This window comes from Paraburkholderia ginsengiterrae (assembly GCF_001645125.1).
GTDB lineage: Bacteria > Pseudomonadota > Gammaproteobacteria > Burkholderiales > Burkholderiaceae > Paraburkholderia > Paraburkholderia ginsengiterrae.
This window is the reverse complement of sequence record NZ_LXKA01000055.1, coordinates 57,426-113,919: the sequence shown is the minus strand read 5'-3', so window position 1 is coordinate 113,919 and position 56,494 is coordinate 57,426. Positions and strand designations below refer to the sequence as shown.

Genomic DNA, 56,494 nt, shown 5'->3' with positions numbered 1-56,494 from the left:
CACCGAGGCCGATCCGTCGAGCTCGCGCGCCCGCATCGAGTTGCGCCACTCGTCGTTCGTGCTGGCGCAGCCGGGCAAGACCGGCAAGCTTTGCTACATGTTCGCCGGCTGGTTCGCGGGCGCGATGGACTGGGTCAACGATACCGCGCCGGATGGCGCGCGTAAGGGCCCGCCGTCCCATTCGAAAGAAGCGCGCTGCGCGGCCGAAGGCCACGAATATTGCGTGTTCGAAGTGTCGCCGCTCGCGTCATAACAACGCACATAGCCTATTCATTCCGAGGTCGATCGCGATGCGTTACCCGAACCTTTTCAAGCCTCTCACGCTCAACAAGCTGACGCTGCGCAACCGCATTGTCAGCACCGCGCACGCGGAGGTCTATGCGGAACCGGGCGGCCTGCCTGGCGACCGCTATATCCGCTACTACGAAGAGAAGGCCAAGGGCGGCGTCGGTCTGGCCGTGTGCGGCGGTTCGAGCCCGGTGTCGATCGACAGCCCGCAAGGCTGGTGGAAGTCGGTGAATCTCTCGACCGACAAGATCATCGATCCGCTGGCGCGGCTTGCCGAGGCAATGCACACGCATGGCGCGAAGATCATGATTCAGGCGACGCATATGGGACGCCGTTCGGCGTTTCATGGCGAGCACTGGCCGCATCTGATGTCGCCTTCCGGCGTGCGTGAGCCGGTGCATCGCGGCAATGCGAAGATCATCGAAGTGGAAGAGATTCGCCGCATCATCACTGACTTTGCGGCGGCCGCGAAGCGCGTGAAAGATGCCGGCATGGATGGCATCGAAATCTCGGCGGCGCACCAGCATCTGATCGATCAGTTCTGGAGCCCGCGCACCAACTTTCGTACCGACGAATGGGGCGGCTCACTCGAGAACCGCCTGCGTTTCGGCACGGAAGTGCTGAAGGCGGTTCGCGAAGCGGTCGGCGCAGATTTCTGCGTGGGCTTGCGGATGTGCGGCGACGAGTTCCACGAAGACGGGCTCGATCACGAGCAGCTCAAGGAGATCGCCCAGGCCATGAGCGAAAGCGGCCTGATCGATTACCTCGGCGTGATCGGCTCGGGCGCGGACACCCACAACACGCTCGCCAACTGCATGCCGCCGATGGCTTTGCCGCCGGAGCCGTTCGTGCATCTGGCGGCAGGCATCAAGTCGGTGGTGAAGCTGCCGGTCATGCACGCGCAGAGCATTCGCGACGCGGGCCAGGCCGAGCGGCTGCTGGCGAGCGGCATGGTCGACCTGGTTGGCATGACGCGCGCGCAGATCGCCGATCCCCATATGGTCATCAAGATCCGCGACGGCCGCGAGGACGAAATCAAGCAATGCGTCGGCGCGAACTATTGCATCGACCGCCAGTACAACGGCCTCGACGTGCTGTGCGTGCAGAACGCGGCGACGTCGCGCGAAGCCACCATGCCGCACGTGATCGCGAAGACGCGCGGTCCGAAGCGCAAAGTCGTCGTGGTGGGCGCGGGGCCTGCGGGTCTGGAAGCGGCGCGTGTCGCGAAGTCGCGCGGCCATGACGTGGTGCTGTTCGAGAAGAACGACTACGTCGGCGGCCAGATCATGCTGGCGGCGAAAGCGCCGCAGCGCGAACAGATGGCGGGCATCGTGCGCTGGTTCGACATGGAGACGAAGCGTCTCGGCGTGGACCGGCGCCTCGGTGTCGCCGCCGACGAGGCGACCATCATGGCCGAGAAGCCGGACATCGTCGTGCTGGCCACGGGCGGATCGTCGTTCACGTCGCAGGTGGCGGCGTGGGGCGTCGAGGAAGGCCTCGCCGTGAGTTCATGGGATGTGCTGTCGGGTAAGGTAGAACCGGGCAAGAACGTGCTGGTGTATGACGGCGTGAGCACGCACGCCGGCGCCGGCGTGGCCGATTTCATGTCGAGCCGCGGCTCGAACGTCGAGATCGTGACGCCGGACGTGAAAGTGGCGGACGACGTCGGCGGCACCACGTTCCCGATCTTCTACCGCCGCCTGTACGCGCAAGGCGTGGTTCACACGCCGAATTACTGGCTCGACAAGGTCTACGAGGAAGACGGCAAGAAGATTGCCGTGATCCGCAACGAGTACACCGAGGAGCAGGAAGAGCGCGCGGTCGATCAGGTGGTGATCGAGAACGGCAGCACGCCGAACGACGAACTCTACTGGAAGCTCAAGCCGGAGTCGGTGAATCGCGGCCAGGTCGACGTGCATAAGCTGTTCGCCTCGGAACCGCAGCCGTCGCTGGCCGAGGAACTCGGCAACGGCCGCTTCCTGCTGTTCCGTGTCGGCGATTGCATCTCCATGCACAACATTCACGGCGCGATCTACGACGCGCTGCGCCTTTGCAAGGATTTCTGACGATGAGCCCCGTGTTTGTCATCACCGTCCTGCTGTGGTTGTCGATGGCGGGTCTCGCGTTCGCGCTCGTCAGGCGTGCGGCTTACTGGCGCGAAGGCCGCGCCACGGCGGCGGGCGCCTACGGCTGGGCCAATCTGCTGACGATTCCGAAGCGTTACTTCGTCGATTTGCATCATGTGGTGGCGCGCGATCCGTATATCGCCAGAACGCACGTGGCGACGGCGGGCGGCGCGATCCTCGCGATGGCGCTGGTGTTCGTCAACTACGGTCTGGCGATTTACTCGCCTTGGCTTGACAAGCTGATCTTCCTGGCGGCGCTCGTGATGCTGGCTGGCGCGGCTTTCGTGTGGCGTCGCCGCCATGGCGCGAAAGCGGTGCCGGCGCGGCTCTCGCGCGGGCCGTGGGATCATCTGTCGCTGTTGCTCGGATCGTTCGCGCTCGGACTCGCATTGTTTATCGCGCTGCCTGCCGCGGCGATGTCCGGCGCGCTGGCCGTCGTGGTTGCGCTGCTGATTGCGGCCGGCGCGTTCGCGATGACGTTCGGCGCGGCGCGTGGCGGTCCGATGAAGCATGCGCTCGCCGGTTTGCTGCACCTTGCGTTTCATCCGCGTCAGGAACGCTTTGCCGAGCGCAATGACCACGACGTGGTGCCGCCGACCGCATTGAAAGCGCCGCTGCTCGACGCGAAGGAATACGGCGTCGGCAAGCCGGTCGAGTTTCGCTGGAACCAGCTGCTCAGTTTCGATGCGTGCGTGCAGTGCGGCAAATGCGAAGCGGCCTGTCCCGCGTTTGCCGCCGGTCAGCCGCTCAATCCGAAGAAGCTGATTCAGGATCTGGTGACGGGTATGGTGGGCGGCACCGACGCGCAGTACGCGGGCAGCCCCACGCCCGGCATTCCGCTTGGCAAGCATGGCGGTGCGCCCGACAAGCCGCTGATTTCCAGCCTGATCGAAGCGGACACGCTGTGGTCCTGCACGACCTGCCGCGCATGCGTGCAGGAGTGCCCGATGCTGATCGAGCATGTGGACGCGATCGTGGACATGCGCCGAAATCAAACGCTGGTCGAAGGCGTCGTGCCGGGCAAGGGGCCGGTCACGCTCGCCAATCTGCGCGAGACAGGCAGTTCGAACGGCTACGACATCGGTGCGCGTTATGACTGGGCCGTCGATCTGCAGGTGCAGGTCGCGCAGCCGGGGCGCCCGGTGGACGTCCTGCTGATCGCCGGCGAAGGCGCGTTCGACATGCGCTATCAGCGCACGCTGCGCGCGCTGGTCAAGGTGCTGAACCGCGCGGGTGTCGACTATGCGGTGCTGGGCGGCGTCGAAACCGATACCGGCGACACGGCCCGGCGTCTCGGCGACGAAGCCACCTTCCAACAACTTGCGCACAAACTGATGGGCACGCTGTCGCAGTACGCGTTCCGCAAGATCGTCACCGCGGACCCGCATGTGCTGCACAGTCTGCGCAACGAGTATCGCGCGCTGGGCGGATTCTACGAAGTGCAGCACCACACCGCGCTGATCGAGGAGCTGGTCGCGAGCGGCAAACTGACGCCGCGCGCCGTCGCCGCCTTCGCGGAGCGCAAGGTCACGTATCACGACCCGTGCTATCTGGGCCGCTATAACGGAGAGACGGAAGCGCCGCGACGGTTGCTCAAGACCATCGGCATCAAGGTCGTGGAGATGGAGCGCAACGGCCTGCGTGGGCGCTGCTGCGGCGGTGGCGGCGGTGCGCCGTTGACCGATATTCCGGGCAAGCAGCGCATCCCGGACATCCGGATCGGCGACGCGAAGGCGGTTGGCGCGGAGATTGTCGCCGTGGCTTGCCCGAATTGCACGGCGATGCTCGAAGGCGTGGTCGGCGCGCGTCCGGAAGTGCTGGACGTTGCCGAACTGGTTGCAGCGGCGCTGGAGTGACGCGATGAATACGCTAAAACGAATCGAACCGCGCCGGCCGTTCACGATCACGGCGCAAGGACTCAGGCGCATTACGCTCGGTGAGATGGGTGTCGCGGTCTCGCCAGAGATGGCGGCGCATAGCGCCACGCATCGGGAGCAGGCCAAGCCGCGCCGCACGACGAGCGCGCCGCAGCGCGTCATGCTGGTGGCGGCCCACGCGGACCGCGGCGCGCTCGACGAGCACGCACGCCAGACGCTGGCCGGCGCCGCCTTGATTGCCGATGCCGCCACGGAAGTCGTGCTCGTCGTCTTCGGCGAGTTCGGTGGCGATGCGGCCGCGCTCGGCGCCGACAAGCTGATCGAATTGCCGATGTTCGACCGCCGCGCGTTTGCACCGGAGGGCGAACTGAACGCGCTGGCCGCGTGCGTCGCGGCCTACGCACCGGCGCATATTTTCATGCCGGATAACGCAACCGGCGACGGCGACCTTGGCCGCCGCTACGCCGCCGCTGCGAATGCAAGCGTCGCGACGCATGTCGTCGAGATCGACAGTGCCCACGTGGCGGCCTATGTTCAGTCGAATACCGCGTTCGCCGCGCGTGCGCTGCCGGAGGTTGTGCTGCTTGCGCCCAATGCCGTCGACCCGAAATTGCCGTTTGTCGGTGCGGGCGAGCGGGTCATGTGGCGCTTCGACGGCGAGTCCGCCGCATCGGTCGGCAAGGTGCGTGATCTGGGTATCGAAGAAATCGACGCCGCGCAACTGGCGCTGGAAGAAGCGGATTTCATCGTCTCGGCGGGCAACGGCGTGAGCGATGTGCCGGCGTTCGAGCGGCTCGCGGCCACTTTGGGCGCGGCAATCGGCGCGAGCCGCGTGGCCGTGGATGACGGCAAATTCACGCGCGACAAGCAGATCGGCGCGACCGGCAAGACTGTCGAAGCGAGCGTCTATATCGCTTTCGGCATCTCCGGTGCGGTGCAGCATCTGCAAGGCATCAAGGATTGCCGGCACGTGATCGCGGTGAACCTCGACGCGAGCGCGCCGATCGCCAAACGCGCCAACCTGACCGTGATCGCCGACGCGCAGGAAACCATTGCGGCGCTCAATGAAGCGGCGGCCGCGGCACGCACGGCGCGCGGCACCGGCGCAGCGTTATTGAATTCAAAGGTTGCTGCTGAAGGAGCGCTCGCATGAAAATCGCCGTGCTGGTTTCCGTGGGGCGTCATCCGGTGAGCGGCACCGCGCGCTACAGCCGCAACGACGCGGCCGCGCTGACCATGGCGCTCTCGCTCGCCAGAACCCACCACGCGACGCTCGACGTGCTGCACGCGGGCGATCCCTCCAACCCCGCGTTGAAGGACTACCTCGCGTTAGGCGCGGGCTCGGTGGAAGTCCTGGAGATCGCAGCCGCAACGCCTGACCTGCAAGCCGACACCGCAGCGCTGCTGGCCGCCCGCCTGCGCGGCTACGACCTCGTTCTGACGGGCACCCGTGCGGAAGGCGCGTTCGACAGCGGCATGCTGCCGTATCGCGTCGCCAACGCGTTGAATATGCCGCTGGTCGGCGCCGCCGTCGATGTGACGCTGAGCGACGGCGGCGCACAGGTTCGCCAGTTCATGCCAAAAGGCTTGCGCCGCCGCGTGGAAGTGCAGTTGCCCGCGCTGATTGCCGTGCATCCGCTGGCCAATGCCGCGCCGACGTACGCCTATGCCCGCTTGCGCGAAGGCACGATCCGCCCGGTCGCCACGCAAGCCACACAGACCGCGAACCGCCCCGACGACCTCGCCTGGACAGTCAGTCCGGTCACCGCCAAACCGGTGCGTCTCGCCGCCGCCGAAAAGCGCTCCGGCCACGCCCGCATGCTCTCGGCCACCACCACCGAAAGCCGTGGCGGCAGCGTCGTAATTGAAGGGAGTTCCGTCGAAAAAGCACAAGTGATACTCGCGTATTTGCGCGAGCATCAACTCGTGGATTACTGATTTCCGGTTCGGGCCAGCATGCGACCAGGAGGGCCTGGCGCGGCGCCAGACGTGACATGCAACGGAGCACACAATGAAAGTTTCGGCAGACGTTCGCGCAATGATCGAACGCCGTAAGAAGGATCACACCCTCGAAGCGCCGTTCTATACGAGCGAAGACATTTTCGCGCTCGACATGGAGGCGATCTTCCGGCAGCACTGGATTCAGGTCGCGGTGGAGCCGGACGTGCCGGAACCGGGCGACTACATCACGGTGGAACTCGGCCACGACTCGATCCTGATCGTGCGCGACGACGACATGCAAGTGAGGGCGTTTCATAACGTCTGCCGCCATCGCGGCTCGCGCCTGTGCAATACCGACAAAGGCTCGCTCGGCAATATCGTCTGTCCGTACCATAGCTGGACCTATAACCTGAACGGCGATCTGATGTTCGCCGAGCACATGGGCGATCAGTTCGACCGTTGCAAGCACAGCCTGAAGGCGGTGCACGTCGAGAATCTCGCGGGCCTCATTTTCATTTGCCTCGCGGAGCATCCGCCCACCGACTTCGGCGTGATGCGCGCCGCGATGGAGCCGTATCTGCTGCCGCACGATCTGGCCGGCTGCAAGATCGCCGCTTCGATCGACATTATCGAAGAAGGCAACTGGAAGCTCACGATGGAGAACAATCGCGAGTGCTATCACTGCGTCGCGAACCATCCCGAACTGACCATTTCGCTCTACGAATACGGCTTCGGCTATCAACGCACGCCTGCTAACGAAGAAGGCATGGCGGCTTTCGAAGAGACGGTGGTGCGCCGCACCGCGCAATGGGAGGCGATGAACCTGCCATCGGCGGAAATCGAACGGCTCGCCGATCTGGTCACGGGTTTCCGCACGCAACGGTTGCCGCTCGATCGCGACGGCGAGTCGCAGACGCTCGACGCGAAAGTGGCATCTAAGAAGCTGCTCGGCGGTTTCGAGCAGGCCGATCTCGGCGGCCTGTCGTTCTGGACGCAGCCGAATTCGTGGCACCACTTCATGAGCGACCATATTGTCAGCTTCTCCGTCATCCCGCTGTCGGCGGGCAAGACGCTGGTGCGCACCAAATGGCTCGTGCACAAGGACGCGCGTGAAGGCATCGACTACGACGTGAACAATCTGACGGCCGTGTGGCGCGCCACGAACGACCAGGACCGCGCACTCGTCGAGTATTCGCAACGTGGCGCAAACAGCAGCGCCTATGAGCCGGGTCCGTATTCGCCGTTCACGGAAGGTCTCGTGGAGAAGTTCTGCGAGTGGTACATCGGCCGCATGGCGGATTACAGCAATGCCCCCCAAAACGAGGAAGCCGGCGACACCGCGCCGGCTTCGCACGGCGAAAAAGTCGTGTCCTTCATGCGCTAAGCGCACAAGCGCAATCAGGAGCGGGAGAAATCAATGATGCGCGATCAGGCGACGCTTCATCTCAGCCCCGAGCTGGCTTCGGACCACGCTGCCAGCCGCGTCACGCGGCCACAGTTCTGGGAGGCGCTGCCGGCGCGCTGGAATAGCGATACGGACGAGACGCTGGTGTGCTGCCAGGTGCGGCAGGAAACGCACGACGTGAAGAGCTTTTTCTTTCGCGCGCCGTCTGAAAGGGCGTTCGTGTTCGAGCCGGGGCAGTTCATTACGCTGGAGCTCGAGATAGACGGCGAGCCGGTCAATCGCTGCTATACGATCTCGTCGCCGCCGACGCGTCCGCATACGATCTCGATCACGGTGAAGCGCGTGCCGGGCGGCAAGGTCTCGAACTGGCTGCACGACCATCTGCATGCCGGTGCCGAGGTGCGCGTGCTTGGGCCTGCGGGCGAGTTCACCTGCGCGCGGCATCCGGCGCGCAAGTTTCTTTTCCTGTCGGCCGGTTCTGGCATTACGCCGCTGATGTCGATGAGCCGCGCGCATCACGAACTCGGCGAAGACAGCGACATCGTGTTCGTGCACAGTGCCCGCACGCCGGACGACATCATCTTCGCGCGCGAGCTCGATCTGATTGCGTCGAATCAGGCTCATTTCCGTACTGCGTTCGTTTGTGAACGGCTTGGAGCGCGCACCAATTGGCCCGGCGTGACCGGGTTTCTGACGCTGCCTCTGCTCAAGCTGATCGCACCGGACTTTCTGGAGCGGGAGATTTTCACCTGCGGTCCGGCACCGTATATGCAAGCCGTGCGCAATCTGCTGGATGAGGGCGGGTTCGATCGCCGTCACTATCACGAGGAAAGCTTCTCGTTCGGATCCGTCAGTGAGGTGGCTGCGCCCTTGAGCATTGCGCACGTGGCGGATGCGTTGCCGAACGCTAACGTTAGCGCTGATGCGAGCGCGCCGGCAACAGCGGACAGCTTCGGTGAGGCTCGGGAAACCGAAGCGCCCGGATTCGCGCCCTCTGTTGTGCCGGTTGAAACCGAAACCCGCTTCAAGGTGAGCTTCGCCAAAAGCAACCGCGAGATCGAATGCGGCAGTGGCCAGCACGTGCTCGACGCCGCGAAGAAAGCCGGCGTACGGCTTCCGGCGTCGTGCACGCAAGGCATGTGCGGCACGTGCAAGGTCAAGCTGGTGTCGGGCGAAGTCGCGATGAAGCACGCCGGCGGCATCCGCCAGCGTGAGATTGATCAGGGCATGGTGCTGCTGTGCTGCAGCAAGCCGTTGACCGATCTCGTCGTCGATAAGTAAGACGAGAGGCGCGGCCGTGCCGGCATGCAAGGTCGCGCGCGGACAACTGGATGTCGGAAAACAACGTTACCCGGCAATTCTGGCTGGCGATTCTAAATGCGCAATGGGTTGTTTTTGACGGCAAACAGGCAGGCGGGCAAACGGGAGAGTGGCGATGAGACTGATCAGGAAGATATTCGTATTGAGCGCCTTGAGCGCGGCGCTTGCGGCCAGCAGCGTGAGTGTGTCGGCCGATACCAAGCCGACCATCAAGATCGGCTACGTGGAAGGCTGGGACGACAGCGTGGCGACTTCGAACGTGGCCGCGCGCGTGATTGAAAAGCGCCTCGGCTATCAGGTGCAACTCGTGCCGGTCGCGGCCGGCGTGATGTGGCAGGGCGTGGCGCGCGGCGACCTCGACGCGACGCTGTCCGCGTGGCTGCCGGTCACGCACGGGGCCTACTGGAACAACTTCAAGGACAAGGTGGTCGATCTTGGCCCGAACTTCAATGATGCGAAGATCGGCCTGATCGTGCCGGAGAACGTCGACGTGACGAGCGTGGGCGATCTCCAAGCGAAGAAGGCGGAGTTCGGCGCACGCATTGTCGGCATCGACGCGGGTGCGGGCGTGATGCAGAAAACCAGCGAGGCGATCAAGGCTTACGGACTCGACTACCAGTTGATGCCGAGTTCAGGCAGCGCGATGACCGCGGAACTGGCGCGTTCGGAAGCTGCGAGCAAGCCGATCATCGTGACGGGCTGGAAGCCGCACTGGATGTTCGCGAAGTACAAGCTCAAATTCCTCGACGATCCGAAGAAGGTTTTTGGCGAATCGGAGCACGTGGATAGCGTCGTGAATCCGGAGCTGGAAAAGAAGGCGCCGACCGTGGTCGCGTTTCTGAAGAAGTTTCAGTGGAAACCGGGTGAGATCGACAGCGTGATGCTGGCCACGCAAAACGGCGAAAAGCCGACCGCCGCCGCCGATGCGTGGATCACCGCGCATGGGGATCGCGTGGATAGCTGGGTGAAGTGATGCTGCTGTTCGTGTGAAGGCATTGCCGCTTTGAGGAAGCGGCAATGATCAAACATTCAAAGAAAACGCCGCTTTCGAGCGGCGTTTTCGTTTACTGCAGCACCACAGTCCGATCTCCATTAATAAACACCCGCCGTTCAATAAACGCCTTCACCGCCCGCGCCAGCGTGATGCACTCGACATCGCGCCCGGTTGCAAGCAACCTCTCCGGGCTATATGAATGATCGACGCGCTCCACAACCTGCTCGATGATCGGCCCTTCATCTAGATCGTCGGTGACGAAATGCGCCGTGGCGCCGATCAGTTTGACGCCGCGCGCATGCGCCTGATGATACGGTTTGGCGCCCTTGAAGCCGGGCAGAAACGAATGGTGGATATTGATCGCGCGCGCCGCCAGCGAGCGGCTCGTCGCACCGGACAGAATCTGCATGTAGCGCGCGAGAATCATCAACTCCGCCCCCGATGTTTCGAACAGATCGAGCAGACGCGCTTCCTGCTGCGGTTTCGTCTCGGCTGTGATCGGCAGATGATGAAACGGCAGGCCGTGCTGCTGAGCCAACGGCTCGAGATCGCGATGATTCGAGCCGATGCCGACAATATCCATCTTCAGCTCGCCCATGCGCCAGCGGAACAGCAGGTCGGCGAGACAGTGTTCGAGCTTCGACACCATGATCAGGACTTTCGGGCGCGTGCCGACATCGTGCATCGCCCATGTCATGCGAAAGCGCTCGGCAATCGGCTCGAATTCGCGCTTGAGCGCCGCACTGTGCAGCGTCTCGTTGCCGTCCACGCCGTGAAAAACGCAGCGCACGAAGAAGCGTTCGCTGAGGTCATCGTCGAATACGGTCAGTTCGTCGATATAGCAATGATGCCGGTCGAGAAAGCCGACAACGGCGGCAACCTGGCCCGCCGCGCTAGGGCACGCAACGGTAAGAACCAGTTGATCGGGACGGGAATCGGCGGACATGGACTCTCCACATAAACGATAGGGCCATGCCACGGGGCGCGGCATGCATCTTCGCAGTAGAGCAAATCGGCGGGACACACGGATAGAAGCTAACCGCCGTCGCGCTGGAACGGGAGCGTCAGACGTGCGGCCCGTGGCTCATTCGGTGTCGAGTCCGCATTCACCGAGCAGCCATTGGCGAAAGGCGTGCACCGCCGGTGTGGCCGCGCGCTGCGTGACGAGCAGATAGCCGCGCTCGGTGACGACCGGCGGCTCGAACAGTTCGACGAGTTGGCCGGTCGCAAGGAGTTCGTCGACCAGCGGCGCCCAGCCCAGCGCGACACCCTGGCCCATGATGGCCGCGTGCGCCACCAGCGTGAAGCTGTTGAACGTGATGCCGCCATGCGCGGCGGGCGCGTCAAGCCCGTGCGCGGCGAACCAGTCGGCCCATGAGAGCCAGCGCGCCGGATGAGTCGGTTCGAGATGCAGAAGCGGCAGGCTCAGCAAGTCCGAGGGCGAGCACAACGACGGCTGCGCGGCGAGAAATGCCGGACTGCACACCGGCGTGACGCGTTCCGGGAAGAGTTTGACCGCGCCGCGCGCGGTCCAGTCCGCGCGTTCGTCGCCGAAGGCAATGGCAATGTCCGCTTCATCGTGCGAGGCATCGAACACGTTCTGCGACGTGACGATCTTCACGTCGACGTCCGGCATCAGCGCCTTGAACTGCGACAGACGTGGCATCAGCCAATAAGTGGCGAAGCCGAAATCGGTGGACAGGGTGAGGGTTTGCGGCGTGCGGCGCGCGCGGATCTCGGCGGTGGCGACGCGAATCGTGTCGAGCGCATGGCGCACTGCCTCGAAAAGGCGCGCGCCGTCTTCCGTGAGCGTGACGCCGCGATGGCCGCGTTCGAACAGCGGCGCGCCGAGCGCCTCTTCAAGCTGCACTACGCGCTGGCTGACCGCCGGCTGCGTGGATCCCAATTCGCGCGCGGCCGCCGTGAAGCTCGCCAGCCGTGCCGCGGATTCGAACATGGTCAATGCCTGCATTGGCGGCAAGCGATCCTGCCTCGGCATAACGCCCCCTTATAGGCACATAACGAATTGCCGTCTTCACAGTCGCGAATTGGACGGCAATAGTGGTGCTCATGACGGACATGACCCGCGGGCTGCCCGATCGCGCTGACCACATCAGCGACACCCGCACCGACACCTGCGATTCTATTCGAGGCACGCTCCCATGCTTGACACCAAAAAGAATATTCTTATCTTGATGGCCGACCAGATGACTCCGTTCGCGTTGGCGGCGTACGGACACCGTCTGACGAAAACCCCCAATCTCGACCGGCTCGCGAAGCATGGCGTGGTATTCGAATCGGCCTATTGCGCGAGTCCGCTGTGTGCGCCTTCGCGGTTCTCCTTTTTGTCGGGCAAGCTGCCGTCCGCCATCGGCGCTTACGACAACGCAGCGGAATTTCCGTCGCAAACGCTGACGTTCGCCCACTATCTGCGCGCCGAAGGCTATCGCACCATTCTGTCCGGGAAGATGCATTTCTGTGGCGCCGATCAACTGCACGGTTTCGAAGAACGGCTCACCACGGACATCTATCCCGCCGACTTCGGCTGGACGCCCGACTGGAACAACGCCGGCGCACGCCCCACCTGGTATCACAACATGAGTTCGGTGATCGATGCGGGCCCATGCGTGCGGACCAATCAGCTCGACTTCGACGATGAAGTGACGTTCACCACCCGCCAGAAGCTCTTCGATATCGCGCGTGAACGGCACGCGGGCAAAGATGCCAGGCCGTTCTGCATGGTCGCCTCGCTAACGCATCCGCACGATCCGTACGCGATTCCGCAGAAGTACTGGGACCTGCACCGTGACGAAGATATCGACATGCCGGTGTTCCGCGATTCGCTCGAAGACGCCGACCCGCACTCGAAGCGCTTGCGTCATGTCTGCGAGACCGACCGCACACCGCCGACCGAGCAGCAGATCCGTAACGCGCGCCGTGCCTATTACGGCGCGATCTCCTACGTCGACGATCAGTTCGGCGCGATACTCGAAGCGCTCGAACAAGCCGGACTCGCCAAAGACACGGTCATCGTCGTGACGTCCGACCATGGCGAGATGCTCGGCGAACGCGGCCTCTGGTACAAGATGACGTTCTTTGAAGGCGGCTGCCGTGTGCCGCTGATCGTGCATGCCCCGCAGCAATTCGACGCGCATCGCGTGCAGGCATCGGTATCGCATCTCGATCTGCTGCCCACGCTGGTCGAACTCGCACGCGGCGATCAGCCGCGCGCGTGGCCCGATTCGATCGACGGACAAAGTCTCGTGCCGCATCTGCTGGGCAAGCAAGGCGGGCACGACGAAGCCATCGGCGAATATCTGGCTGAAGGCGCGATTGCGCCGATCGTGATGCTGCGGCGCGGGCGCTTCAAGTTCATCCACACGCCGGCCGATCCGGATCAACTCTATGACGTGGCTGCGGACCCCCTGGAGCGTGAGAACCTCGCCACGCGCGGCGAATACGCGGCACAGGTCGCGGCATGGCGCGAGGAGATTGCCCGGCGCTGGGATCTCGACGCACTGCACAAGGCCGTGCTGCAAAGCCAGCAGCGGCGGCATTTTCATTTCAACGCCACGACGCAAGGCACGGTCGCGTCATGGGACTGGCAACCTCGGGTCGACGCGAGCCAGCGCTATATGCGCAACCACATCGATCTCGACACGCTCGAAGCGATGGCGCGCTTTCCGGCCGTTGCGCGTTGAGCGCCACGTTCTCCAGCAAGTCAATCCAACCCACGAACAGGAAGCCGACATGATGAAACCGTTCTTCAAACAGGCGCTATCCGGGCTCACGCTGCTTTGCGCGGCAACCGCTTTCGCGTCGGGCGCCGAAGCGCCATCGTGCACGCAGGTCAACATGGCAGGGCCGGGATGGACCGACATCGACGCCACCAATGCGATGACCGGTGTGCTGCTGAAGGCGCTCGGCTACAAGCAGAACGTGGCGAACCTGTCGGTGCCGATCACCTATCAAGGCCTGAAGAAAGGACAGATCGACGTGTTTCTCGGCAACTGGATGCCGGCGCAGGCGCCGGTCGTCAAACCGTTCGAGGAGGAGAAGTCGATCGAGGTCGTGCATCCGAATCTGAGCAACGCGAAATTCACCCTCGCGGTGCCGGACTATGTGGCCGCTGCCGGCATCCATTCATTCGCGGATCTGGCTAAGCATGCCGATCAGTTCGACAGCAAGATCTATGGCATTGAACCCGGAGCGCCGGCCAATCAGAACATCAAGAAGATGGTCGATGACAAGGCGTTCGGGCTCGGCAACTGGAAGCTGGTCGAGTCGAGCGAGACCGGCATGCTCACCCAGGTGGAGCGCGCCGTGCGCGAGAAGAAGTGGATTGTGTTTCTCGGGTGGGAGCCGCATCTGATGAACACGAAGTTCAGGCTGACCTACCTCGACGGCGGCGACAAGTACTTCGGGCCGAACTACGGCGGCGCCACGGTCAATACGGTTGCACGCAGCGGGTATGCAGAACAGTGTCCGAATGTCGGCCGGCTATTCAGGCAGCTCACGTTCAACGTCGACCTGGAAAACGGCGTGATTACCGACGTGCTCGAAAAGAAGACCGGTGTCGATGCCGCCGCGACGGAAGCACTCAAGCGCCACCCGGAATTGTTGAAGACATGGCTCGATGGCGTGACTACGGCCAGTGGCGGCAATGGCTTGCAAGCCGTGCAAAACGCACTCGGCGTGAAATAACAAGCGCATAGCCGTTGCCAGGTCGCGACGCGACAGATTTATGTCGCATCCGGTCGAATCCCCATAAATCTGGACTCGTATTCTTGAGCCGTCGATGCGCGCCTCGCAGATCATGCAGGCATCGCCGATAGCTTCCATACGTTTCAATCAGTCCTAGTCGGTTTCGAACTGCCCGTCATGCGAGAAGCGCCTCGCGTTGCACTGCAACGCGAGGCAGGGATCGCTTTATCCAACGAAATACGCAGCCCAAGAGCAGGGGATAATCAGATGAAGAAGAGCAATGCCGTCAGCCTTTCGGGACTCGCACTCGCGGCAAGCGCTGTATGCGCGCCAACGGTTGCTCATGCGCAGAGCAGCGTGACGCTGTACGGCATTCTGGATGCCGGCATCACCTACGTGAACAACGCCGGCGGTGCGCACCAGTACAAATTCGACGACGGCATTTCCTACGGCAACCGGATCGGCTTCAAAGGCGAGGAAGATCTCGGCGGCGGGCTGAAAGCCGTATTCGTTCTCGAGTCCGGATTTCACGTAGGCAATGGGCAATTGGGATTCGGCGGCTCCTTGTTCGGCCGCCAGGCTTATGTCGGGTTGAAGAACAGCTGGGGCACGCTCTCGCTGGGTAATCAGCTCGACATGACCGAAGAGTTTGTCTACCTCTACAACATCTCGGCATGGGCGAGCGGCTATGCGATCCATCAGGGCGACTTCGACCGCATGAATGGCGACCGGCTGCCGAATTCGATCAAGTTCCTCTCGAACGATTTCGCGGGCTTCTCGTTTGGCGGCATGTATTCGTTCGGCAATACCGCAGGCGACTTCCACAACAAGAGCGCGTGGAGCGTGGGCGCGCGCTATGAGCACGGTCCATTCAACATGGGCGCGGCCTATACGCAGTTGAACAACCCGTACGGCATTTACGCGTTCGATCCGTATGCGATGATCGGCACGCGCACGTTCCTCGGCCAGCCGACCGTGTCAGTCGATCCCGCAACCGGCGCGGTGACGGATCTGTATGGCTCGTCGGCGTTCCCGGTGGACAAACAAGGGGCGTTTGCGGTCGGCGCGGCCTACACGATCGGCAACCTGATGCTGAGCGGGGACTTCACCTACACGACCATCAAGGGGCTCGGCCAGACCTCGCATATGCAGGTCTACGAGGCAGGTGCTTCGTACAACTTTATGCCCGACCTGGCGCTGTACGGCGGTTATCAACACACGCGCTTCGAAGGCAACCATTGGAATCAGGGTTCGCTCGGGCTGCACTACCTGCTCTCCAAGCGCACGGATGTCTATATCTCCGGCGACTACCTGCGTGCTTCCGATGGCGTGAACGCGGTGATCGGCTACAGCTTCACGCCGTCCACCTCGAACACGCAGACGGACGTGCGGATCGGCATGAAGCATTCGTTCTGAAGCGTGACGATGGGCGGTTTTCGGCGTGCGTTGCTGATAACCGCCCATGCCCTCACGCGACTCACCCAAGCTGTTTCTTGAAGGTGTCGATCAGCGCCCGTACCTTTGCCGGAGGATGGCTGGTGGGCGGAAACACGGCCTGAATGCTCGCGGGTTCGCTGGTCCATTCAGGCAGCAGACGGATCAGGCGGCCGGATGCCACGTCGCCGCCGATCGAAAAATCCGTCAACAGGCCAAAGCCGCCGCCGGCGAGCGTCGCCGCGCGGCAAGCGTCGGCGGTATTGACCAGGAATGCGTTTTCGCAGCGCACGGTTGCGCTGTCGTCGGCGTTTTTGCCGCTGCCGCGGCGCAGCGCGAGCGTGAGTGGATGCGGCAATACCGTCAAGGCGCAGAAGGGCAGCGCCGCCAGTTCGGCGGGTGTGTGCGGCTCGCCCCACTGTTCGATGAACGCCGGGCTCGCGACGACCCATTTGACGAAGCTGCCGAGTTTGACCGCCCGGTAATTGGAATCGGCAAGACGCCCGAGGCGAATCGCGACGTCGATTCCATCGGCGATGAGGTCCACGTACTGATCGGTGCACAGCAATTCGACGTCGAGCTGAGGATGCGCGCGGCGCAGCGCCACGAGCGCGGGCGCGACCGCGAGCGAGCCGTAGTCGATCGGCGAGCTGACGCGCAACATGCCGCGCACGGGCGCGGTGTCGCCGCCCAGCGCCGTCAGCGCTTCTTCCGTGGCGCGGAGAATTTTTACGCTGGCGTCGTAGAACGCGCGGCCCGCTTCGGTCACGCCGAGCCGCCGGGTGGTACGCACCAGCAGGCTCGCGCCCACTTCGGCCTCGAGTCGCTGCATGTGCGTGCTGACCATCGTCTTGGCGAGGCCCAGGCGGGTGGCCGCGGCGGTCAGCGAGCCGGCCTCGACGACCGCGACAAAGATCGCCAGACGGTTCAGGTTTACGTCACGCACGTCGGCCATGGTGGATTGTCCATCTTCGATTGATTGTGTTTCCCGCATTATCAGGCTTCTGCGGGGGCGCCCGTGCGCATTATGCTCGACCCATTCCTTCCCGCTCTCTGGACCCTGCCATGCCTGCCGCCAAACCCACCCAGCCGATCCGCCTGTTCACCAGCCTGCTATCCGGGCACGGCCATCGCGTGAGGCTCTTTCTGACCCTGCTCGATCTGCCGTTCGAGATTGTCGAGGTGGACATGAAAGCGGGCGGTAACCGCACGCCCGAATATCTGGCGCTCAACCCGTTCGGCCAGGTTCCGACGATTCAGGACGGCGACATCACCCTGTTCGATTCGAGCGCGATTCTCGTGTATCTGGCGAAGCGCTACGCAGACGCCTCGTGGCTGCCGCAGGACCCGCTCGGCGCGGCGGCCGTGCAGCGCTGGCTGTCGCTTGCGGCCGGGCAGATCGCTTATGGGCCGTGCGCCGCGCGGCTCGTTACCGTATTCGGCGCGCCGTGCGATCACGAAACCGCAAAGCGCATCGCCATCAAGCTGTTCGACGTGCTGGATCGCGAGCTGGCCGGCAAACCGTTCGCCGCGGGCGAGCACGTCACGATTGCCGACATCGCCGCGCACACCTACATCGCACACGCGCCGGAAGGCGGGGTGTCCCTCGACGCGTATCCGAACATTCGTGCGTGGCTGCGCCGCGTCGAAGCGTTGCCGCGGTTCATCCCCATGGCTTCGACCAAAGCGGGTCTGCTCGCCGCGTAACGCGCACATGCCTCACCATGCCGGAGATCAATCATGTCCACTGTTTTGTCCACGGTTACACCGCTGGATGGCTGGGGTGCTGAAGCCTCACCGTTTCATGCCGCCGAACTCGCCGCCCAGCAGCGCGCGGGGGTAAGGACGCAGGCGGAATCGGTTGGGCGCCGCGGGATTCGCCGCGCGATGCCGGACCAGCATCGCCAGTTCTTTGCCGAGCTGCCGTTTATGCTGTTCGGCGCCGTCGACGCGCAAGGTCAGCCGTGGGCGACGGTACGCGCGGGCACGCCGGGATTCGTGTCGTCGCCCGATGGGCGGACGCTGCGAATCGAAGGCGGGGTGTTGCCCGGAGATCCGCTGGCCGGCCATTGGCAGAAGGGCGCGATGATCGGCGGCCTTGGGCTGAACCCGCCGACCCGGCGGCGCAACCGGATCAACGGCGTGGTGACGTCCGTGGATGGGGATGTCGTGACGCTCGAAGTCAGTCAGAGCTTCGGCAACTGCGCGAAATACATTCAGGGCCGTACGCCGAGCCGGGTGGAGCAGGGCGCGGCTGATTCGTCCGACTCACTGACGATAGCGGCGCAACTCAGCGAAGCAGACCGCGCGCTCCTCGCGGGAGCGGACACGTTTTTCATCGCAAGCGCGAACCTGTCGGAAGAGGCGGGGCTGGCACGTGGCGCCGACGTTTCGCATCGCGGCGGCGTACCGGGTTTCGTGCGCGTCGACGATGCACTCACGCTGACCACGCCGGATTACAGCGGCAATCGCCTGTTCAACACCCTCGGCAACCTGATCCACGATTCGCGCGCCGGCTTGCTGTTTATCGACTTTGCGAGCGGCGATCTCGTGCATGTCGCCGCTCGCGCGGAAATCGTATGGGAGGGCGCTGAACTGGCGGCATTCGAAGGCGCGCAAAGGCTCGTGCGCTTTCATGTTCAAGAAGTCCGGCGCAGCCGGGGCGCGTTGCCGTTTCGCTGGTCCGCTGTTGAGTTCGCGCCGCAATTTGCATCGGCGATGCACGCGTGAGGCACGCGCGCCGCCTTGCCGAACCGGGCTGCCGCTAAATGACAACCCTGTCTGGGCGCGCTTGGAAATAGTTCGCAATGGGTGTTATAAGTCAGACCATTCTTGTGTTCCACGTATTGCCCGCACCAGGATGGGCACGGCGTGGCTGCCTTAGCTGCGGCTGAATGTGCTGCGCTCGTTCGGTTCGGACGACAAGACGACTTTCGGTGGCGTGACGTCGATCGGCACGAACATCGGCCAGACGGCGGGCCAGATCGGCGCGGGTGTCGTCGCGAAGCTCTCGAAGCAAGGCAGTGCGTTCGCGACCGTCAGCTACGTCACCAATCTGGGCGGGGAACATCAACGCACGGTGACAGGGGATGCCGGCGTGCGTTGGGCGTGGTGAATGCAGCGTTTGTCTTTGTCAGACAGCGAACTCCGCGACGCCGGCATGCGTGTCGTCATGCGCAGCGCTCACCCGTACCGGAACCCGGCGGGCGAGGGCACACATGAGCTCGTATCCAATCGTGCCGGCGGGTTCCGCGACATCGTCGATTTTCACCTGATCGCCCCACAGTTCGACCTTTGAACCAATGCCCGCCGAAGGACAGGGTGTCAGGTCAACCGTCAGCATGTCCATCGAGACCCGCCCCACGGTCCTCGTCATGACGCCGTCGACGGCCACGGGCGTGCCGCTCGGCGCATGCCGCGGATAGCCATCGGCGTATCCGCAGGCAACGACACCGATACGCATCGAGCGATCGGCAGTGTAAGTGCGCGCATAGCCGACCGTGTCGCCGATACGCATCGTTTGCACTCCGATGATTTCACTGGACAGCGTCATCGATGCACGCAACGAGACGTCCGCGATATGGCGCGCGACGCCTGACGGCGACCCGCCATAGAGTACGATGCCCGGCCTGACCCAATCGCGATGCGCACGCTCGTGCCACAGCACGGCAGCAGAATTCGACAGGCTGCGTTCGCCGGGAATGCCCTCCGTTGCCGCGTCGAAGCGATCCAGTTGCCAGTCGACGTCGTGTGCGTCGGCGTTGGCGAAATGACTCATGAGGGTGATCGCACCCACGCCCTGCGTCGCCCTTGCACGCTCCCATGCGCCGCGGAACCCTTCGGGTGTAAAGCCGAGGCGGTTCATGCCGGAGTTCATCTTGAGATTGATATCGATGGATCGACCCGGCTTGGCCGCCGCGATGAGTTCGAGTTGTTCATCGCAATGCACCGCGACGGTCAGGCCGAACGTCTCCGCGGTTTTCACATCTTCCGGCTTGAAAACGCCCTCGAGCAGAAGAACCGGTTTTTTCCAACCCAGTTCGCGAACCCGTACCGCTTCGTCCAGATCGAGGAGGGCAATGCCATCGGCTGCCGCGAGGGCTGGATAGATCCGTTCGATGCCGTGCCCGTAGGCATTCGCTTTGACAACGGCCCAGACACGCGAGCCGGATGCCTTTTGCCGGACGATCTCCAGGTTATGCCTGACGGCATCGGGATGGATGTGAGCAACGATGGGGCGCGGCATGAAGACCTCTAGAAACAGGTGAGCAGGCGTTTCCGCCTGCGGTTGTCGTTGTGAATGGGCGAGCCATCGGCAGCGTTCAGCTGCAGAGCGATGTTCAGGTGAGCTTGAAATCCGCTGGTACAGGTGGCTCCTTCGTATAGCGGAATACGTTGAGATCGTCGTAGCGTATATCCGGCTGCTTGCCGGAAATCAGGTCCGCGAGAAGCCGCGCCGAACCGCACGACATGGTCCATCCCAGTGTGCCGTGGCCGGTGTTCAGATAAAGGTTGGGAAGCTCGGTCGCGCCGACAATCGGTGTGCCGTCGGGAGTCATGGGGCGCAGGCCGGTCCAGAACGATGCGTTTGCCGTGTCGCCGCCGCCCGGGAAGAGGTCGTTCACGCACATCTCGAGCGTGTCGCGCCGCGCTTCGCGAAGCCGTTTGTCGAAGCCGACAATTTCGGCCATGCCGCCTACGCGGATGCGCTTGTCAAAGCGAGTGATCGCGATCTTGTAGGTCTCGTCGAGTACGGTTGAAACGGGAGCGCGCGATTCGTCGACGATAGGTGCCGTGATGGAATATCCCTTGAGGGGATAGACGGGGATCTTGATTACGTCTGAAAGGAAGCTCGTCGAATACGATCCGAACGCCACGACATACGCATCCGCATGCATCAGCTTCGCGCCATGACGCACGCCGACAGCCTTGCCACCCTCGACGACAATGGCATCGACCGGCGTGTTGTAGCGGAACGTGACGCCAGCCTGTTCGGCCAAAGCGGCCAGACGTGTGGTGAACAACTGGCAGTCGCCAGTTTCATCGCCTGGCAGCCGCAGTCCGCCGGTCAGTTTATGCGACGTTTCGGCGAGCGCCGGCTCGGCGCCCGGCAACTCCGCGCGGGTCAGCAACTCATACGGGACGTTGGCTTCCTTGAGAACCGCAATGTCCTTGGCCGCGCCATCGAACTGTTGCTGGGTACGGAAGACCTGCAGCGTGCCGCCGGTTCGCCCTTCATACTGGATGCCCGTGTCCGCGCGCAACGCCTTCAGGCAATCCCGACTGTATTCCGCCAGTCTCACCATCCGGTTCTTGTTGATGGCGTACCGTTCGGCCGTGCAGTTTTGCAGCATCTGCCACATCCACTGAAGCTGGAACTGCGTGTACTCGTCGTCAGGCCGGATGGCGAGCGGCGCATGCTTCTGAAACATCCATTTAACGGCCTTCAGTGGTATGCCTGGCGCAGCCCAAGGCGACGCATAGCCCGGCGAGATCTGGCCGGCATTGGCAAAACTGGTCTCGAGGGCAGGGCCTGGCTCACGATCGACAACAACGACTTCGTGACCCGCACGAGCGAGGTAGTACGCGCTCGTCACCCCAATCACTCCGCTGCCTAACACGATGACTCGCATACGCGTCTACTCCGCTGCCCCGAAAGATGTCGAAAAGTTCTAAATGCTGCGCGTAGAACAGTTTCCGGTTGAAGGCTGGATGCTATCGAGACTTTCGTAGGTTTTGTTAATGAATTTGACGTCGCTTTTGGTTGAAGTTACTGCCGTTAAAACTGCGAGACTCTTTCCCGGGTGCCTAGACGATCATCCATCCCGGTGGTCGTGCATTGACCCAATCACGCGCCTGTTCATAAGTGTGCGCAAGTTGCAGAACTGCCAGATCGGCGCGCGGACGACCAATCAGCTGCATCCCCATTGGCAAGCCGGCGTCATTGAAACCGACGGGTACGTTGATGACCGGGCAGCCTGCGAGCGTCCATGGTACGACCGTTTCCATCCAGCGGTGATAGGTGTCCATTGCGCGCCCGGCGATTTCTGCCGGCCAACGCATATTCGCGTCGAATGGAAAGACCTGCGCTGTCGGCGCCGCTATGAAATCGTAGCGATCGAAGAAACGCAGCACTGTCTGATACCACGCGGTTCGCTCGGCGCTGGCCTCGAGGATGTCTATGCCTGACATGCCCAGCAACCCCTCGACCTCGTAAATCGCTTCGGGTTTTAGCAAAGCGCGATGCGCCGGATCGCGGTAGTGCGCGAGCAATTCGCCGCCAGCAAGCCAGTGCCGGTGGGCGAGCCAGATTTTCCAGATTCGTGCTGGAGAGAAGGGCGGTAGCGCGGCATCGACGTCGCACCCGATCTCGCGCAGTGCTTCAAGACCTGACTCGCAAATCGACAGAACCCCCGGCTCAACGGCAAGGTATCCGTTCCAGTTACCGACCCACGCTATGCGCTTGCCGCGCTGGTCCGCGTCGAGCGACTGGGTGAACACGGAGGGATCGTCGTCGAGTGCCAGCGCGTCGTCCGGATCGTACCCGGACTGGATCGACAAGAGCAGCGCAACGTCTTTGACCGTACGGCCCATCGGTCCCTCGACGCCGAGCTGCTGGACAAAAACGTCTGAGCGGGGCCAGCGCGGCACGCGGCCCCTGGAAGGGCGGAATCCGTACACGTTGCAGAACGCAGCGGGATTACGCAGCGAGCCGCCGAAATCGCTTCCATCCGTGACAGGCAGCATGCGCGCTGCAAGCGCGGCCGCCGAGCCGCCGCTGCTGCCACCAGCCGTTTTCGTTGGCGCATATGGGTTGCGTGTCACACCATAGACCTCGTTGAAGGTGTGCGAACCGAGCCCGAATTCAGGCGTATTTGTCTTGCCGACAATGATGGCGCCTACAGCTCGCATGCGCGCGACGCCAAGTGAATCGGCTTCGGGCACGTAATTACGGAACATCGGCGAGCCGAAGGTCGTCACCAGGCCTTGGGTCGCCGTGAGGTCTTTCGGCGCCATTGGCATGCCGTGCAGCCAGCCTTGGTACTCGCCGCGCGAGAGTCCGGCATCCTTTTCGGCCGCCTCAGCAAGCAGTGCGTCGCGTTCCCGCAATGCGACGATTGCGTTCACTGTGCCGTTGACGCGGTCGATGTGATCCAGATAGGCGGTCATCGTCTCGACACAGGACACTTCCTTGCGGCGAATCGCCGATGCCAGTTCGTCGCCAGATAGTTGAACGATCGGATCGAGAGGAACCGCGGCGGACGCAAGATCTGGTGTGGCGACGTGCGGCATGAGCGTCTCCTTAAGGTAACCGGTGGTGTCGGGCACATTGTCGGCATAGTGTAGCGACAGTCCCGATGGTGCATGTTATGCAATGCAGCAGGTGACGTTGGTTTGCATGATCTTGTTCCTACACGCTCGGCTTCAAAGATGGGTTCGACGTGAAGTCGGGAACAACTTCAGTGCAATAGTCTGTGCATATAAGTGTTCCTTTGACACCAAATTAAGAGATCAAATCCGCTGACGAACCCGCAAAGCGCCTGCGCGTGGAGGCTTCGATCGCATCGCCTGCCGTTCGCCCCGAATTCGCCGGAGTGAACGCTACTTTGAGGGAGGAAAACGGTCCCGTAAGACCTAAACTAATATCCAATGCAGCCAGTTTGCGATGCTGGCCAGCACCTTGGGCCAAGATTCAATTGACGCGGAGATTACCTCGGCTGCCGCAGCCCTCGGGGGGAAATGTTCATGAAGACTCTGATAGTACTGGCATGCGTAATGCTGTCCGCGAACGCGTTTGCAGAATGTGCGACGAACGCCCGTGGCGAGACGGTCTGTGGCAACGGACAGACGGCCGGCGGCTATAACCGGAACACGGGTACGGCCTGGTCGTCCCAGACGAACCAGAATGGAGTGCGGACGACTCAGACCAACCGGGGCGGCGAAGCGAAGACGATGAACGGCAAAGGCGTGGTTCACGGCCCGGGCGGAACCACCTGTTACCGGACCGCGAACAGTCACGGTTGCAAATGACCACCCTTCGCCCCCACTGTTGCATTCGCCTCGATGACCCGCTGCGAGTATCGTAAGGCCGACGAACCGACGATCAGCGTGACGCTCCGCCGCCCGCGCGATTGAGCGGTCCAACATCTATTCGGCCATAGGTGCAGCCGCGACGTCCGCGATGATTCCTGCCGGCAGTTCGATCTGGTAGTTTGCCGACTAGGAATAGAAGGTCGGACTGCCGAGTGCAACCGTCCAGCATGCAGCTGGATCGGTCAGGCTACGAGCGCAGCGAAGACGCATATCGAACGCAGTACGCGTTCAATAGGACTTTGGTCCTATACCGGTGCGCCACCCTTGCGCTATTCTCAGGCGTTGAAGGCTATGAAAGAAATCTAACGACATCCGTCGCGAATGTTATTTCGGAATACGCGACTGGGAGAAAGACATTTGAAATCCAGTGGCCCAATCGTCGTTCATGGCGCGAATCTTAGTTAAACGCGAATATAAACCAATCGCCCGATTTAATCGTCCGGGCCATTGGCGTAAACGACGTCGAAATAAATTCTCCAGATCGGTAAAAACTGACTAAGATCAAGTAGCAATTCTTTCCTGGCAGCGCATCGGTGAGGACGTACGCAACGCGCACCGTTGCCTTTAGGCGGATGGTCTCGATCAATTATTTCGCTCACCAGCAGTAGAAACGGAAAATTAACAAATGACGCGAGTGAACGATTCCCGTGAAGGTCGTCATTGAGCCTGTTTCAAACGTAACTGCCGCAATCGCACCTCGTTGAATGGTCGGGATTCGCCTGGCGCGCTTGCGGGCAGGGAGGCATTCGCTATGCACAACGGCGTGCCAGATTGTGGAGTTGTGCCGACGGCCATCGCGTCCATGATCGTGTGGTGCCGTGTGCCCAGGCATCCGCGACCTCGCGCGGGACGCGCCCTGACCGTCTTTTCCCGATCCGTTCGTCGCTTCGGCGGGCATCTCGGTCTCGAAGCGTCGACAGCCTTCGCGTTGCGTAGTCATGCACACAAGCACCGCGCCGTGGTCGGTGGAACGCTCCTCGCCGGCGTGCCAATGCGTGACGTGCTGGAAGTCGTGCCGATTGCGATTCTCGGCATCAGCAAGGCCGGTAGGATCACGTTCATCAACGAGCGGGGGAGAGAGCTATTCGGCTATCGCAGCGACGAATTGGACGGCGCCTGCGCAAGTCTCCTGATCCCGGCATGGTCCACGCATGGCGTGCACGTGATTGCGCCGAAGCCGCCGTTTGCCACCTCCGTGCTGCGTACCGTTGTCGCGCGTTGCCACGACGGCGCTGAATTTCCTGCAGAGGTGACGACGAGCCAATGTCGTGTTGATGGCGTGCCGATCTTGCTTGCCGTGGTCGTGGAGCGCAGCGAGCGCGACGAATTGCACCGCAACCGGCAGGAACTTGCACATCTGGCGCGCGTGTCCGCGCTGGGGGAGCTTGCCGGATCGCTCGCGCACGAGCTGAATCAGCCGCTCACCGCGATCCTGTCCAACTCGCAGGCTGCCCAGCGTTTCATGGAAGCGGACCCGATCAACCTGCGTGAAGTGCGCGAGACATTGAAGGACATCGTCGCGGACAACCGCCGGGCCGGAGAAATCATCCAGAAGATGCGGGCGCTCGTCAGGAAGTGCGACATCGAATGGCAGTGGGTCGACGTTAGCGGCGTCGTGCACGACGTGGCCTCACTCGTGCACAGCGACGCGATCGTGCGCGGAGTCCGCATAACGATCCAAGTTGCACCCGGTTTGCCCTCCGTGCGTGGCGACAAGGTGCAATTGCAGCAAGTGCTGCTCAACCTGATGCTCAACGCCCTCGACGCCGTGCAGGATCGCACCGCCGCGGACCGTCTCGTGGCAGTGCAGGCGCGCGTCGACACCGGCGGCGCAGTGTGCCTTTGCGTGCGCGACCACGGCCGTGGGCTGACGGTGGATCAGATGGACAAGATCTTTCAGCCATTTTTCACTTCGAAGCCGCACGGTCTTGGGCTCGGGCTGTCGATCAGTCGCAGTATCGTCGGCGCACACGGTGGACGCATCTGGGCGGAGAACAATGCCGAGGGGGGCGCCTCCTTCTATGTGTCGTTGCCGGCCGGGAACGCAGCGGGACCGAATCGCATGTGACCACAGCCATGACTCATTCCCCGTCCCGCGTTTTTGTGGTCGATGACGACGACAGCGTTCGCCGCGCCCTCGGGCGCCTGCTGCGCTGCGCCGGGTATCAGACCGAAGTTTTCGAATCCGCACGCTCTTTCCTCGCCGACATGGACCTGTCGAGCGGACCCGCCTGTCTCGTGCTGGACCTGCAGTTGCCGGACCTGAGCGGCCTCGAGTTGCAGCGCGAGCTGAATATGAGCCTGCCGATCGTGTTCCTGACCGGACATGGCGATATCGCCACCACCGTCGACGCGATGAAGGCGGGCGCAACTGATTTCTTGACCAAACCGATCAGCGACACCGTATTGCTCGACGTGGTGGAGCGCGCCCTCGTGTGCGCGATGCAGATGTACGAAGAGCGGCAGGAGCTGGTAGAGATCGAGCTGCGCCTCGCGAGTCTGACGCCGCGCGAGCGCGAAGTGATGGCGCTGGTCGTCACGGGGCGCCTGAACAAGCAGGTCGCGTTCGATCTCGGTGTCGCCGAGAAGACGATCAAGATCCACCGCGCACGCGTGATGAAGAAAATGAAGGCGCGCTCGCTCGCCGACCTGATCCATTTCGCCGATAAGGTGCGGGCCGGCCGGCCTGCATACGCGCCGCACGTGCGGCACTGAGCGCCCCGCGCATTGCGGCTTTGCTCGCCCACGCCGGAGCAAATTCCCATACCCGTTTTGCGCCGGGCGTCATGCGGCCCGCGAAAATCCAGAACGTCGTCGCTGCCTCCGTGACGGGGCTGCACTTTTTCCTTGAGTTCGCCATCCGCGCCCGTCACGTGGCGAGATAGTCGTGCACCACCGTGCCGGGCCCGAGCGTCAGTTCTCGTTTCTGTTGGACCAAAGTCCTATACCCGTTTTGCGCCGGGCCGGGTAGCCTGAATTGGCAGGATTGCAGTTGCACGGGTAACTGCTGCGTCCGGACTTCTCATGATGGGTAATGCAGATCCATTCGTGGCCATTGTCGACGACGACGAATCGGTGGGCCGGGCGATCAGGCGTCTGCTGCGATCCGCCGGGATCGGTGCGGACACGTACCTGAGCGGCGACGCGTTTCTGGACACGCTTTCATCGATGCCGTCATACCGGCCGGACTGCGTGATCCTCGACATCCAGATGCCGGGACTGAATGGACTGGATGTGCAGCAGCGCCTGAAAGGCAGTGGCATACCCGTCATCGTGATCACCGCTCACGACGACGTAGCTGTGCGTTCACAGGCGCTCGCATCGGGGGCGTTCGGGTACCTGTGCAAACCCTTTGACGATTCGCTCCTGATCAGGACAGTGCAGGCCGCGCTCGGGATCGCGCCGTCGCCGTGAGCGGAAAGAAGGAATGGGCGTCGGGATATCGGACCAAAGTCTCATTGTTTTTACACTGAACGGTGAGCAGACTTCACCACGAGGGGCCGCGGCGTCCATACGAGGTCCTATTTATCTGACATGGCAACGGGAGTCGGCATCATGATCCATCACGTTCGCAACCTGGCAATGCTTGCACTGCTCGCCATACTCGCAGCCTGTGGCGCCACTCAGCAGTCGGCCATGATGGATTCGGGTGGACCGACACAGACAGTGGCACAAGCCGATCCGACGCTCGATGCGGATTGCAAGGCGGCGCTGGCGTCTCTCTATGCGGGCACGCCGCATGCGCAGGAACTGGGCCAGCAGGCGAAGGGTATCCTGGTATTTCCGCAAGTCATCAGGGCGGGATTCATCGGAGGAGCTGCACACGGCGCGGGCATTCTGTACGAAAACGGCAAGGCTACCGGCTCGTATGCGACGACTTCGGGCACATTCGGGTTGCAGGCGGGCGTGCAAACGTACGCGTATGCGATGTTTTTCATGACCGATCATGAGCTGAACGATCTGAAAACGAGTTCGGGTTTCAGCGTGGGTGTTGCGCCGACGATCGTGATTGCGGACCAGGGTGCGGCGAAGAACCTGAACACCACGACGCTGAGTTCCGAAATTTACGCGTTCATCTTCGACCAGAAGGGGCTGATGGCGGGATTGGGGCTGGCAGGAAACAAGATCACCAAGATCAGGGAATTTGCACCGTCGTGACGGAGTCGGCAGGATGCCTGCGAGTCACTGCAAAGAATGGCATTAGTTTGGATGACGAAACAGTGTGGTTTAGCTGGCAGAGGCTATCCATAGAACGCGAGCCAAAGCGTTCGAGCGGTGCGCGGCGGCCCTACCGGTACGCGGCTGACGCGGGTGGAGGATTGCGGCCATGAAGAGGCTGGTCACAGCGGCATTCGCCGATTGTATCGCGCAGTCGCAGGATGCATGCGTCGCACGCTGCCGGCGCGTTGCGGGAGGTCACTCATGAGCGGCCCGTTCTTGATCACCCATCGCCCGTTACCCGGGATTGCGGCGCGTCGAAACCGCCTGCCACTAGTCCTCGTCGCCGCGGCACTGATGCTCCTTGCCGGCTGCAAGAAGGCGTCGGGGCCGCCGGCGCTCGGCGCGCCGGAGGTCACGGTGATGACGGTCGTCGCACACGACACACCGGTCGACCTCGAATTCACCGCGCAGACGCAGAGTTCGCGCGAGGTCGAGATTCGCGCGCGCGTGGACGGCTTTCTCGACCGGCGCACGTATGCCGAAGGCGACGAGGTGAAGACCGGCCAGACGATGTTCCTGATGGACCCGAAGCCGTTCCAGGCCGCGCTGCAGACGGCGCGCGGCCAGCTCGCAGCGGAGCAGGCGCGGCTCACGGTCGCGCAGCAGAACCTCGGCCGGGTCAAGCCGCTCGCCGCGCAGCAAGCATTGAGCCAGAAGGATCTCGACGACGCGATCGGCAACGAGAAGCAGGCGCAAGCCGCGGTGATTTCCGCGCAAGGGCAGGTCCAGACGGCGGAGCTCAACCTTGGCTACACGACGATCAAATCGCCGCTGAACGGCCTTGCGAGCTATGCGCGCCAGCAGGACGGCAGCTATCTGATCGCAAATTCGTCCGGTCTCCTCACCTATGTCTATCAGCTCGATCCGATCTGGGTGAACTTCAGCATTTCCGAAAACGAAATGCTCCACTTTCAGGACCAGATTTCGGCCGGCAAGTTGCTCTTTCCGCCGCACAGCGAGTTCGTCGTGGTAGTCGAGCTTGCCGACGGCACACAATTTCCGCAGCACGGCACCATCAGCTTCGCTAACCCGGCGTTCAACACCGACACGGGGACCTTCCTCGTACGGGCCGTGCTCGCGAACCCGAAGGGCACGTTGCGGCCGGGGCAGTTCGTGCGCGCGCGGGTGGAGGGCGCCATGCGGCCGAACGCGGTCCTCGTGCCGCAGCGCGCGGTGCTGCAGGGCGCGAAGAGCCACTTCGTGTGGGTCGTCGACGATCAGTCGAAGGCTCATCAGCGCGTGGTCGAGGTCGGTGACTGGAACGGCGATAACTGGTTCATCACCGACGGTTTGAAGGCGGGCGAGCGCATCGTCGTGGACGGCGCGATCCGGGTCGTGCCCGATGTGCCGCTCAAGATCGCCGGCACGGTCGCCTCGACGCAGACCGGCGGCACGACGATCGTCGAGAAGGGCGGCGCATCGGCCCCGCAACTGAGCGAGGGCGCACATCCGATGCCGCCTGGCGCCGCCAGCGGCGCGTCGCAGTAAGGGGCGGACTCGATGAACATCTCGCACTTCTGCATCGACCGGCCCATCTTCGCGTCCGTCATCTCGATCGTCATCACGCTAGGTGGCGCGTTGACGATGTTCGCGTTGCCCATCGCGCAGTACCCGGACGTCACGCCGCCGCAGATCACGGTTTCCGCGACCTACCCGGGCGCGAGCGCCGACGTCGTTGCGAACAATGTGGCCGCGCCGATCGAGGAGCAGGTCAACGGCGCGGACAACATGATCTACATGTATTCGTCGAGCTCGTCGACCGGCAACGTGACGCTCAACGCCTTCTTCGAAATCGGCACCAATCCGGAGCTCGCCCAGGTCGACGTGCAGAACCGCGTGAACCTCGCGCTGCCGCAACTGCCGCAGCAGGTGCAGTCGCAGGGCGTCCAGGTCCAGAAGAAGTCGAACGCGTTCATGATGGTGATCGCGATCTATTCGCCGGACGACCGCTTCGATCCGACCTATATTGCAAACTATGCGAACGTCTATGTGCTCGATACGATCAAGCGGGTTTCGGGCGCTAACCAGTCGTCGATCTTCGGCACGCCAGACTATGCGATGCGGATCTGGTTGAAGCCGGACCGCATGGCGCAGCTCGGCATCACGGCCGGCGACGTGCAGAACGCGGTGCGCGCGCAGAACCAGCAATTCGCGGTCGGGACGGTCGGGCAGTCGCCGACCGGCAACCCGGTCGAGCAGTCGTTCGCGGTGACGACCACCGGGCGGCTCGCGACACCTGAGGAGTTCGACAACATCATCATCCGCGCGGCGAGCAACGGCGCGGCGATCGTCCGTCTGAAAGACATCGGCCGGTCCGAGCTGGGCCAGAAGAGCTATGCGAACCGCACCACCTTCCAGGGCAAGCCGGCGACGATCATTGCGGTCTATCAGCAGCCTGGCGCGAACGCGCTCGATGTCTCGAAGCAGGTGCGCGCAACGCTCGCGGATCTGAAGAAGGCGTTCCCACAAGGGCTCGACTATCAGATCGCGTTGGACACGACGGAATTCACGCGTGCGTCGATCAGCGATGTGGTTCACACGTTCTTCGAGGCGCTGGTGCTCGTGGTGATCGTCGTGTTCGTGTTCCTGCAGAGCCTGCGCGCCACGATCATCCCGGTGCTGGCTGTGCCGGTGTCGATCGTCGGCACGGCGATGGGGATGGCGGCGCTGGGCTTCTCGATCAACATGCTGACCTTGTTCGGGATGGTGCTCGCGATCGGTATCGTCGTGGACGACGCGATTGTCGTGATCGAGAACGTCGAGCGCAACATGACCGTCCACAAGCTCAGCCCGAAAGACGCAGCCAAGCGCGCGATGGACGAAGTCTCAGGTCCGGTCGTCGCGATCGTGCTCGTCATGTGCGCGGTATTCGTGCCGGTCGCTTTTCTCGGCGGGATCACCGGACAGCTGTACAAGCAGTTCGCGATTACGATCGCGATCTCGGTGGTGTTCTCGGGCGTCGTGGCGCTCACGCTCTCGCCCGCGCTGGCCGCCATTCTGCTGAAGGCCACGCATCACGAGAAGCGCGGCTTCTTCCTGTGGTTCGACACCCGGTTCGCGCGCATGACAGCCAGCTACGGGCGCGCCGTGCAGTTCATCATCAAGCGCTACGTGATCGGCCTCATCGTGTTCGCTGGCGTAATCGTGCTCGCGGTCCTGATGGGCAAGTCGATTCCAGGCGCATTCCTGCCGCCGGAGGACCAGGGCTACCTGCTTGGCGCGATCATCATGCCCGACGCGGCGAGCCTCGACCGGACCGCGGACGTTGGCGACAAGGTCACCCAGTATTTCATGAAGCAGCCCGCGGTCAGCAGCGTCACGATCGTGAACGGCTTCAGCCTGCTCGACAGCCAGAACAAGAACAACGCCGGCACATTCTTTATCGGCCTGAAGGGCTTCGACGAGCGCTACAAGTTCTCGAACATCAAGGAGCAAAACGCGCGCGCGGTGCTGATCGGGGCCTACGAGACGCTCTCGAAGGTGCAGGAGGGCATCGTGGTACCGGTCAATCCGCCGGCCATTCCAGGCCTCGGCACGACGGGCGGCACCGAGATGTGGATCGAAAGCCAGGGCGACGGCTCCATCCAGCAGCTAGCGGGCGTCGTGCAGGACTTCGTGGTGAAGGCGAAGGCGCGGCCGGAGCTCTCCGGCGTGACCTCGACCTTCAACGCGTCGTCCCAGCAGTTGCTCGTGAACGTCGACCGCGACCAGGCGGAGACGCTCGGCGTGCCGGTCGAAGAAGTCTACAGCGCGATGCAGACGATGTTCGGCTCGCTCTACGTCTCGCAGTTCAACAAGGATGCGCGGCTCTGGCAGGTGATCGTGCAGGCCGATCCGCGCTACCGGCTCACGCCGGCCGACCTCAATCAGATCTACGTGCGCAGCCGGACCAGCAACATGGTGCCGATCAAGGCGGTGATGACCTACAAGTACGTCACGGGTCCCGATCTGATCACGCGCTTCAACAACTTCCCGGCGGTGAAGATTACGGCGAACGCGGCGCCGGGCTACAGCACGGGCCAGGTGATCTCGACGCTGCAGGAACTCTCCGCGCAGATGCCGCCGGGCTACGCCGTTGGCTGGAGCGGGGAAGCGTTCGAGGAGATCAAGTCGGGCTCGACCGGGGGCCTCGTGTTCGTGTTCGGGATCATCATGGTGTTCCTGATCCTCGCCGCGCAATACGAGAAGTGGTCGCTGCCGTTCGGCGTACTCATGGCGGTGCCATTTGCCCTCTTCGGCGCACTGCTCGCCATCTTGCTGCGCGGCCTGAACAACGACGTGTACTTCCAGATCGGCTTGACGATGCTGATCGCGCTCGCCGCGAAGAACGCGATCCTGATCTTCGAGTTCGCGGTGCTGAATCGGGAGGAGGGCAAGTCGCCGTATGACGCCGCGCTCGTCGCCGCCGAAGAGCGCCTGCGGCCGATCGTGATGACCTCGCTCGCGTTCATCCTCGGCTGCGTGCCGCTCGCCATCGCGCTGGGCGCCTCACAGAACAGCCGCCATTCGATCGGCACGGGCGTGATCGGCGGGATGCTGGGTGCGACCGCGATCGCCGTGTTCTTCATACCGATGTTCTACTGGGGTATCGAGTCGCTCGGTTCGCGCAAGGGCGGCGGCAAGGAAACGCCCCAATCCGGCAGCGGCACACCGCCACCGGGCGGTGCGGGCGGCTCGGGCTCGCCGCACGTCACGCCGTCTGCGCGGCATGAGGATGACTGACATGCGCGCCGCCTATGCACGCCTTGCCGCGCCGCTTCTGATGCTCGGGTTGCTGTACGGCTGCCTGCTCGGTCCCAGTTACGAACGGCCGAAGGTGGCCGTGCCCGCTACATACCGCAACGCCTATCCGAACGCGGCGGACGTGGCGGACGTCGCTAACACGGCGTGGTGGGAGCAGTTCCAGGACCCGGTGCTCAACGACCTCGTGAAGACCGCGCTCGAGAACAACCTCAACGTGAAGCAGGCCGCAGCGCGCGTCGACGAGTTCATGGGCCAGTTCGTGAGCACGCGTTCGGCGCTGTTCCCACAGGCGAGCGCCGGCTTCGACGCGTCGCGCCAGCGCGCTTCTCAGGTCGGGCCCACGCCGATACCCGCCGGCGTCTCGCCGGTGTTCAACGAATATCAGGGGAGCCTATCGGGCTTCTGGAACATCGACCTGTTCGGCCAGGTGCGGCGCGAGACCGAGGCGGCGCGCGCGAATGTGAACGCGGCCGAGCAGAGCCGCCGCGCGACGATCCTGACGCTCGTCTCGTCGGTCGCGTCCTCGTATATCGTGCTGCGCAGCCTCGACAGGCAACTCGAGATCGCGCAAAGCACGACCGCGAGCCGAGCCGACTCCGTGCACGTGTTCACGCTGCGCCAGCAGTTCGGCCAGACTTCGCAGATGGAGCTCGCCCAGAGCCAGTCCGACTATGAGTCCACGGCGGCGACCATCCCGCAGCTCGAGCAGCAGATTGCGCAGCAGGAAGACGCGCTCTCGGTGCTGCTCGGCAGCAATCCGGAGCCGATCCTGCGAGGCCGGGCACTGGCGGATCTCACCACGCCGTCCGTGCCCGCGGGCTTGCCGTCGGACCTGCTCGACCGCCGGCCCGACGTGCTGCAGGCCGAACAGAACCTGGTCGCGCAAAACGCGCTGATCGGCGCGGCGCGCGCGTTGTATTTTCCGCAGATCTCGCTGACGGGGCTCTTCGGCTCCGTCAGCACGCAGTTCTCGAAACTCTTCACCGGACCCGCGCGGGTATGGTCGTACGCCGGCTCGGTGACGGTGCCGCTCTTCACCGGCGGGAACATCTACGGCCAGAACAAGCAGGCCGAGGCGCGCCAGCAGGAGGCGCTGTTCGCCTACGAGAACGCGATCCAGGTGGCGTTCCAGCAGGTCGACGACGCGCTGGTCGCGGTGCAGAAGTCGCGCCAGCAAGCGGAGATCCAGAGCCGCCAGGTCGGCTCGCTGCGCACCTATTTGCGCCTCGCGCGGCTGCGCTACGAGGGCGGCTATACCAGCTATCTGGAAGTGCTCGACGCCGAGCGCAATCTGTTCAGCTCGGAGCTGCAATACACACAGACACAGGCCGCGACCCTGACGAACCTCGTGAGCCTCTACATGGCGATGGGCGGCGGCTGGGTCGTACAGGCGGAGCAGATGAGCGTGCCGCCGCCCAAGGCGCAACCGGCCGCGCCGCCACCCGTTGCACAGGTGCCGCAATGAGCCGCGGAAACCTCATCGCGTGCCACGAGTGCGACCTCCTGCAACGCGAGGTGCCCGTGCCCGAGGGCGGCGTGCTGTGTTGCCGGCGCTGCCGGGCGCAGTTGTACCGGAACCTCCCCAACGGCCTCGAGCGCGCGCTCGCATTCTCGCTCGCGGCGGTCGTGCTATTCGCGATTTCGAACGTGTATCCGATCGTGGGTCTGGCAGTCAACGGGACGATCGTCGAAACGACGCTGCTCGGCGCGGTGCATGTGCTTTACCAGGACGGCAAGTGGCCGATCGCCGGCCTCGTCTTCGCGACCACGGTGCTGATGCCGATCCTGCAGACCGTGAGCATGCTGTGGATGCTGGTGCCGCTGAAGTACGACCGCGTGCCCTGGGGCGGGCCGTTCGTATTCCGGCTGTGCCATCTGTGCCAGCCGTGGGGTATGACCGAAGTGCTGATCCTCGGCTTGCTGGTTGCGCTCGTGAAGCTGTCACGGATCGCGAGCGTGGTGGTGGGCCCGGCGCTGTGGTCGTTCGGCGCGCTGATGCTGATACTCGCGGCCGCGGGTGCCGCGTTCGATACGCACGTTCTGTGGTCCCGTGTTGCCGCCGTCGAGCACAAGGACGCGGAGCCGGCGCTTGATGAGTCATTGCCGCAAGGCGCGCTCACCGCCGCACAATGCGGCCTCGCGCTGTGTCACGACTGCGGGTTGCTCGCCAGGGTGCCGGCGCACGCGCACGCGTCCTTCTGCCCGCGCTGCGGCGCGACGATGCACCTGCGCAAGCCCGCGAGCCTCTCGCGCACCTGGGCCTTCCTGATTGCCGCGATGGTGATGTACATCCCGGCAAACGTGCTGCCGGTGATGTACACGAACTCGCTCTTCGGCGCCGAGAACGACACGATACTTTCCGGCGTGGTGTATCTGTGGACCTCGGGCTCCTGGTCGCTCGCGATCGTCGTGTTCGTCGCGAGCATTGCCGTGCCGATGCTGAAAATCCTGGCGCTCGTCTATCTGACGCTCTCCACGCAGCGGCGCTCGCGCTGGTACCTCGCCGAGCGCACGCGCATCTACCGGATCGTCGAATTTGTCGGGCGCTGGTCGATGCTCGACATCTACGTGATCACGATGCTCGTCGCACTGGTGCAGTTCCAGGCGCTCGCGACGATCCAGGCCGGCAACGCGGCGATCGCGTTTGGGGCGGTCGTGGTGCTCACGATGTTCGCCGCAATGACGTTCGACCCACGCCTGATGTGGGACGAAGCGGAGCAAGACGATGCCAGGAACCGAGCAGAAGCCTGACCTCCCCGACGCCCGTGCCGTGCCGCGCTCGCGCTGGCGCCTGCAGGTCGTGTGGCTCGTGCCGATCCTCGCGGTCCTGATTGGCGGATGGCTCGCGGTCAAGGCCGTCATCGACAAGGGGCCGACGATCACGATCAGCTTCGCAACCGCCGAAGGGCTCGAGGCGGGCAAGACGAAGATCAAGTTCAAGAACGTCGACATCGGCCTCATCAAGAGGGTGACGCTTACGCCCGACCACACGCGTGTCGTCGCGACCGCGGACATCAATAAGGATGCGAGCGACATGCTGGTCGAGAACACGCGCTTCTGGGTCGTGCGTCCGCGCATTTCGGGCGGGACGGTGTCCGGGATCGGCACGCTCCTGTCCGGCTCGTACATCGGGATGGACTTCGGAAACTCGAAGGCCGAGCGGCGCGACTACATCGGGCTCGAAGTCCCGCCGGTGATCGAGAGCGACGTGCCCGGCCGCGAATTCATCCTGAAGAGCTCGGACATGGGCTCACTCGACATCGGCTCACCCGTGTTCTTCCGCCGGCTGCAGGTCGGGCGGATCTCCGGCTACAAGCTCGATCCGGACGGCAGCGGCGTAACGCTGCGCGTGTTCATCAATGCGCCGTACGACAGGTTCGTGCTCGGGGACACTCGCTTCTGGCACGCGAGCGGCGTAGACGTGACGGTGGGATCGAATGGCGTGCGTGTCGAGACGCAGTCGCTGATATCGATCATGATCGGCGGTGTCGCGTTCGAGTCGCCGCCCGATGCGCGCGATACGACCGTCGCAATCGGCGGCTCGACCTTCACGCTGTTTGAGGACCGGACCGAGGCGATGAAGGTGCACCACCACATCGTGGTGAGGTATGTGGCCAACTTCAACGAATCGGTGCGTGGCCTGACGGTAGGTGCACCCGTCGATTTCCGCGGCATCGTGATTGGCGAAGTGACGGCGATCTATACGCGCTTCGATCCGAAGGCCGAAAAGTTTTCCATACCTGTGGAATTCAACCTGTATCCTGAACTCTTCACCTCCCGTTACCGGGCCAACGCAGGTGGCCGCCTGAGCAATGACCCTCACGCGCTCGCCGACCGCCTTGTCGAGAAGGGCTTGCGCTTCCAGCTAAGAACCGGCAACCTGCTGACCGGGCAACTGTACCTGGCTGCGGACTTCTTCCCGGATGCGCCGAAAGCCATGGTCAACTGGGACTCGTCGCCTCCGGAGCTGCCAACGATTCCCGGCAACTTGCAACGCTTGCAGGACAACGTCACGCAACTCGTGGCGAAACTGAACTCGATCCCGTTCGAGGCGATCGGCAAGAATACGCAGCAAACGCTGGCAAGCGCGAACGCGCTGCTCAATCATCTCGACACCGAGATCGTCCCGCAGGCACAGGGCACCTTGACAGCGGCGCATGCGGCGCTCGATACGGCCAACAACGCGCTGCAGCCGGGCTCGACGCTGCAGCAGAACACCAGCGACGCGATGCAGGAACTGGCGCGCACGGCTGCGGCCTTCCGCACCCTTGCAGACTATCTGGAGCGGCATCCGGAGGCGTTGCTTCGCGGAAAGTCGCAGGAGACCCAGCCGTGACGCGTATCCCCTCCCTCATGGCTGTCGTTCTGATGGCCTCGCTACTCGGCGGTTGTGGCAGCTCGCCGACCGCACGTTTCTACACGCTCAAACCGGATGCGACGTTGACGAACGCCGGGGGCCCCATGCCGCTTCGTGTCGTCGTCAATCCGGTCACGATTCCGGATCTGGTCGACCGTCCGCAGATCGTCACGCGGGTTGCCGGCAACCAGGTGTCGCTCGACGAATTCGCGCGCTGGGCCGAGCCGTTGAAAGGCGATATCGCGCGCGTAGTCGCTGCGGACCTGGGCGCATTGCTTGGCTCGGAACGCACGAGCGTGTTCGATACCGGCTCCGATGTGCCGCCGGCATGGCGCGTGCGCGTCGATGTCATACGTTTCGACTCGATGCCGGGCGACGCGGTTACCATCGAAGCGCAGTGGACGGTGTGGCCGCCGAAGAAGTCCGTGCCTGTCACGGGACGCTCGCTCGAACACGAACCCGTGCAGGGTCAGGGCTATGACGGCCTCATCGCGGCTCACGATCGTGCGCTTGCGGCAGTGAGCCGCGATATCGCGTCGGCCATTCGCACGAGCCTGGCTCAATGAAATGCGGTTCTCGTCCCACGAGTGCAGCGCAGGAAACTATCCATAAATCGGCAGCAGCAGGAACAGTTTGATGACGATCGCGTTAGCGATATCGATGAAGAACGCGCCTACCATCGGCACGACCAGAAATGCCAGATGGGACGGGCCAAACCGCTCGGTGATGGCTTGCATGTTGGCGATTGCGGTCGGCGTGGCGCCGAGGCCGAAACCGCAATGCCCGGCGGCCAGGACCGCCGCGTCATAGTTGCGGCCCATGGCGCGAAAGGTCACGAACATCGCATAGGCAGCCATCGCGATCGACTGTATGGCCAGGATCGCGAGCAGGGGCAGCGCAAGCGAGGCCAGGTCCCATAAGCGCAGGCTCATCAGCGCCATCGCGAGAAAGAGACTGAGGCTGACGTTGCCCAGCATCGACACGGCGAGTTCGGAAACCGCGTACCAGCCGCGTATGGCGAGCACATTGCGCAACACGACACCTACGAACAGCACCCACACGAAGGCGGGCAACTCGATCGCCGTGCCGTTCGACCAGGACGCGAGCACCGAGCCGACGGCGAGGCAAACCGCAATCAACGCGATGGTTTCGATGACGGCGTCCGCCGTGACCGGGCGAACCGCCTTGGGCTGCTCGAAACCGGCGGCGCTTGCGTCGTCGCCGGATTGCTGGCTGGGGACCAGACGATAGTGCGTAATCAGGAAACGCGCGACCGGGCCGCCGATCAAGCCACCGAGTATCAGGCCGAAGGTGGCGCAAGCAATGGCGATCTCCGTCGCCGCCGCGAGACCGTGACGTTCGGCGAACACCTTGGCCCACGCGGCGCCTGTGCCATGGCCGCCCGAGAGCGTCACCGACGCTCCGAGCAAACCGAGAATGCGCTCTTGCCCCAATGCCCAGGCGAGGACGATACCGAGCGCGTCCTGCATGACAAGCAAGCCGACCACGACGCCGAGAAAGACGATCATTGCACGCCCGCCGGATTTCAGCGCCGCCAGATCAGCGTTCAGACCGATAGTGGCAAAGAAGGCGAACATCAGCGGCGTTTGAAGGGCGGTGTCAAAGCGCACCTCGATGTGCGAGAGGCTGCGCAGCGCGAAGATCAGCAACGCGACGAGCAGTCCCCCAACGACTGGTTCCGGAATGCTGTAGGTGCGCAGAATTCGCGCTCGGGCCAGTATTTGCCGCCCGAGCAGCAGCACGAGGCATGCGGCCGTCAGCGTTTCCAGCGTGTCGAGGTTCACGATATTCTTCTCCGGTCACCGGAAAATGCACTAGGCAGGACGCAGCGACTCTGCCGTCAATCGCAATCTGCTATGCGCGGGTGTCACGAGTGACAAAGTCGGCACCTGACGAGGGCGCAACGCCAGGCGATAGACCTGGGTCGATTTTGTCACGCGGCCTGGCACAAGCAATAGGACCTTGGTCCGATGCTTTCACGGGTATTTTGCCTGATGCGCTCCTGCCGCGGGCACCCCACAATGCTCATTCGCCGGGGCGCCGAAATCTAACAACTGTGAGACCGGAAATAGATGATCAGCTGGACGATTCGAACTGAAAAGAACAGATAGCCGATGCCCAGTACAGCCTGTAGCGCATAGTGCCATCGCAATCGCGATAGCTTGCGCAGCCCGTCCAGAAAGTTGAGCGCCACGAGTATGCATCCTGTTCCAGCTACCACGTAACCCGCAATTACGGGATCGGACAAGCCAGGCAGGTCGATCGTATCGAAGCGTTTTACCGCTTCGAAGCCTGCCGCGATGAGGATGGTGGCAATTACCAGATTCCTGATGTGTTCGAATCCCGCCTTTAGGCCACCGCGATCGAAGAGTGCCTGCATGACATATGTCGAGACGGTTCGCATTGAATCTCTCCTCTGTCTGGCTGGGTCGCCAACCCGCTTCCACGTATGAACGGCCTCTTTGAATCCAAACTCGAAACTCGTTGTTTCGACCAAGACTAGCTGATAGACCATTTGGATCCGGCCGTCAACTATCCTTTGTGTGAGCCTATCCTGGCTGCAATGATGCCGACCTCGTAGAGAATGACCAGCGGGAAGGCGAGAATCAGCTGGGAGAACACATCGGGCGGCGTCATCACCGCGGAAATTGCGAATGCACCGACAAACACATACGGCCGGATCTGGCGCAACTTCTTCACCGTCACGATCCCCATTCGCGCGAGGATCACCACGATGATCGGCACCTCGAACGTCACGCCAAATGCCAGAAACATGGTGAGGACGAGACCCACATATTTATCGATATCCGTCGTCATTTCGACCCCAAGTGGGGCGTTGTAATGCGCCATCACACGAAAAATGGTGGGAAACACAACGAAATACGCGAATGCCATTCCGCACAGAAACAGCGCGTAGCTGCTGCCGACCAGCGGCACGACGAGCTTTCTCTCGTGTCGATAAAGCCCCGGAGCGATAAACGCCCAGATTTGGTACAGCACGACGGGCAGTGCGATGACGAGCGCGACCATCATGGTGACTTTCATCGGGACGAAGAACGAGCCGGTGACGTCGGTGACAATCAGCTTGCCGTCCGGCGGCAAGTTTTGCATCAGCGGATGGGCCAGCAGCCGGAAGATATTGGGGGCCCAGTAGACCAGTCCGATGAACACGAAGACCACTGAGGCGCCCGCGCGGATGATCCGGTTACGTAGTTCGACCAGGTGTGAGATCAACGTCTCTTCGACTGGCTCGCTTCCAATGTGTTGCAGGTTACTCATGCCAGGCCTCCGCCAGGAATCATCGATGGAAGAAAAGTGGGCCAATGCAAACTGAAAGCGTGGCAAGGTATTAGAAGAACCACGCACGGCGGCGCATCGTCCCAGGAATACCCCATGCCGTTCGCGACGCCCCCGAGGTCAGGCTCGTTTTGCGCACTCTGGCGTGCTTGTACCAGCTCGGAATAGCCGCCTGCCTGGCGCGCCAGTTCCTGCGTTTCGTTTGCGACGCGTTGCTGATGCCCGTGAGGACACTTGAGGTATCACCATAGGCGGGCGTCAGATCTGGATCTTTGACGCATGCCACACTGTCCGACGTCGACGTGCCCGATTTCCATGCATCGTTGAGCTCGCTTTCCTGCTGGCGCATGACGTCGTGAACCTTGTTCTCGACATCCAACGCCGCTGTCTCAATCCCGGCGAGCATCCCCCTCACACTGTCGACTTCAATCTCTCGGGCGATTTCCGCCTTGACGTCGTCGATATACCGTTGTGCGCGGCCGAACAGTGCGCCCGCCGTTCGCGCAACGCCAGGCAAGCGCTTCGGTCCAAGCACTACGAGGGCGACGACGCCGATCAGTGCCATTTTGGTCAACCCGAGGTCCAGCATGGAATCAAAGCTCCAGAAATCGGCAAGAGGTACGGCCAGGACCGTAGTGATCTGAAATGGACCGTGAAGCTGGTCCGCTACCTACCGGTATTCGCCCGAACGCGTGATGTTCTTTGTTTCAATGTCAACGACGTCGTTATGAGGCAACCCTCGCTGCCTTTCTGTAGTTTCACCTTCGGCCAGGCCTTCCTTGAACCCCTTGACTGCGCTACCCAGATCGCCGCCGATGTTGCGCAGCTTCTTCGTGCCAAAGACAAGCGCCACGATAAGGAGAACGATCATCCAATGCCAAATACTCAACGACCCCATGTTTGAAAACTCTCTCTGATTGCGCCGCCCCAGGTTTCAGATGTTGCTACTGGCCTTGTCAAGGCGGCTTCTGAAATGGAAGCGAATTAGCGCAGCGATCTGAACGCAGCCCGGACCTCGCGACTGAAGAGCTCGGGCTGCTCCCATGCCGCGAAGTGACCACCGTTGTTGACCTCGTTGAAATAAATGAGGTTGTGATAGCTGCGCTCCGTCCAGCTTCGCGGTGCGCGATAGATCTCGCCGGGGAACACCGACACCGCAGCAGGCAGGGAAATATTCACCGCATTGAAGTTGTTGGAATGGTCTTCCCAATAGATCTGGGCTGCGGATGTCGCACTATCTGTGAGCCAGTAGAGCGATATATCGTCGAGTATTTCATCACGGGTGAGTACCCGTTCCGGTACGCCGCCGCTATAGGTCCATTGAGAGATCTTGTCGTACATCCAGGCCGCCTGTCCAACGGGTGAATCCGCCAGGGCATAACCAACGGTCTGCGGCCTGGTCACCATCATGGCTGCATAACCGCCATTGTCGCGATAGAAGACATTGAGCGCGTCGTATGCGGCCTTCTCCGTTGGAGACAGACTGCTCGGTGCAGGCTCACCGAGGGTAAGCAATGTGGCGATATCGGGAGGTACCGTTGCCGGCATGTTGACGTGTATGCCGATCAAACCCTTCACATTTTGCATGGCCATGCGGTGCGAAATCACCGATCCACAGTCACCGCCTTGCGAGACGAAGCGGGTGTAGCCCAATCGGGCCATCAATTCGCCCCAGGCGCGCGCAATGTGATCCGAACCCCAGCCCGTCGTCTCCGGACGTCCGGAGAAGCCGAAGCCCGGTATTGACGGCACCACGACGTGGAATGCGTCGTCGGCGCTTCCTCCGTGCGCGGTGGGATCGGTCAGCGGAGCGATGACTTTCAACATTTCGAAGATCGAGCCTGGCCACCCGTGGGTCATGATCATCGGCATTGCATGTTCGTGGCGGGATCGCACGTGAATGAACTGAATGTCGAGGCCGTCGATTTCGGTCATGAACATAGGCAATGCGTTCAGTTTTGCCTCGCCTTTGCGCCAGTCATATTCGGTGGCCCAGTACTGGACAAGTGCTTGCATGCGCTTCAGTTCCACACCCTGGGACTCGTCTTTGACCGTCTCCTTGCCCGGCCAGCGCGTGGCGGCGAGCCGTCGGCGCAGCTCGACAAGACTGGCTTCCGGCACGCTGGCCTTGAACGGGCGGATTCTGTCGTCGCCGGTTGCGGCGAACAGGGATCCGGGAATCAGGCCTGCGGCGGCTACCGAGGCTGAAGCCGCGAGAATATGACGTCGACGGAGTGAAAACGGTGTTGAAGACATGTTTGACATCCTGGTGCTAGAAAGTGGCCGGCGCGCTATTCAAACTGCGTCCGAGAGGTCACGAAAAGAACGCTCCGTTGCCGGTCAATCTGGCGTGCCAGCTGGTGTGGAGCATCGCCAGACAACCGAAAAGGCAGGCTGTGACGGGCGATTGGTGGCTGGTGATGCGAATACGGCGCAATTGGCATGCAGGACGATTCGAGAGAGATGCCTGTACGGAGGAAACCGCCGAGAGTGAACCCAACATCGGGCGAGTTAAACGGGCGATCAACTGCCGAAGAAAATGTTGCAGTAGCTCACCGGGCCAACGCACGATGACGGTGTCGGCTTGGGCAGATGCAGATGTGAACCGGAGGATGACGTGCCGGACATCGCTGTGCCGCCAACGGCATCATTTGCCATCTGTTGGTTGCCTTGAGCTGCAATCTTGGCTTCAGCAGCCTGAATGTCCGCCGGATAGGTCTCGTCGTCGGCACTCGACGGTCTGTAGCCCGCTTGCTCGACGCGGATCAGATCCGCGCGGACTTCGGCACGGGTAAGAGGGGCGTTGCTTTGCGCGAAGCTGATTACAGGGCTGGCAAGAGCACCGGCGGCGATGAGAAGGCAAGTAAAGGCTTTCATGGTCGAACTCCTTGGATCAGTGGAATGTGCGGGTGAGCGGTTGCGTTGTATTCAGCTGCCGAAATATGGTGTGCAGAAGCCGACGGGCCCGACACAGCCATATTTATTTCGAAATCCTAAGTAAAATGATGATTTGCAAAATCGAACTTCGGTATCGGTTTTCCCGTGCTCTATATAAGGGCGAACAGCGGGTTGGAGAAACTATTCCGACGTGTCGACAGAATTTTGCGTTCTGGACTGAGGCTGCATTGACTCATCAATCGGGTGTTTATGGCAGTCCGTTGGTGTTTTCGCTATAGCGACGGCCCGACACCCGCTATTTGTATGCATAGCCCCGCAGTACCTTGAAAAGCTGGAGTGACAAGGTACACGCCAGGGTAAATGCCCCTGCCAGACTGAAATCGACATTGAGCATCAGATGCGTCAGGGGTTTCGTTATTGTCACGACGAGCGGATGGTAGATCGTCGCATTGATCAGGTCTTCCATGAGTCTCTCTCGATATGGCGTCGCCATCGCTCGGAGGTCGATAGAGACGTGATTGGGTATGCTGGTCAAGCCATCTAGCATGACTACGGAGTTCGAATCCCAGGTTTGCCGTGCAGCGGTGCGGTCAGGGGGCGACACTGGCCACTGGACCAGTTGACACGCCGGCCTGCGAGGACTCGATCTGAGCACGTCCGCCCGTTGATGCGGCGGCCAATCGTTGCGCGTCCTCGGCGGCAACTTTTGCTTGCGCCGCCTCGATATCTGCAGGGTAGTCTCCCTCGTCGCCCGCGGAGGGGTTGTAGCCGGCCGCTTCCAGTCGCAGCAGTTCGGCGAGCACCTGGGCACGAGTGAGGGGAGTGGAGGCAGTCTGCGCGAAACCGGTGATAGGGCCGGCGAATGCGCAGGCGGCGAGTGTGAGGCAAGCAAGCGTCTTCATGATCCGATTCTCCTTCGAGCGATGGGGGCCAGGGCACCTGGTGCAGGCCTTGACAGGGATTTCAGCTGCCGAAAAACGGCGAGCAGAAACTGACCGGGCCGACACAAGCCGACGGGGCGTTATGGGAGCCGGTGGCCGCGACGGCGGTGTTGCCGGATGCGATCGAACCGCCCATGGGGGCGCCGGATCCGCTCGCGTCTTGCGACTTAAGGCGGGCGACCTGTTGTTCAAAGATCGGATTGACCGCGGGGTAGGAGGTGTCGGTGACGAAGTTCAGGCCGTTGTTTTCTGCCTGGATCAGTTCCTGACGGACTTCGGCGCGGGTTTTTTCCTGGGCCGACGCGCTGGTCACAATGCCTGCTGTGGCAAAAATGGCGATGGAAAGGGCGATGATAGAACGCGTTTTCATTTCGAACTCCTGAATAGATGATGAAGAAAAGCAACGTTGTTGTATCAGGGTGAACACAGACATCTTTAACTTATTCCGGGATTGAATCGATTATTAGCGGTTCCATCGTCAAGGCAGGGAAACTGGCGATGGTGCTGCGTGACGGGCACCTATCATCCCGATAGGTTTATTGAATGCATACGCCGCTAAGATCGACCGTTCGCCGATAGACGTATTTGTTTAGCCACGGCACGAACGTGTACTCCCAGTACGCGTTGCTGCCGATCAGGATCCAGTTGGACAGATCGTTGGACATGTCACTCTCCTTGACTCAGCCCGATTCGACGTGAGCGGTGCAGCATGATCAAGCCGATCTTGGATGCTGCCCATGTCTACGCAAACACCTCACAAGTACGGATATTCCGAGCGTGGGACATGTTTACGGGCAGTAATCGTCTTGCAAGGAAATTTGCTTTGAATGGCTGGTACGACCGATGCCGTTCACGTTAGAAGTTGACGGCAGGTCGGTTAGCGACGCGCAGATGTGCATCCCGGCGCGGGCCGTTACATGTTGGATTGAGCGTTGAAAGCCGGTACTTAAAGGGGAAGTCCGTTCGTTCGAAGCGGGCCGGAATCGCCTATTCTGTTACATATCGCACGGGTGTGCTGCCGTTCCGGACAAAGTGCCTGCCGTACAAAGCAACTGATTGGTATGTCAAATGGACACCCGAGACCAGTTAATCGAGCATGTGCCGCGTCTGCGTCGCTATGCTCGGGCGTTGATACATAACAACGATCTGGCCGACGATCTGGTTCAGGACACTTTGGAGCGCGCGTTGAGCCGGACAGAGATGTTCAAGGCGGGAACGGATCTGCGCGCCTGGCTGTTTACGATCATGCACAACGTGTTTGCCAATCAGGCTCGCAAGAGTTCCGCGCGGGCCGTACACGTCTCGGTGGACGATGAAAGCTTCGTGGAAGCCGAGTTCGCCGTGAACGCGGATCAGGCGAGGTGCCTGGAAATACGCGATCTCGACTATGCGCTGCAGCGCTTACCTGCCGAGCAGCGAGAAGTCGTCCTGTTGGTGGGTTTGGAGGAAATGAGCTACGCAGATGTGGCACTCGCACTGGACATCCCCATTGGCACGGTGATGTCGCGACTTGCACGCGGCCGCGAGCGTCTGAGATCGTTAATGGCAGGGACTCAGCCTGGAGCAAAACTACAGGTGGTGCGATGAACGAACAACAGACTTCAAACGGCCACCCGAACCGGCCCACAGCATTCAGTCGAACATGCCGATCGACACACCACAGGAGCCGTGATGAAGCGCACGTCCATCCTTACCTCCGCGCTGACGGCAGCCGCACTGTCCAGTGCGCAACTCGCATCCGCCGGACAGGCCCCGGGTTCGTTGTCCGATCCTGACATCCCTGTAAGCCATCACGACCGCGTCTATGCGGCAGAGCAATTCTCGAACACCGTCTCCGTGATCGATCCGGCCGACAACAAGCTGATCGGCTTGATTCGCCTCGGCGACCCATCGCCGGGCAATTTCAGCCCGTTGTACAAAGGCCAGTTGCTCGTGCATGGGATGGGCTTCTCGCCGGACCACCGCACGATCGCGGTCGTCTCGATCGGTTCGAATTCGGTCTCGTTCATCGATACGCAGACGAATGCGGTCAAGCACGTCACGTACGTGGGGCGCTCGCCTCACGAGGCGTTTTTTAGCCCCGACGGCAAGGAGGTCTGGGTAACAGTGCGCGGCGAGAACTACGTCGCGGTGCTCGACGGCGCGACGTATGACGAGAAAACGCGCATCACTGTCCCCGCCGGCCCTGGCATGACGATCTTCTCGCCGGACGGCAAGTACGGCTACGTGTGCTCGTCGTTCAATCCGGAGACGGAGGTGATCTCCGTCTCCGATCACAAGATCGTCGGCAAGGTCACGCAGGCGAGTCCGTTCTGCCCCGACCTTGCGGCTACACCGGACGGCAAGCAAGTCTGGTTCACGCTCAAGGATGTCGGCAAGACGCAGGTATTCGACGCTCACCCGCCTTTTGCACTGATCAGGACGCTCGACACCGGCCCGATCACGAACCACGTGAACATCGTGAAAAACGCCAAGGGCATGTTTGCCTACGTGACGGTCGGCGGTCTGAATCAGATCAAGGTGTTCCGCACCGACGACTTCTCGCAGGTCGCGACCATTCCCGTCGGCAACCTGCCGCACGGAATCTGGCCGTCGGGCGACGGCAGCCGCGTCTATGTGGGCCTTGAGAACGCTGACGCGATGGCCGCGATCGACACACTAACCAACAAGGTGATTGCGACCGTGCCGATCGGCCAGGCACCCCAGGCCGTCACCTATGTGCCCGATGCGGTGCCGCAAGGTGATGGTACGCAGAACACGCAGCCGCTCGGGCTGGCAGGGATGAGCGTTCATCTTGCGCTGGTGCCCGTGGCATCGGGCAAGCCAGCCGACGCCGCGAATGCGCCGACCACCGTGACACTGTTCGACCAGGGGCTCGTGCAGGTCCTTCAGGCCGCCGTCACCGGCCTCCAACCGAAGCAGGCTTATACGCTGGGCCTCGCCGACCATCCCGACGGCAGCGGCAATGTGGAGCCGCTCGCGAACTTCATGACCAACCCCGCCGGCGCTGCGATAGTGAATGCACTCGGTCAAATTCGTCAACTCGTCACACCCGGCACAAACTCGGCCGGCGACAAGAGTCGTTACCTCGTAATCGCACCGCAAGTGTCCGGTAAGCCGGGCGCGCCGGTACAGGTGCAGTCGCTCTAAGCACAACGGCCGCCGCCGAGGAGTGTGGACGGCGGTCGCCTTCTGCTCACAGCGTGTTATACGTCGAGGAGGAAGTTGAATGCCTTTCAATTGCCCATCTATGTTCACGTAGCACATTGGATGGCAACGTGACGACCCTCGCGAATGTGTCTCCAAGAAGGTTCGCAAAAGAGGCAACTACGGTCAGGCTTTCTTCACGTACGCGCTGCACCATCCCTTGGCATTGACCTGCTTCCCGCCAAAGATCGGACACGGTCCGGCGGCATCCCCTGGCTTGCCCTGATAGAGCTGGCAATTCCCACAAACCTGGCCGGCCTGGTACTTTGCATATTTGGCCTTGTCGACCTGGGTCGCGTCCGGTTTATACCCTAGCGACTGGGCGGTAGGGTCGCTGTCGGAGAGCATGGGCGCATCAGCCCGCGCCTCGTCAGTGAGTACCGCAGTGGACGCCAGCGAGGCGGCAAAAATCATGAAGTGACGACGCGAGACTTGCACGATGTATTCCTCCTTGATTCAAACGGGTGAGCGTTTCGATAGCGATATCGGCCTGAACATCATCACTTCCCCTGCTGCTTGCCGTTGATCGCAGTCAGGTACTTTGCCAGACTTTCGACCTGGTCCTCTGGAAGCGGTGCACCGTAAGCCGTGCGCATCTTGTTGATTTCCGACTTCCATACGTCAAACGTCAACGGGGGCTGTCGCGTGACCATGCCCGCCGAGTGGCAGATCATGCATTGGGAGTTGGCAAGGTCCGCGCCTTCGCCCGGCGGAAACACGTTATGGCTATCGGGCAGCGTCACGTTGACAGTGCGGGTGAGGGCAGTTGCCAACGGCTGGCCCGATGGGGAGCCGGCGTAGCCGTGCGACCCGCCGACGGCCATGACGACGGTTAGCAACGCGAGTGTCGAATGTCTCATAGTCTGCTCCTCAGACTCCGACCACCGTCACCGACTCGATGACGTTGCGCATGAAGCCGCCGGGGTTCCAGTTTGCCGTGGCCGGCTGCACGATGCCGGACGCGTTGGTGGCTTTGACCTGCAAGACCATCGGGCCACGTTTGGGCGTGATGCGTACGTCCCATTGAATGAAACTGTACTTGCCGTGGTCGTGACCGAGGCGTGCCGGCAGCCACGTTGAACCGCCATCCGCGGAAACATGTACCTCCCGCACGCCGGTATCGCCGCCGAACGCGATGCCACGGACGGCAAGCGGCTTGCCCACCGGAACATGCTGATCATTCGCAAGGCTGGTAATGAAGGAGCGCGGCACCAAACGATTGATCGGCACCGTCGGAACGCCGGTTTGCCCTGGCTCAATGCTAGCGTGCGGCGTATCCGGAATCAGATAAGCCTTCGTCATCCAGAAGTTGTCGTCCGGTTGGGCCAGAACTTCGATGTCGCTGAGCATCTTGACCCAGTAAGTCGAATACCAGCCTGGGACGATCAGGCGCGTCGGAAATCCGTTCAGGAGCGGGAGCGGCTGACCATTCATCGCGTAGGCGATCATCACTTCGCCATCGCGGGCATGATCGACATCCAGCGACTTCATGAAATTCGGGGTCGCGGGTATGACGCCCGTGTCGAGGCCATGAAAGCGAACCGCGGCTGAACCGGCATTGATACCCGCCCGGTCCAGAACGTCGCGCAGGCGCACACCGGTCCACAACGCGTTGCCCATCGCGCCGTTCGCCCATTGAGCGCCGGGGACACGTGGTGCGAAGAACCCTCTGGAGTTGCCCGAACACTGATTGACGGCGGCAAGTTCCACGCGGGGAAACTTCGTGAGCAGCTCGGTCAGACTCAAACTAAGTTCCTGCTTCACGGCGCCATGAACATTCAACCTGAAGGCGGCGCCATCGATCTGCGTCGGAACATTGGCCAGGTGCCAGCGCACATAAAACTGATCATTGGGGGTGAAGACCCCCTGGTTGAAGACGGAAAAAGGCGTTTCCAGTAAGGGTGGCCGCGTCCGCAGCAGGATCATTTCGCCCTTTTGCGGGAATGCACGTGTGAAATCGCGCTGGCCGCCTTCAAAGGGCAAGCTGATGGTTCCTTCCGCCCGGGCCGCGCCGCTCCAGGAGCCGAACGTACCCGCTAGACCTCCCGCCGCGATGCCGCGCAGGATTATGCGGCGCCGCCCGTCCATCGTGTCAGGCTGAAGTTTCATGATTGTGTTCCCACCATCTGAAAACCGCCGACCTGGTCGACCGGAGGGCCGATCGGGTTACCCGGGATGGAACAGTCGGAACCTGTGGACCTTATAGTTCGGAATCCAATGGGTAGCCAAGTGGAGTTTAGGCACCATTCGCGCCTTCCTGAATACGGTTACACCCTAATTCTGGAGCGACGCGCGCAAGCTGGACCGTTCGTACCGGCATGTCGATAAGCGAGCAACGCGAACGAGTGCGCGACGGCGACGCTGCGCTAACGGCCCGGCATTGCGGGGACGATGAAGGATCTAAACACGGCTGGAAACTGAAGCCCCGACGTGCCGTCGACCCGTCACCCCTCAGTAGGAGTCAACTTCGACTACCGCCGCGGCGAACTCCCGTGGCGCTTCCTGAGGAAGGTTGTGCCCGATACCGCCCTTGATGATCCGGTGGGTGTATTTGCCCGAAAACTTCCCGGCATAGGCTGCGCCGTCCGCGTGCGGTGCACCATTGGCATCACCTTCAAGAGTGATCGTGGGTATGGTGATGAGCGGACCTTGCGCCAGCCGCTTTTCCAGATCGTCGTATTTCGGCTCGCCTGCGGCCAGGCTCTGCCTCCACCGGTAGTTGTGGATCACAATACTGACATAGTCCGGGTGATCGAAGGCTGTTGCTGTGCGATCGAACGTCGCGTCGTCGAATGCCCACTTCGGCGATGCAATCTGCCAAATGAGCTTCCCGAATTCGCGCCGATACTTCCCGTACCCCACTACGCCGCGCTCGGTGGCGAAGTAGTATTGGTACCACCATGCATACTCGGCTTTGGGTGGCAGCGGCATTGTGTTGAAATCAAGGTTGTTGATCAGATAGCCACTCACTGCCACGAGCGCCTTGCAGCGCTCGGGCCAGAGGGCTGCGATGATGCAGGCCGATCGCCCTCCCAGGTCAAAGCCCGCAATGGTCGCCTTCGGGATCTTCAGGGCATCCATCAGCGCGATGACGTCCACTGCGGCAGCGGCCTGCTGGCCATTCCGGAATGTAGCGTCTGAAAGAAAGCGCGTCGTGCCATGGCCGCGCATGTACGGAACAATCACCCGGTACCCAGCCGACGCTAGCAGGGGCGCGACATCGACGAAGCTGTAAATGTCGTAGGGCCAGCCATGTAACAGAATCACCACGGGACCGTCGGCCGGACCCGCCTCTGCGTAGCCGACGTTCAGCAGGCCGGCGTCGATCTGCTTGAGTGGACCGAATGATGTGTGTGTCCCCGGCTTGACGGCGGGAAAACGAGTGCCTTCTGCATTGCTGGATTGTGCCCTTGCGGAACCTGACATTCCGAACTGTGCAGCTGCAAGAGCCGTGACCGCAGTGCCTAGGAAGCCGCGACGGCGGGAATCAACATTTTCTGACATTTTTACTTCTCCACTTTTGGATTGGCATAGAAAGAGCGCGTAAAGATTGCGCGACGTGGTATGCGTTATTTAATATTGATAATAAATTTGATATCCTAAATATATAAATGAAAAATCCGGGCAAAGGCGCGCCAAGTTATGTTCCGAATAAACCTTGAAGCGCCGTAACTAGCGTGCAAGATTCGCCGATTGCACAAGCGTTGAGAGTATTCATGCCAGTCGCGAATTCGATGATGTGAAGAGATGGCAAAATCAAATCTTCGTATGCACTGAGTTGGAGACGTCCGGGGCCTGTTCCGGGTGGCCACGCTGCTGGCGAAGGAATCGGACTGTGCTCGCGGTGGTGTCCGGCTGGAACGGTGTGAAGCCGTAACGTTCAAAAATCGACAATGCTTCCGGGGAGCGGATAAAGGCGAGCCAGCGCCGCGCGGCCTGCACATGCGATGCACCCTTGGCGATGGCACCGCCGTAGATCGCTGTCGCATTGTCTGCTACAGGGATGTCGACGTGAGCCACCGGGTGCCCGGCCTGCTCCTGGAAAACTGCCTCCGACTGCCACGTGATGCCTGCGTCGGCCTTGCCCTGCATGATCCACAGAGGTGTCTGCCGGTAATGGATGTGGGTGAGTGTCGTTGAGCCGTCGTTGACCTTCGTGTCGTATACCGCCTTGACGAGGGCGTCGCCACCGGCGTTTTCGAGTGCGATTTTTATTTGTCGGGCGATCCCTTCGAACGCCGGATTTGGCATTGCGAGTCGAACACCCGGTTCGCCGAGATCCGCGAGTCTTTCGACATGCGCGGGATTGTTCTTCGGCACCATGATAGTCAACGTGTTCTTCACGTAAGGCACCGCCGGCGCCTGCAGCAGGCCCGCGTCGATCTCCCTCTGCACCGTTTTCAGGCCTGCAAGGTAGACATCGGGCGCGACGGTCCACGTCATGTTACCGACGGTCACCACGCCGCCCGACTCTATCTGCTTGATAAGCAGCCCCGGCGGGAGAGTCTCCCAATAGACATGCCCCCTGTACTGCGGATAATGCGCTTCGAACGCGTAGACAAGCGGAGCCATTGCAAAAAAATAGTTGCCACCGACATACAGTGCGAGCGCGAGATGGATCGGATCGCCGTGGAAATCCGCAAGGTTATCCGCATCAGGCTCAGTGAACGACAGACCTCGTTCGGTTGCGTCGTTGTTCGCACCTTGTTGCCACGGCGGAGAATCGAGCTCGGTTGTCTTGGAAGGTGTCGCTGCAACACCCCCGGCGGCATAGGCGAGCTGCGTTGCAAGTGCAGTTGCCGCACTGAGCGCGTACATGAGCAGATTTTTTCTCAAGTTGTACATGGAGAGTGCTCCAAAACAAGATAACTATTGCCCACAGGCGCGTTAACATCGAACGGGCGATGTTTTACAGCGGCGATAGCGCAGGGCAGGGCAGTTCAGACCTCCTGACTGTCACTCGTGCCGCTCATGGACCCTATGCACGATCCAGACATTGGGCAAACAGCGGTCGACGATGTTTATTCCAATTTTCTACTCCGGACCAGGATGAGACTCGGAATCACTCGGCAGATCATTGCGACGGGCAACCGGCCAAGGACGACTCGATGGCGGTGAGCTATCCCTGAGGGAAAGAGGCGTTGCGTCGCGTGAGGCCTTCGACACACGGGGAAAATCACAGAGAAATCCACAAGGATGGAATAGACAGCGCAACTGCGTGTTCGCGTTCAGTCGACTCGATTCCCGAGAAATCCGATGTATAAACTTTTTGCAGGCGGCCGTTCCGCCGACTCCGGTATCGTCGCCCGGCTTGGGTGCGCGTTCGCCGCGTCAGCTATCGCAATTGCCGTGAACACAGCCTTGCTTTCAGTTGCGGATTTTTTTCATCTCGTCACTGCTCGAGGCGGGCTTCTTTCTCTGCTTCTCCGGGAAGCGCGCAGATACGTCTCCGTTAGCCCCGTTTACCAGACATATGGTTTCCAGCAGGCTTTTCATGTTGCGGTCGGGATTGTCATGGGTATTGTCTACGCCATCTTGTTTGCGCGTCTTCGTGGTAGCGCGTGGAAAAAAGGCGTGACCTACGGGGTGCTAATTTGGTTGGTAAATGCTTGTATTGTCCTGCCGGCGATCCATCAGGGCGTCGCAGGATATCGGGTTCTAAGCGTGGGAGGCATGTTGTATTTCGCATGCGCTCACATGGTGTTCTTCCTGCTTTGTGCAGTTCTCTATGAACGGTTTTGCTACGAATTCTCGACACGCAACCATGAGCCCGGCCAGACAGGTGAGCGTGCGTAAGGTGAATGAACTGACTCATTCTCGAAAAAGTACAGACATTGGAATATCTGCCTGAACAAGATGTTCACCCCTATGAATACAGTACGGACCCACTAACCGCACGGCATGGCCGCGCGGATGCTCACACCGGTCAATGGGATTCCTGGTGAGAAAAGCTTGATGCTGAGGGCAGGGTCCGCAATCGACGCCACCTTGATCTACGCACCCGGTTTGCTTGCGTGTCGCGATGCGACTGGATCGCTCGGCGTGGACGTGATGTCTGGCGCGCATGAGGTAAGCCCGTTGGAATTCCTGGAGACGCAGGAAAGTACGTCGGTTCGGGTAATCAAAAGTCACGTGCCCGGGTGACATTGTCGCAACTATATGGACGGATATCATGATCAAGACTTTGCTTTGCTTCGTTGCTTGTGCTGTTCCCCTTGCTTCATATGCGGAGGCTCCCCACGTGTCGAATAGCGTGATGGCCGACGAAAATGGTATGACACTCTACACATTCGATAAGGATACCGAACCAGGTAAGAGCGCATGTAAGGACGAGTGCGCGACCATTTGGCCGGCCGCGATGGCCCATGCTGATGAAAGGGCGAGCGGTGACTGGAGTTTCGTGACCGCAGTCGATGGCCAGAAACAGTGGGCCTATAAGGGGCACCCGTTGTACCGTTTTTCTAAAGACACGCAGCCTGGCCAGGCGGGTGGGGATGGCGTCAAAGGGGTATGGCATACCGCGAAACCCTGAATGGTCAAGTTGATCGATCGAGTATTTACCGAAGAGGAAATGTAGGATGTCTAAAGTTTGGCTAATTACAGGAAGCGGAAGTGGTCTGGGTCGAATCATTGCCGAGACGGTGCTGGCCGCCGGAAACCAAGTCGTCGCGACCGCCCGTAACGTCCGCCAGTTGGACGACCTGATAGCGCAATACGGCGAGAATGTCCGGGTGGTCGAGCTCGACGTCACGGACGAGTCCCAGGGGCAGGCGGCCGTCGAATCGGCGATCGATGGGTTCGGGCGACTTGACGTGCTCGTGAATAATGCAGGGTACGGGGATACACGCCCGTTCGAGCAGGTTCCCTCGAACGAGTTTCGCCAACTGGTTGAGACGTGCTTTTTCGGTGTTGTGAATCTCTCTCGCGCGGCGCTTCCGATCATGCGGCGGCAGCGTAGCGGACACATCATCCAGATTTCTTCGTTGGGTGGCCGTACGGCGTTCCCGGGCAACGCCGCCTATTTCGCGTCGAAGTGGGCCGTCGGTGGCTTCACCGAAGGTCTGGCGCAGGAGACTGCACCGTTCGGCGTCAAGGTTACCGCACTTGAGCCAGGCGGAATGCGTACCAATTGGGGAAAGCGTGCGAACGCAGATCGACCGGTCTTGTTGCCGGACTACGAGCCCTCAGTCGGCGCAAGCGTGAAACAGTTGGAAGGCTATTGGGGCAATGAGTCAGGGGACCCCGTCAAAGTCGCACAGGTTGTTCTCAAGATTGCCGACACTGAGACGGTGCCGCCACACATTCTGCTCGGAAGCGATGCTTTTCATTTTGCACGTCAGGCGGAGCAAGCGAGAGCAGCCGATGCAGATCGGTGGCAAGCCGTTAGCATCTCTACGGACGTGGATGCTGTTGGTTCAGTTCCCACGTTTCCGACGCATTGAATTGGGCCTAACGCATGGCCAACTATTCCAGGCGGCCGCTTTGAGGAAAAGCGGCTGTCTGAAGTGGTCAAGTTTGCTTGAGTCGTACACAAATTTATGCCAAATCCAGGAACGCATTTGTACGAACCAACGGGTGAAGGCATTGGAGCTATGTCGGGTAAATATTACTTGACATAATATAAATTATCAACATTTTAGGTGTTAGTCCAAAGTTCAGATGTCGTGTTTCCGCTAAATACAAATGTCACGTCATAACACTAGCTTGATCGTCGACGACCCGTTCCATCGACAATCGAATCAGCTCATCGCCGTCTGCAATTGATGCACAATCTACTGAACCTGCCTGGATCGATCGAAGCTGGGCCAGCGTATTTCAACGCCGCATCAGACTCCAACCGCCATTTCTACCCATCCTACATTCCATGAACAACGTGCGTGCGCTGCAGACTCCGCAGTCTTCGAGCGGAACTCGTGGAACGATGGCGTTGGCGCTTTCCGCGCTCGGCATTGTATTCGGCGATCTGGGCACCAGTCCTCTCTACGCGCTACAGGCCTCATTCGGTGGCGCGCTTGGGGTGACGCCGACGCATGCCAACGTGATCGGCATCGTCTCGCTGTTCCTGTGGTCGCTGATCCTGATGGTGAGCATCAAGTACGTGCTGGTGCTGATGCAGGCCGACAATCACGGCGAAGGCGGACTGCTGGCCTTGCTGGCGTTGCTTGTCGGAGAGCGCAGCGGGCGCGTGACCCGGCGTGGCGCCCTGCCGTGGGTATTCATGGCGATGTTCGGTACCGCCATGCTGTACGGCGATGGCGTCATTACTCCCGCGATCTCGGTGCTGAGCGCGATCGAAGGCGTTGAAGTGGCTACCCCCACGTTCGCGCATTACACGGTGCCGATTACGGTGGTCATCCTGGTCATGCTGTTCGCGGTCCAGCCGTTGGGCTCCGGCCGCGTCGGCGTGGCATTCGGTCCGATCCTTGCCATCTGGTTCGTGGTCATCTTCGCGCTGGGACTCATATCGTTGGCGAAGACGCCTGCCATCCTAGCCGCTTTCAACCCGCTTAACGGCATTACATTCTTCGCTCATAACGGGTTCAAGGGCTTTGTTGCTTTGGGCGCGGTGGTGCTGTGCCTCACGGGTGGCGAGGCTCTATACGCCGACATGGGGCACTTCGGCGCG

At 61.6% G+C, this 56,494-nt stretch carries 53 protein-coding genes and 1 pseudogene (2 of these 54 only partly in view); 32 read left to right on the top strand and 22 right to left on the bottom strand.

Going from position 1 to position 56,494, the window contains the following annotated elements; all coding sequences use genetic code 11:
• The 8 genes from A6V37_RS04120 to A6V37_RS04085 form a co-directional block, all read left to right on the top strand.
• Positions 1-253 carry the 3' portion of a DUF5943 domain-containing protein gene (locus A6V37_RS04120; RefSeq protein ID WP_064264953.1) on the top strand. 284 nt of this gene lie to the left of the window's left edge, so only the last 253 of its 537 coding nucleotides appear in the window; the start codon falls outside the window, past its left edge; its stop codon occupies positions 251-253.
• Positions 254-290: 37 nt separating this feature from the next.
• On the top strand, positions 291-2,354 hold the full coding sequence (locus A6V37_RS04115; RefSeq protein WP_064264952.1) for an NADH:flavin oxidoreductase: 2,064 nt from the start codon (positions 291-293) through the stop codon (positions 2,352-2,354).
• Between the two features lie 2 nt (positions 2,355-2,356).
• The gene (locus A6V37_RS04110; protein WP_064285798.1) at positions 2,357-4,270 is read left to right on the top strand and encodes a (Fe-S)-binding protein; all 1,914 of its coding nucleotides are present in this window, start codon (positions 2,357-2,359) and stop codon (positions 4,268-4,270) included.
• A gap of 4 nt (positions 4,271-4,274) precedes the next feature.
• A complete protein-coding gene (locus A6V37_RS04105) occupies positions 4,275-5,444 on the top strand; it encodes an electron transfer flavoprotein subunit alpha/FixB family protein (RefSeq protein WP_064264949.1) in 1,170 nt (389 codons plus the stop codon).
• Positions 5,441-6,229 (top strand): drug:proton antiporter, encoded by a 789-nt coding sequence (locus A6V37_RS04100; RefSeq protein WP_064264947.1) that lies wholly within the window; start codon positions 5,441-5,443, stop codon positions 6,227-6,229. Before A6V37_RS04105 ends, A6V37_RS04100 begins: the two co-directional genes overlap by 4 nt.
• Before the next feature lie 73 nt (positions 6,230-6,302).
• On the top strand, positions 6,303-7,616 hold the full coding sequence (locus A6V37_RS04095) for an aromatic ring-hydroxylating oxygenase subunit alpha (RefSeq protein ID WP_064285797.1): 1,314 nt from the start codon (positions 6,303-6,305) through the stop codon (positions 7,614-7,616).
• A gap of 33 nt (positions 7,617-7,649) precedes the next feature.
• Positions 7,650-8,918: an FAD-binding oxidoreductase gene (locus A6V37_RS04090; protein ID WP_064285796.1), complete on the top strand. Its 1,269-nt coding sequence runs from the start codon at positions 7,650-7,652 to the stop codon at positions 8,916-8,918.
• Between the two features lie 154 nt (positions 8,919-9,072).
• The gene (locus A6V37_RS04085; protein ID WP_064264942.1) at positions 9,073-9,930 is read left to right on the top strand and encodes a glycine betaine ABC transporter substrate-binding protein; all 858 of its coding nucleotides are present in this window, start codon (positions 9,073-9,075) and stop codon (positions 9,928-9,930) included.
• Between the two features lie 91 nt (positions 9,931-10,021).
• On the opposite strand, the gene purU is transcribed toward A6V37_RS04085, so the two are convergent.
• Both purU and A6V37_RS04075 read right to left on the bottom strand, forming a co-directional pair.
• Positions 10,022-10,897, bottom strand: coding sequence for a formyltetrahydrofolate deformylase (gene purU, locus A6V37_RS04080; RefSeq protein ID WP_064264940.1), 876 nt, complete (start codon positions 10,895-10,897; stop codon positions 10,022-10,024).
• A gap of 138 nt (positions 10,898-11,035) precedes the next feature.
• Complete coding sequence (locus A6V37_RS04075) at positions 11,036-11,950, bottom strand: choline sulfate utilization transcriptional regulator (RefSeq protein WP_064264938.1); 915 nt, start codon at positions 11,948-11,950, stop codon at positions 11,036-11,038.
• Between the two features lie 163 nt (positions 11,951-12,113).
• Between A6V37_RS04075 and betC the strand changes: the two genes are divergently transcribed.
• From betC to A6V37_RS04060, 3 genes are all read left to right on the top strand, one after another.
• Positions 12,114-13,652 (top strand): choline-sulfatase, encoded by a 1,539-nt coding sequence (gene betC / locus A6V37_RS04070; RefSeq protein ID WP_064285795.1) that lies wholly within the window; start codon positions 12,114-12,116, stop codon positions 13,650-13,652.
• Positions 13,653-13,704: 52 nt separating this feature from the next.
• Positions 13,705-14,655 (top strand): choline ABC transporter substrate-binding protein, encoded by a 951-nt coding sequence (locus A6V37_RS04065; protein ID WP_064265045.1) that lies wholly within the window; start codon positions 13,705-13,707, stop codon positions 14,653-14,655.
• A gap of 267 nt (positions 14,656-14,922) precedes the next feature.
• Positions 14,923-16,071 carry a porin gene (locus tag A6V37_RS04060; RefSeq protein ID WP_064264935.1) on the top strand — a complete coding sequence of 383 codons (1,149 nt, stop codon included), beginning with the start codon at positions 14,923-14,925 and terminating at the stop codon, positions 16,069-16,071.
• 61 nt (positions 16,072-16,132) lie between these two features.
• Here A6V37_RS04060 and A6V37_RS04055 read toward each other — a convergent pair whose 3' ends face one another.
• Positions 16,133-17,044: a LysR family transcriptional regulator gene (locus A6V37_RS04055; protein WP_064264933.1), complete on the bottom strand. Its 912-nt coding sequence runs from the start codon at positions 17,042-17,044 to the stop codon at positions 16,133-16,135.
• A 110-nt stretch (positions 17,045-17,154) separates the two neighbouring features.
• Between A6V37_RS04055 and A6V37_RS04050 the strand changes: the two genes are divergently transcribed.
• From A6V37_RS04050 to A6V37_RS04040, 3 genes are all read left to right on the top strand, one after another.
• The gene (locus A6V37_RS04050; RefSeq protein ID WP_064264931.1) at positions 17,155-17,796 is read left to right on the top strand and encodes a glutathione S-transferase family protein; all 642 of its coding nucleotides are present in this window, start codon (positions 17,155-17,157) and stop codon (positions 17,794-17,796) included.
• A gap of 33 nt (positions 17,797-17,829) precedes the next feature.
• Entirely contained in the window at positions 17,830-18,819 is a 990-nt protein-coding gene (locus A6V37_RS04045) for a pyridoxamine 5'-phosphate oxidase family protein (RefSeq protein WP_082902536.1), read from the top strand.
• A 166-nt stretch (positions 18,820-18,985) separates the two neighbouring features.
• Entirely contained in the window at positions 18,986-19,204 is a 219-nt protein-coding gene (locus A6V37_RS04040) for an autotransporter outer membrane beta-barrel domain-containing protein (protein WP_064285794.1), read from the top strand.
• A gap of 18 nt (positions 19,205-19,222) precedes the next feature.
• On the opposite strand, the gene alr is transcribed toward A6V37_RS04040, so the two are convergent.
• From alr to A6V37_RS04025, 3 genes are all read right to left on the bottom strand, one after another.
• Positions 19,223-20,335, bottom strand: a complete 1,113-nt coding sequence (gene alr, locus A6V37_RS04035) for an alanine racemase (RefSeq protein WP_064264928.1) — start codon at positions 20,333-20,335, stop codon at positions 19,223-19,225.
• A 94-nt stretch (positions 20,336-20,429) separates the two neighbouring features.
• Positions 20,430-21,722 (bottom strand): D-amino acid dehydrogenase, encoded by a 1,293-nt coding sequence (locus A6V37_RS04030; protein ID WP_064264926.1) that lies wholly within the window; start codon positions 21,720-21,722, stop codon positions 20,430-20,432.
• A 175-nt stretch (positions 21,723-21,897) separates the two neighbouring features.
• Positions 21,898-23,382 (bottom strand): amidase, encoded by a 1,485-nt coding sequence (locus A6V37_RS04025; protein ID WP_064264924.1) that lies wholly within the window; start codon positions 23,380-23,382, stop codon positions 21,898-21,900.
• Positions 23,383-23,835: 453 nt separating this feature from the next.
• Between A6V37_RS04025 and A6V37_RS04020 the strand changes: the two genes are divergently transcribed.
• The 11 genes from A6V37_RS04020 to A6V37_RS03970 all read left to right on the top strand — a co-directional run bounded on the left by A6V37_RS04020 (position 23,836) and on the right by A6V37_RS03970 (position 38,070).
• Positions 23,836-24,120: a hypothetical protein gene (locus tag A6V37_RS04020; protein ID WP_064265043.1), complete on the top strand. Its 285-nt coding sequence runs from the start codon at positions 23,836-23,838 to the stop codon at positions 24,118-24,120.
• A 1,054-nt stretch (positions 24,121-25,174) separates the two neighbouring features.
• Positions 25,175-26,251, top strand: a complete 1,077-nt coding sequence (locus A6V37_RS04015; protein ID WP_075643409.1) for a PAS domain-containing sensor histidine kinase — start codon at positions 25,175-25,177, stop codon at positions 26,249-26,251.
• A gap of 8 nt (positions 26,252-26,259) precedes the next feature.
• Positions 26,260-26,898: a response regulator transcription factor gene (locus A6V37_RS04010; RefSeq protein ID WP_064265041.1), complete on the top strand. Its 639-nt coding sequence runs from the start codon at positions 26,260-26,262 to the stop codon at positions 26,896-26,898.
• A 312-nt stretch (positions 26,899-27,210) separates the two neighbouring features.
• Positions 27,211-27,597 (top strand): response regulator transcription factor, encoded by a 387-nt coding sequence (locus A6V37_RS04005; RefSeq protein WP_064265040.1) that lies wholly within the window; start codon positions 27,211-27,213, stop codon positions 27,595-27,597.
• A gap of 141 nt (positions 27,598-27,738) precedes the next feature.
• Positions 27,739-28,341: a lipid-binding SYLF domain-containing protein gene (locus A6V37_RS04000; RefSeq protein ID WP_064265039.1), complete on the top strand. Its 603-nt coding sequence runs from the start codon at positions 27,739-27,741 to the stop codon at positions 28,339-28,341.
• A 264-nt stretch (positions 28,342-28,605) separates the two neighbouring features.
• Positions 28,606-29,892, top strand: coding sequence for an efflux RND transporter periplasmic adaptor subunit (locus A6V37_RS03995; RefSeq protein WP_157447848.1), 1,287 nt, complete (start codon positions 28,606-28,608; stop codon positions 29,890-29,892).
• A gap of 12 nt (positions 29,893-29,904) precedes the next feature.
• Positions 29,905-33,126 carry an efflux RND transporter permease subunit gene (locus A6V37_RS03990; RefSeq protein WP_064285793.1) on the top strand — a complete coding sequence of 1,074 codons (3,222 nt, stop codon included), beginning with the start codon at positions 29,905-29,907 and terminating at the stop codon, positions 33,124-33,126.
• 1 nt (position 33,127) lies between these two features.
• The gene (locus A6V37_RS03985; RefSeq protein ID WP_064264920.1) at positions 33,128-34,612 is read left to right on the top strand and encodes an efflux transporter outer membrane subunit; all 1,485 of its coding nucleotides are present in this window, start codon (positions 33,128-33,130) and stop codon (positions 34,610-34,612) included.
• The gene (locus A6V37_RS03980) at positions 34,609-35,898 is read left to right on the top strand and encodes a paraquat-inducible protein A (RefSeq protein ID WP_064285792.1); all 1,290 of its coding nucleotides are present in this window, start codon (positions 34,609-34,611) and stop codon (positions 35,896-35,898) included. The genes A6V37_RS03985 and A6V37_RS03980 overlap by 4 nt, the downstream gene beginning before the upstream one ends.
• Positions 35,873-37,483 (top strand): PqiB family protein, encoded by a 1,611-nt coding sequence (locus A6V37_RS03975; protein WP_064264916.1) that lies wholly within the window; start codon positions 35,873-35,875, stop codon positions 37,481-37,483. The genes A6V37_RS03980 and A6V37_RS03975 overlap by 26 nt, the downstream gene beginning before the upstream one ends.
• Positions 37,480-38,070, top strand: a complete 591-nt coding sequence (locus tag A6V37_RS03970; RefSeq protein ID WP_423213085.1) for a PqiC family protein — start codon at positions 37,480-37,482, stop codon at positions 38,068-38,070. Before A6V37_RS03975 ends, A6V37_RS03970 begins: the two co-directional genes overlap by 4 nt.
• A 36-nt stretch (positions 38,071-38,106) precedes the next feature.
• Here A6V37_RS03970 and gltS read toward each other — a convergent pair whose 3' ends face one another.
• From gltS to A6V37_RS42750, 11 genes are all read right to left on the bottom strand, one after another.
• The gene (gltS, locus tag A6V37_RS03965; protein WP_423213084.1) at positions 38,107-39,309 is read right to left on the bottom strand and encodes a sodium/glutamate symporter; all 1,203 of its coding nucleotides are present in this window, start codon (positions 39,307-39,309) and stop codon (positions 38,107-38,109) included.
• A gap of 263 nt (positions 39,310-39,572) precedes the next feature.
• The gene (locus tag A6V37_RS03960) at positions 39,573-39,929 is read right to left on the bottom strand and encodes a hypothetical protein (protein WP_064265037.1); all 357 of its coding nucleotides are present in this window, start codon (positions 39,927-39,929) and stop codon (positions 39,573-39,575) included.
• 128 nt (positions 39,930-40,057) lie between these two features.
• A complete protein-coding gene (gene tatC / locus A6V37_RS03955) occupies positions 40,058-40,804 on the bottom strand; it encodes a twin-arginine translocase subunit TatC (protein ID WP_064264910.1) in 747 nt (248 codons plus the stop codon).
• 70 nt (positions 40,805-40,874) lie between these two features.
• Positions 40,875-41,411, bottom strand: coding sequence for a Sec-independent protein translocase protein TatB (gene tatB / locus A6V37_RS03950; RefSeq protein WP_064264908.1), 537 nt, complete (start codon positions 41,409-41,411; stop codon positions 40,875-40,877).
• Positions 41,412-41,492: 81 nt separating this feature from the next.
• Positions 41,493-41,720, bottom strand: a complete 228-nt coding sequence (gene tatA, locus A6V37_RS03945) for a Sec-independent protein translocase subunit TatA (RefSeq protein WP_064264906.1) — start codon at positions 41,718-41,720, stop codon at positions 41,493-41,495.
• Between the two features lie 86 nt (positions 41,721-41,806).
• A complete protein-coding gene (locus A6V37_RS03940; RefSeq protein ID WP_064264904.1) occupies positions 41,807-43,078 on the bottom strand; it encodes an epoxide hydrolase family protein in 1,272 nt (423 codons plus the stop codon).
• A 267-nt stretch (positions 43,079-43,345) separates the two neighbouring features.
• Positions 43,346-43,699 (bottom strand): DUF4148 domain-containing protein, encoded by a 354-nt coding sequence (locus A6V37_RS03935; protein ID WP_064264902.1) that lies wholly within the window; start codon positions 43,697-43,699, stop codon positions 43,346-43,348.
• 316 nt (positions 43,700-44,015) lie between these two features.
• Entirely contained in the window at positions 44,016-44,186 is a 171-nt protein-coding gene (locus tag A6V37_RS40450) for a hypothetical protein (RefSeq protein ID WP_157447847.1), read from the bottom strand.
• A 124-nt stretch (positions 44,187-44,310) separates the two neighbouring features.
• Complete coding sequence (locus A6V37_RS03930; RefSeq protein ID WP_064264900.1) at positions 44,311-44,622, bottom strand: DUF4148 domain-containing protein; 312 nt, start codon at positions 44,620-44,622, stop codon at positions 44,311-44,313.
• Between the two features lie 61 nt (positions 44,623-44,683).
• Positions 44,684-45,031, bottom strand: coding sequence for a DUF4148 domain-containing protein (locus A6V37_RS03925; RefSeq protein WP_064264898.1), 348 nt, complete (start codon positions 45,029-45,031; stop codon positions 44,684-44,686).
• A 166-nt stretch (positions 45,032-45,197) separates the two neighbouring features.
• Positions 45,198-45,326, bottom strand: coding sequence for a hypothetical protein (locus tag A6V37_RS42750; protein WP_278185251.1), 129 nt, complete (start codon positions 45,324-45,326; stop codon positions 45,198-45,200).
• 403 nt (positions 45,327-45,729) lie between these two features.
• Between A6V37_RS42750 and A6V37_RS03920 the strand changes: the two genes are divergently transcribed.
• Positions 45,730-46,248 (top strand): sigma-70 family RNA polymerase sigma factor, encoded by a 519-nt coding sequence (locus A6V37_RS03920; RefSeq protein ID WP_064264896.1) that lies wholly within the window; start codon positions 45,730-45,732, stop codon positions 46,246-46,248.
• An 84-nt stretch (positions 46,249-46,332) separates the two neighbouring features.
• Positions 46,333-47,811 carry a YncE family protein gene (locus A6V37_RS03915; RefSeq protein WP_064285791.1) on the top strand — a complete coding sequence of 493 codons (1,479 nt, stop codon included), beginning with the start codon at positions 46,333-46,335 and terminating at the stop codon, positions 47,809-47,811.
• A gap of 183 nt (positions 47,812-47,994) precedes the next feature.
• On the opposite strand, the gene A6V37_RS03910 is transcribed toward A6V37_RS03915, so the two are convergent.
• The 5 genes from A6V37_RS03910 to A6V37_RS03890 form a co-directional block, all read right to left on the bottom strand.
• Positions 47,995-48,306, bottom strand: a complete 312-nt coding sequence (locus A6V37_RS03910) for a high-potential iron-sulfur protein (RefSeq protein WP_064264892.1) — start codon at positions 48,304-48,306, stop codon at positions 47,995-47,997.
• Positions 48,307-48,368: 62 nt separating this feature from the next.
• Positions 48,369-48,728, bottom strand: a complete 360-nt coding sequence (locus A6V37_RS03905; RefSeq protein ID WP_064264891.1) for a c-type cytochrome — start codon at positions 48,726-48,728, stop codon at positions 48,369-48,371.
• 10 nt (positions 48,729-48,738) lie between these two features.
• Positions 48,739-49,977, bottom strand: coding sequence for a molybdopterin-dependent oxidoreductase (locus A6V37_RS03900; RefSeq protein ID WP_064264890.1), 1,239 nt, complete (start codon positions 49,975-49,977; stop codon positions 48,739-48,741).
• Positions 49,978-50,319: 342 nt separating this feature from the next.
• Positions 50,320-51,372: an alpha/beta fold hydrolase gene (locus A6V37_RS03895; protein WP_064285790.1), complete on the bottom strand. Its 1,053-nt coding sequence runs from the start codon at positions 51,370-51,372 to the stop codon at positions 50,320-50,322.
• Positions 51,373-51,624: 252 nt separating this feature from the next.
• Entirely contained in the window at positions 51,625-52,713 is a 1,089-nt protein-coding gene (locus tag A6V37_RS03890; protein WP_064264888.1) for a substrate-binding domain-containing protein, read from the bottom strand.
• A gap of 411 nt (positions 52,714-53,124) precedes the next feature.
• Here A6V37_RS03890 and A6V37_RS03885 point away from each other — a divergent pair, with 411 nt between their 5' ends.
• The 5 genes and pseudogenes from A6V37_RS03885 to A6V37_RS03865 form a co-directional block, all read left to right on the top strand.
• A complete protein-coding gene (locus A6V37_RS03885) occupies positions 53,125-53,664 on the top strand; it encodes a hypothetical protein (protein WP_064264887.1) in 540 nt (179 codons plus the stop codon).
• Positions 53,665-53,763: 99 nt separating this feature from the next.
• A pseudogene (locus A6V37_RS43095) lies at positions 53,764-53,871 on the top strand (IS5/IS1182 family transposase); the annotation flags it as partial.
• 169 nt (positions 53,872-54,040) lie between these two features.
• A complete protein-coding gene (locus tag A6V37_RS03875; RefSeq protein ID WP_064264885.1) occupies positions 54,041-54,400 on the top strand; it encodes a COG4315 family predicted lipoprotein in 360 nt (119 codons plus the stop codon).
• 46 nt (positions 54,401-54,446) lie between these two features.
• Positions 54,447-55,310: an SDR family NAD(P)-dependent oxidoreductase gene (locus A6V37_RS03870; RefSeq protein ID WP_064264884.1), complete on the top strand. Its 864-nt coding sequence runs from the start codon at positions 54,447-54,449 to the stop codon at positions 55,308-55,310.
• A 479-nt stretch (positions 55,311-55,789) separates the two neighbouring features.
• A protein-coding gene (locus tag A6V37_RS03865; protein WP_064264883.1) for a potassium transporter Kup crosses the window boundary here: on the top strand, positions 55,790-56,494 show its beginning. Its footprint extends 1,161 nt past the window's final position; 705 of the gene's 1,866 nt are visible here — the first part of the coding sequence; its start codon is at positions 55,790-55,792; its stop codon lies off the right edge, out of view.

What these genes read in the sequence shown, in the direction of transcription:
- A6V37_RS03885 (WP_064264887.1), top strand. Translation starts at nt 53,125, where the DNA reads ATGTATAAACTTTTTGCAGGCGGCCGTTCCGCCGACTCCGGTATCGTC.
- A6V37_RS03925 (WP_064264898.1), bottom strand. Translation starts at nt 45,031, where the DNA reads ATGAAAACGCGTTCTATCATCGCCCTTTCCATCGCCATTTTTGCCACA.
- A6V37_RS04005 (WP_064265040.1), top strand. Translation starts at nt 27,211, where the DNA reads ATGGGTAATGCAGATCCATTCGTGGCCATTGTCGACGACGACGAATCG.
- A6V37_RS04045 (WP_082902536.1), top strand. Translation starts at nt 17,830, where the DNA reads ATGTCCACTGTTTTGTCCACGGTTACACCGCTGGATGGCTGGGGTGCT.
- A6V37_RS04055 (WP_064264933.1), bottom strand. Translation starts at nt 17,044, where the DNA reads ATGGCCGACGTGCGTGACGTAAACCTGAACCGTCTGGCGATCTTTGTC.
- A6V37_RS03900 (WP_064264890.1), bottom strand. Translation starts at nt 49,977, where the DNA reads ATGAAACTTCAGCCTGACACGATGGACGGGCGGCGCCGCATAATCCTG.
- A6V37_RS03960 (WP_064265037.1), bottom strand. Translation starts at nt 39,929, where the DNA reads ATGCGAACCGTCTCGACATATGTCATGCAGGCACTCTTCGATCGCGGT.
- A6V37_RS40450 (WP_157447847.1), bottom strand. Translation starts at nt 44,186, where the DNA reads ATGGAAGACCTGATCAATGCGACGATCTACCATCCGCTCGTCGTGACA.
- A6V37_RS03920 (WP_064264896.1), top strand. Translation starts at nt 45,730, where the DNA reads ATGGACACCCGAGACCAGTTAATCGAGCATGTGCCGCGTCTGCGTCGC.
- A6V37_RS04095 (WP_064285797.1), top strand. Translation starts at nt 6,303, where the DNA reads ATGAAAGTTTCGGCAGACGTTCGCGCAATGATCGAACGCCGTAAGAAG.
- A6V37_RS03870 (WP_064264884.1), top strand. Translation starts at nt 54,447, where the DNA reads ATGTCTAAAGTTTGGCTAATTACAGGAAGCGGAAGTGGTCTGGGTCGA.
- A6V37_RS03895 (WP_064285790.1), bottom strand. Translation starts at nt 51,372, where the DNA reads ATGTCAGAAAATGTTGATTCCCGCCGTCGCGGCTTCCTAGGCACTGCG.
- A6V37_RS03985 (WP_064264920.1), top strand. Translation starts at nt 33,128, where the DNA reads ATGCGCGCCGCCTATGCACGCCTTGCCGCGCCGCTTCTGATGCTCGGG.
- A6V37_RS03990 (WP_064285793.1), top strand. Translation starts at nt 29,905, where the DNA reads ATGAACATCTCGCACTTCTGCATCGACCGGCCCATCTTCGCGTCCGTC.
- A6V37_RS03980 (WP_064285792.1), top strand. Translation starts at nt 34,609, where the DNA reads ATGAGCCGCGGAAACCTCATCGCGTGCCACGAGTGCGACCTCCTGCAA.
- A6V37_RS04100 (WP_064264947.1), top strand. Translation starts at nt 5,441, where the DNA reads ATGAAAATCGCCGTGCTGGTTTCCGTGGGGCGTCATCCGGTGAGCGGC.
- A6V37_RS04010 (WP_064265041.1), top strand. Translation starts at nt 26,260, where the DNA reads ATGACTCATTCCCCGTCCCGCGTTTTTGTGGTCGATGACGACGACAGC.
- A6V37_RS04085 (WP_064264942.1), top strand. Translation starts at nt 9,073, where the DNA reads ATGAGACTGATCAGGAAGATATTCGTATTGAGCGCCTTGAGCGCGGCG.
- A6V37_RS04020 (WP_064265043.1), top strand. Translation starts at nt 23,836, where the DNA reads ATGAAGACTCTGATAGTACTGGCATGCGTAATGCTGTCCGCGAACGCG.
- A6V37_RS03890 (WP_064264888.1), bottom strand. Translation starts at nt 52,713, where the DNA reads ATGTACAACTTGAGAAAAAATCTGCTCATGTACGCGCTCAGTGCGGCA.
- A6V37_RS03995 (WP_157447848.1), top strand. Translation starts at nt 28,606, where the DNA reads ATGAGCGGCCCGTTCTTGATCACCCATCGCCCGTTACCCGGGATTGCG.
- A6V37_RS04110 (WP_064285798.1), top strand. Translation starts at nt 2,357, where the DNA reads ATGAGCCCCGTGTTTGTCATCACCGTCCTGCTGTGGTTGTCGATGGCG.
- A6V37_RS03940 (WP_064264904.1), bottom strand. Translation starts at nt 43,078, where the DNA reads ATGTCTTCAACACCGTTTTCACTCCGTCGACGTCATATTCTCGCGGCT.
- A6V37_RS03935 (WP_064264902.1), bottom strand. Translation starts at nt 43,699, where the DNA reads ATGAAAGCCTTTACTTGCCTTCTCATCGCCGCCGGTGCTCTTGCCAGC.
- A6V37_RS04115 (WP_064264952.1), top strand. Translation starts at nt 291, where the DNA reads ATGCGTTACCCGAACCTTTTCAAGCCTCTCACGCTCAACAAGCTGACG.
- A6V37_RS04050 (WP_064264931.1), top strand. Translation starts at nt 17,155, where the DNA reads ATGCCTGCCGCCAAACCCACCCAGCCGATCCGCCTGTTCACCAGCCTG.
- A6V37_RS04105 (WP_064264949.1), top strand. Translation starts at nt 4,275, where the DNA reads ATGAATACGCTAAAACGAATCGAACCGCGCCGGCCGTTCACGATCACG.
- alr (WP_064264928.1), bottom strand. Translation starts at nt 20,335, where the DNA reads ATGCCGCGCCCCATCGTTGCTCACATCCATCCCGATGCCGTCAGGCAT.
- tatA (WP_064264906.1), bottom strand. Translation starts at nt 41,720, where the DNA reads ATGGGGTCGTTGAGTATTTGGCATTGGATGATCGTTCTCCTTATCGTG.
- A6V37_RS04075 (WP_064264938.1), bottom strand. Translation starts at nt 11,950, where the DNA reads ATGCCGAGGCAGGATCGCTTGCCGCCAATGCAGGCATTGACCATGTTC.
- betC (WP_064285795.1), top strand. Translation starts at nt 12,114, where the DNA reads ATGCTTGACACCAAAAAGAATATTCTTATCTTGATGGCCGACCAGATG.
- A6V37_RS04065 (WP_064265045.1), top strand. Translation starts at nt 13,705, where the DNA reads ATGAAACCGTTCTTCAAACAGGCGCTATCCGGGCTCACGCTGCTTTGC.
- tatB (WP_064264908.1), bottom strand. Translation starts at nt 41,411, where the DNA reads ATGCTGGACCTCGGGTTGACCAAAATGGCACTGATCGGCGTCGTCGCC.
- A6V37_RS04000 (WP_064265039.1), top strand. Translation starts at nt 27,739, where the DNA reads ATGATCCATCACGTTCGCAACCTGGCAATGCTTGCACTGCTCGCCATA.
- A6V37_RS04025 (WP_064264924.1), bottom strand. Translation starts at nt 23,382, where the DNA reads ATGCCGCACGTCGCCACACCAGATCTTGCGTCCGCCGCGGTTCCTCTC.
- tatC (WP_064264910.1), bottom strand. Translation starts at nt 40,804, where the DNA reads ATGAGTAACCTGCAACACATTGGAAGCGAGCCAGTCGAAGAGACGTTG.
- A6V37_RS03875 (WP_064264885.1), top strand. Translation starts at nt 54,041, where the DNA reads ATGATCAAGACTTTGCTTTGCTTCGTTGCTTGTGCTGTTCCCCTTGCT.
- purU (WP_064264940.1), bottom strand. Translation starts at nt 10,897, where the DNA reads ATGTCCGCCGATTCCCGTCCCGATCAACTGGTTCTTACCGTTGCGTGC.
- A6V37_RS03905 (WP_064264891.1), bottom strand. Translation starts at nt 48,728, where the DNA reads ATGAGACATTCGACACTCGCGTTGCTAACCGTCGTCATGGCCGTCGGC.
- A6V37_RS03930 (WP_064264900.1), bottom strand. Translation starts at nt 44,622, where the DNA reads ATGAAGACGCTTGCTTGCCTCACACTCGCCGCCTGCGCATTCGCCGGC.
- A6V37_RS03975 (WP_064264916.1), top strand. Translation starts at nt 35,873, where the DNA reads ATGCCAGGAACCGAGCAGAAGCCTGACCTCCCCGACGCCCGTGCCGTG.
- A6V37_RS42750 (WP_278185251.1), bottom strand. Translation starts at nt 45,326, where the DNA reads ATGTCCAACGATCTGTCCAACTGGATCCTGATCGGCAGCAACGCGTAC.
- A6V37_RS04090 (WP_064285796.1), top strand. Translation starts at nt 7,650, where the DNA reads ATGATGCGCGATCAGGCGACGCTTCATCTCAGCCCCGAGCTGGCTTCG.
- A6V37_RS04015 (WP_075643409.1), top strand. Translation starts at nt 25,175, where the DNA reads ATGCGTGACGTGCTGGAAGTCGTGCCGATTGCGATTCTCGGCATCAGC.
- A6V37_RS04030 (WP_064264926.1), bottom strand. Translation starts at nt 21,722, where the DNA reads ATGCGAGTCATCGTGTTAGGCAGCGGAGTGATTGGGGTGACGAGCGCG.
- A6V37_RS03915 (WP_064285791.1), top strand. Translation starts at nt 46,333, where the DNA reads ATGAAGCGCACGTCCATCCTTACCTCCGCGCTGACGGCAGCCGCACTG.
- A6V37_RS04060 (WP_064264935.1), top strand. Translation starts at nt 14,923, where the DNA reads ATGAAGAAGAGCAATGCCGTCAGCCTTTCGGGACTCGCACTCGCGGCA.